Genomic DNA, 56,977 nt, shown 5'->3' with positions numbered 1-56,977 from the left:
CGGGGGTTGTGGCTCGGGCGGCGGCGGCGGCGGGTCCGGCTCGGGCGGGGGTTGTGGCTCGGGCGGCGGCGGCGGCGGGTCCGGCTCGGGCGGGGGTTGTGGCTGCGGCGGCACGGGATCGATCGGTATATCTATCACGCCGTCAGCATTGGATTCATCGAAGTCTGGCAGCCGAGACCCTGCAGGTCCGAGGCCTTCGTCGATCAATGGCGTCGTCTCAGGAGTCGGGGACGGTGGAGCGGCACTGAGATCAGTATCGGATTCCCGGGCGTCACTGGCGAGGTCGAACCGTACTGACTTCGTCTGCCCGTGAGCCAGGGGCGTCGCGGTCCGGATCGCTACGTAGTACGTCCCTGGCGGTAGAGCCTGCCAGTTGATCTGCTCGTTAAACGACTGCTGGCCCGCGGCAGGCTTCAGCGCCACACGTATGGGATCGCCTACCGGGTCTCCAAATTGTCCCTTGGTCCCGGGCTTGAATAGTTGAACGACGAGGTCGGTGACCGGTTGCGAATCGATCACCATCCGCAGCCGGTAGCTAACTGGGCCGGCACTCCTTAATGCTGCGGGCTTCGATAGCCAAGTGGAGCTTCCGAGTTTTATCGTTCCGGATTGAACAGACTTGAAGTCGCCCATGTCGCCTCCGAGGGATGCGGACTCAGAGCGCTTACAGAGTCAGGCGCGGTTATTTTCGCGCCCCGATATTCCATTGCACCTCCTGGTGCCGCGTTGTGCCATTCGTGAGTCGCCCTGGCCGGCATCCAGTTCGGCGGGACCGTAGCGGACTACGACGACGCCTACGCAAATGCTGAGCCGTCCGCTTCCTGACGCCTTGCTCCCCTCAACAGGCGGCCCTGCCTTCACGGCGAGGCGGCCTTCGGCCGCTTTCGCCCGCTGTAAGCAGGCGTCGCCGGAGTTCTACGGATCGGGCGGGCCAGCCGGCGGCCCGCCAAGTGCGCAATGATCGCTGGTGGCAGTTTCGGGGTGTCGGCTGACATGGAGGTCACCGTGGGGACGGCGTTACGGATCGACGTGGATGGGGCGGTCGTCGTACTGCCGTGGGCGGATGACGTTGCTGCGCGCATGGCTCAGGTGAGGGACGTGGTTGGCGGACCTGCGGACCGGGCGATCTACCACCGGCAGGCGCACTTTCATGTGCCCGGCAACGGGGCAGCTGAGGGGCTGCCCATGAACCTGGCTGCCTGGGTGCTGGCGTCGCAGTGGCGGGGTATGGAGATCTCGTACGGCTTCTACGGGCCGACGCTGGTGACGGGGCCTGACCGGTCCCCTCTCTCTGAGGGGATGGCCGCGGAGGTGCGCGCGGTGTGTGCGGCGGTCGCCGAGGTGCGACTGGAGTGGGTGACCCGGCCGCCGGCAGGGGAGGCTGCGGCCCGCGCGGAGGTTCTGGCTGCTGCCCGGCATGCGGTAGCGGCGTTGATCTGACCTCTTCCGAACCTGTTGTGGGGGCCTGCCGTCGGCAAGCCCCCACGCTTGGCTACATAGGCCACATCCGGAAACGGTTGTTGTCGGGTTTCGGGAACAACCGGGGATGACTGCTGCGGAAATGTTGGCGAGAACCAGGAACAGGGTTCTGTGCGTATCGCGCAGCGGCGGCCCGGTGCTGGCCCTAGCGGCCCACTTCCGCCCCCTCGATTAAGACCCGACGCTAAGAGATCGTTTTCGTCCGTTGTTTCATCCCGGGATGGTCCGTTTGGTGGGCTTCTTCGGGTCGCGCCAGGAGATGGCGTTCTCGCTGGTGATGCGGCGGGCCATGAGGTCGGCCATGGCAAGGTGGATCACGGCTTCGGAGCGGGTGTGAAGGGTCTCGTAGTCGCGGGCCAGGCGGCGGTGGAGCATGAGCCACCCGTAGGTTCGCTCAACCGCCCACCGCTTCGGGATCGGGGTGAAACCCCTGGTCCCGGGCTTGCGGGCGGTGATCTCCATGTCGATGCCGAGGGTGGCGGCGTGTTCGACGAGGTGCTGGCGGTAGCCGCCGTCGACCCACACCTTTCGGATGCCGGGGTGTTCGGCGGCGACCTGGTCCAGAAGCCGGGTGCCGGCTACGGAGTCCTGCACGCTGGCCGCGGTGACCAGCACCGCGAGGAGAAGGCCGAGTGTGTCGGTGACGATGCTCCGCTTCCTGCCGACGATCTTCTTGCCGGCGTCGATGCCCTGGCCGGAGGCGTGAACGCTGGTGGAGGTCTTGACGCTTTGGGCGTCGATCATGCAGGCCGAAGGCTCGGCATCGCGTCCCTCCTTCTCCCGCAGGAGCTGCCTGAGCATGCCGTTGAGCTGGGCGAACACGCCCTCGTCGGCCCATTTGGCGAAGTACCCGTAGACGGTGTTCCAGTGCGGAAAGTCGTGCGGAAGGTAGCGCCACTGGACCCCGGTCCGGTCGATATACAAGATCGCGTCCATGATGTCGCGCAGGTCGTGCTCGGGCGGCCGGCCGAAGTGCAGGGCCCGGCCCCGGCGCTCGAAGCGCCAGGCCGCGAGGACCGGCTCGATCAACTCCCACCGGGCATCGGACAGATCACTCGGATACGGACGTCGCTTCGCCATGCTTCCGGCGTACCGCGCCGGACCGAGTGCGCCCAGGCGCATAGGAATGACGACAGAAGCACCCACCTTCGATAGCCGGGCATCCTGGGATGAGACAGGCACGAGCAACTCCTCGCCTCATTCGTCACCCCTCAGGCCCCATTGGTCGCGGCCACACCTGCCGACTCTCCCGCACCACGATCCGACCATCCATGAATCAGTCGATAACGAGATGAGACAGACGAAAACGACCTCTAACAGCCCGGTTGATCCTGGAGTGACCCGAAGAGACTCATCCGTCGCACTCACGGGATGTGTGCCGGCACCGAGTTCTTACCTGCGGAGCCAGGGCCACCTCGGCCAGCAGGACCCGGTCCGTGTCCGGGGTCACCGAAGTCAGGGAGGAGAGCACAGACCGGCGGCCCGGACGAGTCTCGCGCACCGCCCGCCAGTCCAGCCGCGGCCGGACGACGTCCAACAGGGCATCGTTCCAGGCATTGCAGAGGGGGCGTTGATCAGGCAGCCGTGGCGCTTGCAGTCGATCTCCACTGCGTCCACTGGGGACCCCGGGGCGTATCACTACGTCGGAGTCCCGGCGCCGAGCCAGGAGACGGAACGCCGCCTGATCCGGGCCGAGCGGGACGTGCTGGTGCAGGAGGTGTGGGTGCGAATCAGACGGAGGAGGACGAGTCCGGCGGGTAGTCGTGCTGCGCGGCAGCATACGGTCAGTGGCTGGAAGCGTCGGAATGCCGTCGCAGCGAGCGGAGAGTAACGTCGGATATTAGGCAGTTGCAGTATGCGCTGCCCGCACGCGGGCAGTAGCGGCGATGCCTCCCTATCCCGCTTCCACGGCCTGTTTTTCGACGGCGGTTCTTGTGGTGCGGGAGACGAACACCTCCCCGACCATCAAGGAGACACCTTGTCCGGGAACCTGCTCTTCTACAGAGCCAGCAACGGGCACATCGCCACCAGCCAATTCGCCCCAGACGGCAAGTTCACAGCCCTCCTGGAAGGCCGGCTCGAAACCGGCTGGACCCACATCGTGCCACTCGAACAGGACCTGTTCTTCTACCGCAGCGGCGACGGCGTGAGTGCCACCGGCCGTGTGATTCACGATGGACACTTCGTCGCCCTCGAAAGCAACATCCTGCTCGACGCTCACTGGACCCATGTCACCCCCCTGGGACATGATCTGTTCTTCTACCGCGCGGGCAGCGGTGAGACTGCCACCGGCCGGGTCGATTCCGAGGGCACCTTCACCGCCCTTCAGAAAGGCAGCGTGAACAAGGACTGGAACATCATCGACGCCGTCGGACGCGAGCTTCTGTTCTATCGTTCTGACGGTCTCATCGCCACAGGCCGCATTGAGGGCGACGGAAGCTTCAGTGGCCTGGCAACGGGCAACCTCAGCCCGGGCTGGACGCACATCACCACCCACGGTCGGGAACTGTTCTTTTACAGAACCGACAACGGTGTCATAGCCACCGGGCGCCTCAGCGTCAACGGCATCTTCACCGGCCTTGCAACAGGTCAGGTGAAACCCGATTGGACGCACCTCAACCCCCTGGGCCGCGAACTCCAGTTCTACCGCAGGAGGGACGGACTCATCGCCACCACCCGGATCGACACTAACGGCATCTTCAGCAACCTCGGGCAGGCCAACGTCGACCCGCAGTTCGACCTCATCGCCGGCCTCGCCGGACTGTGAAACCAGCCACTCCCCCGCCATCCCCGCCCGTCACGGACGGCACCCGAGACGAGGAACCCCACCGGCAGCAGTCGCTGACCATGCGTCACACATGAACCGTACGGATAGCTGGCATGCCACAACCCCACCGCGGGCCCAGAGTCACGCCCCCGGGCGGGCCCCGAACTGGCCTAGTGCTGTGACCGGGAAGGTTCGCCGGGTTGAGGACGCTGGCGGCTCGGTGTTGTCAGAGGGAGGCCTGATGATGTTCCCAGCCGGCCACATCTCAGGGACGAGGGAAAACATGCCATCGGCATTGGAACGCCTCCAGGCGCTGCTCGGGGAGCCGGAGGAGGCGTGGGGCTGGCCGCGCCGAGAGGTCTGGGAGGCCTCCGAACAGCACCTCGGTGTCACGCTGCCCGCGGACTACAAGGCCTTCATGGACGTGTACGGGCCCGGAACCCTCGACGGGTACCTCCACCTCGACCGGCCGACTGGTCTCATGACCCCTGCCGAACTCGAGGACTTCTGGTCCCTGGAGGCCTGGCGCGACGCACGGAGAGGGTGCGAGGACCTCTACCCCTTCCCCTTCCACCCCGACCCTGGTGGGCTCATCCGCTGGGGCCACGACGAGCACAGCAGCGAGTACTACTTTCTGGCCAGCGACCCAGATCCGGGCAACTGGGAGATCGTGGTCGGCAGCGAATGCGCGGAGTGGTACCGCACCAGCGGCACCTTCACCGACTTCCTGATGCGCTGCTTCGACGGCCTCGACCGGGCACCGTTCATGGACCGCGCCTGGCCCGGAGGCGACGCCAGCTACGAACCCTTCGACATGTAGTGCTGTGCCCGGGATGGGTTGCCAGGTCGGGCGATCAGGCTGCGGCCGGCAGTGGCCTGCCGCCCCAGCGGAGACCTCGTTCGCTGCGGATGCGTGCGCGTTCGCGTCGTTGGGCGGCCAGGACGTCGGGGTGGCGGGCGTTCTGGTTGCGCCAGCGCAGGTAGGCGTGCAGGGCCCGGGTCTGGACGGTGTGGTTCGGATGGTGGGAGTTGGCGAGGGTGAACTGCCGCAGCGGCCCGAAGTGAGCCTCGATGGGGTTGGCCCAGGATGCGTAGGTGGGTGTGAAGCACAGCTCGACCTTGTTCCTGGCCGCCCACCTGCGGATCTTCCAATTCAGGTGGGCGGAGAGGTTGTCGAGGATCACGTAGATCGGGCCGCCGTCCGGGCGGGCTGCTCGGATCGACCGCAGAGCGGCCCAGGTGTGGTCGATGCCTTTGCGTCTGTGGTTGACGCCCCACAGCTTGTCGTCGCCGACGGAGTAGCAACCGTGGAAGTAGGTGATGCCGTGGGTGCGGCGGTAGGTGGCAGGCAGCCGGTCGGGGCGGCCCTGTTCGGCCCAGCATGAGCCGGCGATGGGGCGGATGCCGAGGGGCCCGAACTCGTCGAAGGCGAACGTGCGGTCCGGACGCTCGTTGACCGCGTACTCGATCCGGGCGAGCTTGGCGTCGAAGGCCGCGTCCGGGGATTCCTTCCAGGTCTTCGTCCGCTGGAAGGTGATCCCGCGGCGGGCCAGTAAGCACCGCAGGGCCTCGCGGCCGATCCGGACGGGCCGGGCTATGTTCCTGCGGAGGTGATCGACCAGTTTGCGGACCGACCAGCGGGTGAAGGGCTTGCCCAGCACGGTGGGCTGGGTGGTGGCCGTCTGGATGACGAAGTCCTCGTCGTCACTGCTCAGCAGGCGGGGACGGCCTCCCGCCCACTGAGGGTTGAGGCATGCGAGCCCGATCTCGTTGAAGCGGTGGATCACGTCCCGGACGGTGTCCTCGTCCGCCTGGACCAGCCGGGCGATCACCGGGACCGTGCTGCCGCCGGCCGAGGCCAGAAGCATCATCGCCCGCCGAAACCGCACCGGGCTCGTGCTGCCCCGCCGCACAAGTCTGCTGAAGCTTCCGCCCCTCCTGCTCCGTCAGCCTCCGGACCTTGACCGGTGGTGCCATCCCGCCTCCCCTGCTGGTTGGATGCGTCAAAACTTCCAACCAGCACAACGAGCAACCCGGTGAACCTATGCGGTCACAGCACTAGCGGGGGGCTCACGCACATCGCTGGCACCACCCGACCCACAGGCCCCGGGGATCCACGCGCAACACGTCCGCCTGCTGCTCCTGCTCCCAGCCCTCGGCGACAGGAACCTGTCCGACGAGCAGCCGCACTGATCGGCGATGCCCTCATCCAGGTGGGCATCGATGACAGCGCGCCCGTACTGGCAGATGCTCTCCTACTGCCCCCGGTGGGAGCCGGCTGGGTGGGCCCTGGCCTCCCTCTCCCCGATTTCCGGTACCCAGCAGGACCTCCCCGGCATCCTGAAATGCTACGAGGCAGGCAGCCCGCGGTGCGGAACCCGCCTCGCTCAAGGAATCATCCACGAGCAGAGCGACCGGCTTGCCCGAGCACTCGGCACCTGGCCCACGACATGACCACAGCCTTCAAGCCGACCAGCACACGAGACAGCCAGAAGCAAGCACCGGTGCGTTTCCAGAACTCGACAACACGCTTCCTACCGTCTACGGACCGTTCTCAGCGGTGGCCAACAAACGCTGCTGACTCTCGACGACAAAGCCACACGCTCATGTCGCGACGGGTCAGGGGGTTTTGGTGAGGGCGGCGCGGGGTGCGAGGACGCGGTCGATCGTGTCTTCGGTGGGGCCGTCGAGGGTGATGTCGTAGGTGCGGGCCATCTGCTGGAGGCGGGCGACCGTTTTGCGGATGGCGTGGTGGTTGTCGGCGGCCCATTCGATGTGCAGGAGGTCGCGGTAGAGGACCTCAGAGGTTTCCTCGATGTCGAGGGCGTGGAGGACGGTGCGACGGGCGGCGTCGAGGTCAGGGTTGTCGCCGTCGGTGTGCCAGCGGGCGAGGGTGTGGGCGGTGTCGGTGATCCGGGCCAGCATTTCCTGGGTGACGGCGTCGGCCCAGGGCAGGGTGCGGCCGTCGAAGGGCTTTCCGCGTACGAGGGCCATGGCCGCTTCGAGGTCGGCGATGCCGGCCTGCGGGCCGGCTGCGAGTCCGCGGGAGGCCAGGTCCTGGAATTCCTGCCAGTCGGAGGTAACCGAGGGGTGGAAGGTGTAGGCGCCGTTCTTGGGCCGGGGCAGCAGGGTGAGCCCGTCCGGGGTGGTGCCGATTTCGGCGCGGAGTTCGGAGAGGCGTGACTGCAGGGTGCGGACCGACCATGGGGTGACGGGGTCGATGGCCGTGCACAGATAGTCGGCGCTGCGGCCGGGTCGGAGGTGGATGAGGGCGGCGACGGCGGTGGTGCGTGGTGCGTGGGCGGATCCCGTACCGCCGGTGATGCGCAGCGTGCCGAGCATGTCGATACGGACCGAGTCGGCTGTGCCCTCGGCTCCGGCCGGGCCCGGCTGCGGGCGTGTACCGGGGGTGTGGCCGGCTGTCTGCTGGGGAAGCGGCGCGGGCACGGGCGTGGCGGCTGGGCTCTGGTCCCTTCCCTCACGGCCACCGGCGTCACCGGCGGCAGCGTCGTCCTCGGCCTTGGCTTCGGAGTCCGTGGTGTCGGTGGTGGCTGGTCCTGTGAGGCTGGCGAGGAGTGAGGGGAACGGGTTGCCCGGGTCCTGGGCTTCGTTGCTGGTGACGTGCACGGTCAGGGGCAGACCCGAGGCGGCCGGCTGCTGGTGGCTCTCGGCGAACTCCCATGCTCCGGTGGCCGGCGCGGCATCCTGGACGGCGACCTGCAGAGCGTGGACGTACTGCCGGTACTGCTCGTCGCTCACGCGCTGCAGGGTGACCGGTGTCTCCAGCGGGGCCAGGACGCTGTCCTGGTCGCGGGTGGCGTCGAGGATTTCCGCGTGCGGGAACACCAGGCGGGCATGCGGGGTGGCGGGCAGGACGACAGCGGTCTTCAGGTCGCGGGCGGAGGCGATGGCGTCGGCGAGGAGGGCGAGGTCCTGCTCGGTGTGGTCGCCAGCGCCGATCATCAGCCAGGGCAGGACCTGCTCCCCGGACTGGTGGGCTTCCACGAGGAGTTCACCGAGGTCGGTGGCGACGGCCGCCAGGTGGGGCATGGTGCGGATCCGGCCCTGCGGGAGTAGTCCGGACAGGCGGCTGCCGAGTCCGGCGGTCAGGATCTCGGCGTAGTCGGTCCACCCGCTCGTCCCGAGCTCCAGGGCCAGGGCGCGGGCAACTTCGAGGACCTCCTCGGGGCTGCCGTCCAGGAGCAGGATCCGGCAGGTGGTGAGGTCGGCCAGCAGCAGACCAGTGCTGTCGGCGCCGAGCGTGACCAGGCCGGGATACGGGGCGTGGACGTCGGCGAGGTCGTCGGCGCTGGGGAGGACGGCCTTGTTGTCGAGGACCCAGGTGCGGGTGTCCGGGCCGGCGGTGAACGGAGTGACGGGGTCGGCGGGTTCGTCCAGCAGCAGCGCCACGCCCTCGGCGGAGAGCCGTGCGCCGCGCAGCGCGGGCAGATCCCTGTGGTCGGTGGCGGCATGGTGGGCGAGGGCGCGCAGGACGCGGTCGAGGAGTTCTACGCCTTCCGGTTCGGCGACTGCGGCGAGGACCTGCTCGACGTTGGTGGGTTCGTCGTCCTGGGCGATGGTCTCGCCCGCGCGGCGGGCCCGCTGTTGCAGGATCCGCCGTACTCCGAGCGCTCCGGCGAGGGAGGCGGCGAGGAGCGTGCCGATCCCGGCGACCAGCGCCCAGTTCACGCGGTGCGAGGTCGCGGTGGCCTCGGCTGCGCCCGGCGCCGCCGTGGTGGCCGGGGAGGCGGACGGGCTGGTCGCGGCTGGCGGCGTGGCCTGCTTGGGGACCTGGCCGGGGTTCGGGCTGGCCGGGGTCGTCGGCGTGGTGGTGCTCGCGGCCGCCGAGGGCGCCGCAGCCCCCGGGGACTTCGGGGATGCCGGGGTGGTTGCCGGGCTCGGTGCCGAAGGCGTCGCCGTGGGGCCGGGGGTGGGTGTCACCGCCGGCGGGGTGGCGGGCTTGACGGTGGGCGCGGGTGACGCCGGTGCGGCGGGCGGGGTGGTGCCGTTGCCGGGCTGCGACTGCGGCGGGGCAGGAGTGGGGGCCGGGGGGAGGGTGAGCTGCTGGCCGGGGTAGATCAGGTTCGGGTCGGTGAACGTCCCGGCGCCGCCGGGCAGGGGCGTGCCCTTGTTCAGCTCGAACACCTCCGGGTACCGGTTGGCGTCCCCGAGCTGCTCGGCGGCGATGGAGGTGAGGTTGTCTCCCGCCCGGACGCTGTACTGGGTTGCGTGGGCCGGGGCGGTGGTGACGGCGTCGCCGTGCTCGCCCTGGGCGCGGTGTCCCGTGGGCGGGGGAGGGGTGGCGTCGTGGGGGAGGGTGAGGATCCATCCGGGCTGGATGGGCTGGTCGGCGTGGAAGACCGTGCCGTCGGTCATGGTGTGGCCCGCGTTGAGGGCGGCGATCTCCTCCCACCGGGTGGCGTCGCCCAGGCTGGTTGCCGCGATCGACCACAGGCTCTCGGCCGGGCGCACGTCCCGCACTGTGTGCGTCACCGCGCCCCCGGTGTCCTGGGCCGCTGCGGGATCCGCGCGGATGCCTGCGGCCGCACTGTCCGTGCCGGGTACGGCGGCCGCGCTCGCGCTCACCGGTGTGTTCTGGGCGGGTGAGGCGGTGGCCGGTGCGGCGAGGGCAGTCCCGGCGGGCAGGGCCAGCAGGACCGCCCCGACGAGTGCCGCGGCGGTGCGCTGCCCGACGAGTCCCCGGATCTGCGGGGCGCTGCGCCCGCGCAGCTGGGCCGGGACTTCCAGTAGGACCGCGACCGCGAAGAGAGCCCAGCCGATCCACCCGGCGGCGGCCAGGAGCAGCAGGAAGACCTGTCCGGAGTCGTCGGTGGACAGCAGGTTCGCCAGGGCGGCGATGCCCGGTGGTCCGACCTGGGCGGTGGCCCACCACAGCAAGACGGGCAGGCCGGCCAGGAGGGCGGCGAGGACGGTGAGGGAGAGCAGGCCGCGCGTGAGGGCGGCCGCCGTCTGGGCGCGCCCGCGCCCGGGGCGGGGCCGGGGGGTGTGGCCGGGGGTGGGCTGGCTCATGGGCGGGTCCTTCGTGCGCGGGTGCAGCGGGCTACTGGGGTTGGGTGATGCCGTGCAGGAGGCGGGCGGTGCCGTGGCCGGTCACGTTCATGGACCCGATCCCGGCGACTGCCAGGAATTTGGTGGCGTAGGTGTCGTGGACGGTGACGGTGAGTTCGGTTCCGTCCCCGGACAGGGCGGTGCTGCCTTGGGTGCCGGCGCGTGCGAGGTAGGCCTGGGCTGCGGCCTGGGCGGCCGCGGGGTCGGCGCGGATCTGCTGGCCGGTGATCGCGGTGGCGGGGTCGATGGCCTGCCCGGCGGCGCGGGCGGCCTCCATGGCGATGGAGTCGGCGCGTTCGGTGGCGCGGAGTTTCCCGCTGCCGTCGATGGCGAGTCCGATGATGCCCAGCAGGGCCACGGTGACGATCGCGGTATAGATCGCGATGCCGCCTTCGTCGTCGCGCAGGCTCCGCCGTACCCGCCGCGGTGCGGCGGGCGCCGGGGAAAGGCTGGGGGCGGGCGGGGCGGTGGCGGGGTCCGGTGTGGGCATGTGGTTATCCCTTGGAGCGGTAGGCGTCCACTACCGAGGTGAAGGTGCTGGTCAGTGTCTTGGATCCGGGGATCCCGGGGATCAGCAGGTCGGACAGGGGCACGGTGCAGGAGATGGTGACCGTCACGGTTCCGACGTCGCCGAGCGGTACGGCCAGGCCGGAGGCGTTGACGCTGGTGTGGGTCGAGGCGCAGTGGATGCCCTGGTCGGCGAGGGAGCGTGCGGCGGCGCTGGACGCTTCGCTCTGGGCGCCGGAGTAGGTGCGGGAGATGGAAGCGGCGCGGGCGGCGTCTTCGGCGGCGGCGTCGATTTTCGCGCCGGAGGTGACGATGCGGCCGCCCGCGATGGCCAGGCAGAGCAGCATGAGCAGCAGCGGGGTGACGATCGCGGCCGCGATGGACTCGCTGCCCCGGTCCTCGCGCAGCCGTGCGCCCAGGCGGCTCCGCCTGGTGGTGGCCGGCGGCGGGCTGTGGGTCATGGGGTGGTCCACCGTTCGCGTGGGGCACCGGCCGACTGGGACACGCTCAGTCCCGACAGGCCCGGAATCAGTGAGGGGGCTTGTCCGGTGACGGTGACGCGGACCTCTGTGGCGCTGCTGCCCGCGGTGCTGACCGTGGCCTGCCCGAGGCTGTCACCGGCGATCCGGTCCAGGGTTTCCCGGGCCCGGGCCGCGCCCGCGCCTTCCGGAGCCTGGTAGGTGCGGGCTGCGGCGACCCCTTCACGGGCGGCGGTGAGCGCGATGTTCCGGGCGAAGAACCACATGGATGCCTGGACCACGGCGACGGTGATCAGGATGACGAACGGGAACACGATCGCCATCTGGATCGATGCCTCCCCCCGATCCCAGGGGCGCCGGACTTGATCCTCGGCCTGTTCCGGATCCGCCTGCCCGGCCTCGGCCCTCTGCGAGTCGTTGCCCGCCGTGCTCTTCACCGCACCCCCTTCGCCGCCTGCTCCCGTCCGCCGTGCCTGTCAGATTCCGCTGAGCTTGCCCTGGTACTTGACGACGACGACCGCGATCGTCCCGGCGATGGCAAGGGCTCCGGCGACGGCGGCGGTCCAGATGATGATGGTCGTGATGGAGATGTCGCCTCGGTCCTGATCGCCGCGGCTGTGGGCCTTGATGTTCTCCCAGTGGGCCTTGGCGGCCAGGGACAGACGGATGGCCAGCTTGGTCATGCGGGGACTCCTTTGCTGTGGGTCAGGTGGTGAGCATGCGGATGACGGCCGGAAATGCGATCAGCAGCATGACCAGGACGGCGAGGAGCGCGCCGGGGGCGGTCATCTTCTCGCTGTTGGAGTTGGCTTCTGCTGCCTGATCGGCGAGGAGCTCGGTGCGCAGGTTCTTCGCGCGGGAGCGGAGGGTGGAGTAGACGGAGGCTCCGTCGTCGGCGGACTGCCGCATGATCGCGGCGAGGTCGTCCAGGACGGGCAGGTCGAGTTCTGCGGTCAGACGGGCCAGGGATTCCCAGTGCGCGACCTTGTCGACCCGGGACTGCGCCAGCGCTCCCCGGATCCGCTGGAACGCCCAGCCGTCGCCGACCTGGGCGGCCTGTTCCATGGCCTGCTCGGCGGAGACGTTCCCGGCCCGGCGCAGCGCGACGAGGTCGAGGTAGGCGGCCATGGCGTGCGCGAACTCGCTGCGGGCGCGTTTGGCTTTGTCCCGGGTGGCGAGGTCGGGGGCGAACCAGAGCACGACCGCGGCCAGGATCCCGACGATCGCGGGCAGGTAGAGCGGCACGCCGAGGAGCAGCAGCGGGATGGTGGACAGCGGTGGCAGCAGCAGCCCTCCGCCGGCCAGGGCCATCTTGGTCAGCATGAACCGGGCGGGGGTGGTGCCGGTCAGGGCGAGGTCCTTGTGGGGGATCCGTACGCCGGGTACGTCCGTCATCCGCTCGACGAGCCACTGTCCCCACCGCTCGTCCCGGTCGGGGCTCTCGCCGTCGGGGCGCGGGGGCGGTGCGGGCTGGTTGAGGCGGCGCAGCGCGGGCCCGAGCGCGGGCGCGGGGCGCAGGACTTCGCGGACCAGGAGTGCGCAGCCGGCTCCGATGGCCGCGCCGGACAGGATCGCGGCTACCGGCATCATGCGGTCACCTCCGCACTCGTTGCCCCGGCCCCGGCTGTGGGTTCGTCGTCGGGGAGGGGGGCGGGGGAGACGGCGCTGCGGGGGTCGGTGATCAGGAAGCGGGGAACGGGCTTGGTGTCGGCGATCTGCCGCATCATCGCCAGGACGCCCACGAACCCGGCCAGCAGGACCGCCAGAACCAGCTGGCCCAGCATGGTGCCGTAGGGAGCGGTGTAGGAGGGGATGAGGAAGCCGGCACCGATGACGCCGAGGGTGATGATCGTCATCCACCGCATCGTCGTGCGTGGCTTGGCCCGGTCGGCCTCGATCGCACGCCTGCGGGCGACTTCCTCGTGGACGGACTCGGCGAGGTCGTCCAGGGCCTGGGCGAGGCCGGGGCCGCGGTCGGCGGCCGACAGGATCAGGGCGGCCACCACCTTGTCCGCGGTCACGTCGTTCAGGGCGTCACCGAACTCGCGCAGGGCGTCCGTCGGCCGCCATCCCACCTGGAGCCGGTCGACCAGGTCGGCGACCTCCTCGGCGATGGCCTCCGGGCAGCCCTTGCGGGAGATGTGCAGGGCCTCGTCCAGGCCCCGCCCGAGGCGGAGCACGTTGGCCAGGCGCTGCGTCCAGTCTCCGAGCGACTCCAGTTTCGCGATCCGCGCGGTCGCGGACTTCGTGGGCGAGAGCAGCCACGGCACGCCAGTCACGGCCAGGAGCAGCATCGCTCCCGCCACGAACACGCCCGTGACCAGCCACAGAACGATCCCGGCAACCGCGCCGACGACCAGCCGGGTACGGCGGGCCATCTGCTCGTCGCGGCCCGCCAGCTGACGCCCGGCCCTTATCCGGGCGGCCAGCGTGGGCCCCTTGGGCGTGGTGGTACCGATGACCCCGGCGACCAGTCCCACCAGGCCGCCGGTGACGGCGAGGCCGGCCACCACCCACAGCAGCAGCGTTGTCACCGGACGTCCTCCGTGATCATCAGCGGCAGGGCTGCCGGCCAGGCACCGCCCGGCTCGGACAGCAGCGCGGGATCGAAGCCCACGCGCCGCAGGTCGTTGATGCAGCGGGGGAGCATGAGCGGCACACCGCGGTGCTCTCCCCACTCCGGGCGCGGCCCGAAGATCTGGTTGGTGTCCGGGCGCCCGCCCTCGCCGATCCCGGTGACCTCCAGGACGTGGGAAACGAACCGGTGCCGGTGCCCGCCGATCTTGGTCTCGTCGATGGAGGACACGAACACGATGAAGTTCAGTCCGTTCGCGGCCTGCCGGTAGGCGAGGGCCTCCGACATGTTGGCCTGCGCGAGGAGATACAGCTCGGCGATCCGGTCGAACACGACGCTGGGACGGATGGCGTGCAGGGTGCACAGGTTGCCGCCCGCACCGTTCGTCATCGCCTGCAGCATGGCCACGATCTCGGGGCCGCGGACCTCCCCGACCACGATCCGCGTCAGCGTCATGCGCAGCGCCCGGTACATGAGGTCCATGAGGGAGATCTCGCCGGCGGCCTGCCCGCCGACCATCTCCCCGTTGGACTCGCGGGCCTCCATCGGCACGACCTGGCGGTGGTACCCGTTCTCGTGGGCGAACAGCTCGTGTTCGGTCTCCAGGGTCGCGAACCGCTCGTCGGGATCGATCTCCCGAAGGAGCGCCCGCAGCAGCGTCGTCTTCCCGGCGGCCTGACCACCGACGATCATCACGTTCTTCTCCGCGCGCACGCAGGCCCGCAGGAACGACTCCAGGGTGCTGTCCAGCATCCCGCGCGCCACCAGCTCGGGCAGGTCCGCATGCCGCATCGTGTGCCGGCGGATCGTCACGAACGTGCCGGGGGTGACATCGGTGACCGCCTGCAGACGGGAGCCGTCCGCCAGACGCAGTGCGAGGAACGGATCCGCCGTCGACAGGGAGCGCTCGTTCTGACCGGTCGTGCGCCGCGCGAGGTCGCGCAGGAGTTCACGCAGCTCCTCGTCGGAGTCCGCCACCGGCGCGACCTCCACGCGGCGCCCGTCGGTGAAGTCCAGCCACGTCCGCGTGTGCCCGTTGATGAAGATGTTCTCGACCAGCGGGTTGTCGAGATGCTGCTGGAGACGACCGGCCCGGAACTGGAGGTCGAACACGGCCTGCGCGGTCGCCGCGTCCTCACTCGCCGACGTCGCGAAACCCCGCTTGACGGCCTCGGCATCCGACCACACCGCCACCTGCTCGTTGATCAGGTGGCGGCCCTGCTGCTCCTGCGCGGCCAGGCTCATGCCCGGCCGGCTGCGCAGCATCTCGGTGAGCCGCTCCCCGACCTCCTTCTTGATCAGCCGGACCGCCGTGTAGTCCACGGCGGCCGGTGCGCTGGCCACGGCCACGGCCTGGGACGGGAAGCCGGCGCGCGGATCCACGGGTACGGCCGCGCCGGGCACCGGCCCTCCCCCGGGAGGCTGAGTCATACGGTGCGGGGGGAGACCGCGCGGGGCCGCGAGGCGTGCTTCCAGCGAGACCTGGGGGTTGCTGTGAAGAGGGTTAGCGCGCACCGCTCACCACCCGTCCCAGACCGGACGTGGGTGGCCGCGGGGCCAGGCGGGAGCGGCGGATCGCCACCAGCTCCTGCACCCGCAGAGCGGCCGAACGGGCCGCCCTCATGAGCTCGCCCGACTCGAACCGGCGCGGCTGCTCCGCCCCGTCGGACAGCACCGCGGCTTCCTTCGGCCGCCACGGCAGCACCGCGGTCACCGTGACACCCAGGTTCGCGCGGACCTCCTCCTTGGAGAACGGACCGCTGTCGATGAGGAACATGCCGATTTCGGTGCTGGTGCCGAGCTGCTCACGCAATGCGTCCAGGCGGACCTGGGCGCTCTGCAGCCCGCGCAGAGTGTTCCGGGCGACCAGCACCACAGCGTCGGCGCGCTGCGCGAGGACGGAGGACGGGCCGAACGCGCCGCGTCGGCCGAGGTCGATCAGCACGTCGTGCCCGTGCTCCTCGATGCCCGAGAACAGCCCGGCGAGCGGCTTCCACACCGGCTCCATCGCGGAGGCGTGCGCGGGATCGTAGAGGCCCGGCAGCACCAGCCGGTCGCGGGTCCCCGCGTCGGTGATGTCCACCAGCTGCCGCCAGAACGCCTCACCGAGCTGCCCCTGACGCCCCGCAACCGCCAGATTCCGCAGGCCGTGGGCGTTGTCGAGGGTGCCCTGCAAGGCGCCGGGCAGGATCGCCCCACCGTCCGGGTCCGCCTCCGCCAGGATCACCCGATGCCCTTCCGGCAGCGGCCACGTCATCAGCAGCGCCATTGCGGCCGTGGTCACCCCGGGCGCACCAAGCCCGCCCGCAAGCGCGATCACCGTCATCAGCTGCCCCCCTGCGCCGCGACGATCAAAGCGACCGCGCCGGTCGCCGCGCGCGCGGCCAGCGTGGGGCCATCGGCGGCGGGTACCGCAACGTCCACCGTCGCCACCCCCGTTGCCGGAGCCGCCTCACCGACGGCAACCACCGTCGCGGCCAGCGTCTTCGGAGCCCCGGCCGGCTCACCCGCCTTGCCTCCGGCCGCGGCTGCGGCCGCCTGCGCCGGATCCGGCGTCGACACGATCAGGACCTTCTGCCCCGGGCTCAGCCGGCTCGCGGGAAGCTGCGAAGGCTTCAGCGCCACACCCACCAACTGCTCACCCGCCTTGACCAGCGAAGACGAAGTGACCTGCGCGGGGGAGAGAAGGGAGCCGGCGGCCAAGGCGACGGCGGCGCGCTTGCCGACCATCTCGCCCTTCCGCGCGACGGGGACGGCCTTGACCGCCGGATCCAGCGCCAGGGACGCGGGAGCGAGGTCTGCCTCGGTGACAGCGTTTCCCACCGGCACATCCCGCGCCACCACCAGCACGGCGGAGCGCTGCCCGGACGCGGTGAACAGCAGGGCGCCCGACAACCCCCCGGCCGCGATGAGGGCAACGGACAGGGCGATCAGGCCCGGCCGGCGGCGCCGCTGACGCACGACGCGCGGCGCAGCCGCCGGATTCCCCGGCCCGCCCGTCCCTCCGGTCCCCGGAACGGCCGCCCGGCCGGGCGTGGGCGTGGTGGTGGTGCTCACGTGCAGTGCCTCCAGAAAGAAGGGAAGGAAGTGTTGTCGCTGCCGGGCCTGCTACTGGCCGACGACCTGGAGCTCTCCGACGGCGACCGTGAACGCCGACTGGCGGACTTCGGTCAGCTGACCGGTCTGCCCGCCACCGGTCACTGCCCAGTCGATGCTCCAGGTGGACGTCGCGGTGCCCTGGTACTTGCCGCCGGGGCTGCGGGCCGACGTCGCCTTGTAGCGGTGGCCGCAGTCCGGTGACTCCGCCATACCGCGCGAAGCCGCATACGGGGTGCCGGGACCGGTACAGGTCACGCTCGATCCGTCACCCATGCTCCACACCACCCGCGACACCCTGGCCGTCGCGGTGACGGTGATCCCGCCTGCCGACGCAGAGGCCGAGTTGGGCCCCCACGTCGTCTGGCTCTGGCTCACCCACATCCACACGGGCACGCCCACCGTGTATGTGCCATCGCCCCTTGGGCTGACGATCGCGGGCCCTGACAGGAGCATGCTGTCGACCGCCCGTTGCGCGAGGACAGCCGGATCGACGGCCGGAGCCGGGGCGTTCTGCGACCAGAACGCTGCTCCCATGAGGTCCATGTTCCTGACGCCGTCCGGGCCTGCGCCTAGACAGGGGTTGAGGTAGATGGCGCCGTCACCCGGTCCGTGCCCTTGCCAGAGAGGGTGGCCTGCGGGGGGCTGAGGCTCCAGCCGGGTGATGGCACAGGCCGGTGTATCCGTCCAGTCACTGGCGCCACCACCACTCGCGGGAGGCTTCCCACCCCCGCCCCGGCCGGGCTTGCTGTCATTGGAGGTACCGCTGTCGCCGGGGCTATCAGCGCAGACGCTCATCCAGGCAGGGCCACGGCTGCAGATGCCTCCGCCAGCAGACGCGGGAGCGGCAGTGACCAGGGCCAGGCAGAACGAGGCGGCGGCGACCGGCAGGGCGGCCCGTCTCAGCACGTGCGGTCCCCGTGGCGGACGAACTTGGTGAACCACCACTGCCCGTTCAGGAACATGGCGTCGAACTCGGTGACGTACCGCATCGGCTGCTCGGTGGGGTACGGCAGTACCTGGCCGTTCGAGCGCTCCACGATCTGCCAGGTGGACAGATCGAGGCAGTCGGAGATCGTCGCGGTGGGCCGGTCACCCGACACGGTCAGCGCCGAGACCTCGGCGCGGTGCCCCGGGGCACCCTTCATCGCTGTATCGCTCTGCTTCATCTTCGTGACGTCGGAAATCGTCTCGTTCAACGCGGCATCCGATGCGTAGAACACGACCTTTGTGCCGTTTACCGATCCGGTCTCGTACGCTTTGGCGGCCTCTACCCAGAATGCGGCGTACCTGTCGAGGACCTTTGCCTTCTCGGCTGCCTGAGGGTCGGCACTGGCCGGCGGGGAGGCACTGATCGGGGCGCTGGTGCCGGGGCTGCTGGTCGGGGCCGCCTTGTTGTCACCGCCGTCGTTGCTGCTGCAGCCCGCCGTGAGGACCGCGACGGCCGCGGTGACGGCGGCGGCTGTGAGCAGCCGGCGGTGAGCGGTGCGGGTGTAGTGCTGTCGTGCCGTTGTCACGGAGATCTCCCCGGTGGTCACCTCGGCGGGCGGGCGTGCAGAGCAGCCCGGCCGCGCCGTCTCATCGCTTGTGCAACGTGTTTGTCTCATAGCGGTGCGTCGTACTGGGCACCTTACGATGACAACGCCTCAGCTCCTACGGGGTTCTTGAGGCTCACGTTCCCGAGTGTCACGCTTTGCCCGGCATTGTCGAAAAGTCATACGCAGAAGGCCTTCTGACGTGCAGCCTTATGCCTCGGCTGCCGGATGACGGCTGCCGCGGCAGGCTTGCCGCCGACGTGGCCGGATTCCATCCCTCTGGCTGGTTCTTTGCTTCCGTAATCGTCGGGTTCGCCGCTCACCGGTTTGCTCACCACTGCCTAACGTTCACAGCTGGGTCCAGCCACGGGGTTCGGCGTCACCGGCCAGTGGGGTCCAGACGGTGGCCTGCGGTCCGTGCTCCTCGATGTCTTCGAGGACGGCGGCGCCGAGGGGGACGTGGGCGGCGAGTCGGGTGACAAGGTCGTGGTCGGCGGTCATGCTGCGCAGGTCCTGGATCCGGGCGGCGAGCGTGGTGCGGGAGGCGCCGGTGAGGACGAACAGGATCCGGGGAAACCGCGGGTAGAGACGCTGCCAGGCGAGCAGGGAGCCCTGGTCGGCGACGGTGCCCCGGCGCCCAGGCGACTGGGGGGTGTAGTCGTGGAAGCGGGCGTAGCTGATGAGCTTGCGGGCCAGGCGCTCGCTGCTCATGGTGGTGCGGTCGATCTCCACGAAGGCCCGGTACTGCAGGCGCCGGGGGCTGGTGGCGGTGTAGTGGAAGACGGCGTCGGCGATGAGCCGGTCCTCGCCTCCCGTGTCGGGGAGGCGGTGGGTGACCTCGGGCATCCAGTCCAGGGGCTCGTACTCGTCGCCGCGGGCGCGGGCGTCGGCGAGGAAGGCGAGGTGGGCGCGGACGCCGGTGAGAGTGTGTGCGGCACGCAGTGAGGCGGCGGCCGCCGAGACGATGGGCGTGGCGGTGCGTCCGCGCAGCTCAGGCCAGTCCGTGACCATCGCAGTACCGTCCGGGGTGAGGAAATGCGCTTGGAGGCGGCTGCTGGATCCCAGGGTGGTGTGGTTGATCAGGCCCTGCTCGCGGAGCGGTACGAGGATGCGGTGGATCCTGCGTGCGGCAGAGCGGGGAGTGAGCATCTGGTGGAGCTGGGTGGTGGTCAGCAGCCGGTGCTGAGCGAGCAGGGCAAGGGCCCGGTGCGCGTGGGTGTCTTCGGTGGAGGGCTTGATCGTGGTCTCGGTGGTCATGCGTACGGCTCTCCTGTGGTCTTGCGGTCGGTCGGTGTGCTGCCGGTGAGGTAGGCGCGGACGGCGTCCTCCTGGGCGAGGGCGAGCGCGGTCCGTTCCCTGAGAGGCAGCGCTGAGGTGGCGGTGTGTGCGGCTTTGCGCAGCGCCCCGATGTGAGCCGGCCGCGCGCGGTCGCCGAATACTTCACGCAGCTCGGGGCCCCGGACCGGGACGGGTCCGACCCGCCTGCCGGCGACGGTGAAGCTGGCGTAGTGCCGCCACCTGGGCAGTGAAGCGATGTCGCGGGGGGTGACCGTGTCCGGCCACTGGGAGGTGATCTGCGTGATGGCCTCCACGGACCCGGCCGTCGTGGACAGGCAGGAGGCGTTCTGCATCAGGGCGGCGCGGGTGGAGGGGCTGAGGCGGTGCATGAGCTGCGTCATGCCGTGCATCCGGCAGCCGAACTTGCGCAGCTGCTCGGTGATCTGGGCGAGGACGTCCGATTCGCCGTGGTCGAGGGAGATCATCTCGTCCAGGTAGAAACGGAATGGCCGCCGCCGCTTCTCGGGCAGGTCGCGGCGGGAGAGCCCGGCGCGCAGGAAGTCGTGGACGATCAGGGAGATGAGCAGCGAGTTGGTGGGCCCGGTACCGGGCGGGCAGATCCACAGCACCTGGCCCTCGTCCATGGCCCGGCGGATGTCGTAAGCGCTGACCGGGCATCCGAGGAAGGCCCGGATCACCGGATTCGCGCCGAGCCGCTCAAGCGGGTTGAGGACCGTCGCCAGCGCATCACGGGGAAGGTCGGGGAAGCTCCCGGTCCACCACTTCCTCGCTTCTGCGTCCAGTGCGGCCACCACGAGTTGGCGGAAGGCCGGGTCGGTGAGCAGCGCCCGGACTTGGAAGACCGTGGCCTGCCGCTTGGGCTGTCGGGCGGCGACGGCCGCTGTGTTGACGGCGACGAGAGCCTCGATCGCCTTCGTCATGATGGTGAGCGCGCGGGGCGCGGTGATGTCTCCCCAGCCCAGCGCCCCGGCGAAGGCCCCGACGACCGCGGAGGTCACCTCGTGCGGCGGCTGCTGGGCACTCATGTCCAGCAGGTTCCAGCAGGACAGGAGGTCCGTGTCGGCGCGGATGGTCAGGTCGAACAGTGCCACCCGGTCGATGAGGTTGCCGTGGGCGAGGTAGCGGGCGACGTCGGCGAAGGAGTCGCCGTGCGGGTCCACGAACGCGAGCCCCCGCCCGTTGTGGGCGCTGGCGACGGCGTGGACCTGGGCGCGCATGGTCTTGCCCCATCCGGCTTTGCCGGACTGGATCTCGAAGAGGGTGTCGTCCTCGTGGGTGGCCAGTAGCCGCTCGCGGCCGTCGGGCCCCCGGTGCCAGCCCTGGGGCAGCAGGTCCGCACCGGGTTCATAGGTCGGCATGTCGCTTTCCAGCAGGCTCACCCGCGCGGTGACGGTGGGCGGCTTCAGGAGTCCCGCCAGCTCATCGATATGAGCCCACCCCCTTCGCGCCGGGCGCAGCAGACCGCTCGCCCACCGGGCATCGAAGCGTTCGCGCCACGGCCACCGGTCGGGGCCGATCCGCAGCGGGCCCAGCGCCCATCCCTGCCCGGCCAGCCGGGACGCTCCCGCGTACACGTCCATGGCCGCCCCGATCCGGGCCAGACGCTGCTCCGCCCGCCCGGCCGCATCGGACGCGCACCGCACCAGGACCTGCACACGCACCAGCCCGGGGGAGTGGGCGAGCTTGCCGAGGACTGCGTCGCGGTCGACGCGCTGAGGCTGAGGCGACATCACCATCTGGCCCCGGGGCGTGCCGCGCCATTCGGCCGGGTCCAGGAGCCGGCCCACGGAGGCGGGCAGACTCTCGGCGGGCTGACGGACGAGCCAGCGCGCTTCGCGCTGCGCCTCGCGGCGGGACTTCTCCCGGGCCCGCTGCACGGTGTGGAAGCGGTACGCGGCAAGTCGCCAGCGTGAGGCGGGGGCCAGGTCGACGCACACCTCGGCGAGGTCGCCCAGCTCGGCGTTCAGGTCGGCGACCGCATCGAGCAGCGGCTGGAGCGGATCGGGGTCCAGTGGGACCTCGCGCAGACGTGACCCGGGTTCTCCGTGCAGGGTCAGCACCGCCCGCACCGTGTGCTCGCGCCGTTTGTCGGCGACCGGATTAGCGGCCTTGACCTGGACGCGGGCCCCGTAGGGGGTCTGGGCGAGCAGCGCGCGGGCGGAGGAGGGGGCTTCGATGCGGTAGGCGAGGGACCTGTGGCCGTCGGCGCGCAGCCGCAGCCGCAGAGTCCGGGCCCGCCGCGGCGTCCACCACGGGCCGGAGCCGGCGGCGCGGACCAGCTGCATGCCCTGCCGCCAGATCTGCTCCGCATTCGGATCGAACTGGGCGGTGGGGACGAGTTCCATGTATGTGCGCCGGCTGAGGGCCTCGGCGGCCAGGCGCTGTTGCAGGGCCTCCCAGCCGGCCAGCGCTGCGGCCGCGATCAGTGCAAGCCACCAGAGGTTGACCAGCGTCCAGTCGGTGACGGCCGCGAGGGGGTCCAGAAGGTCAGCGCCTGGGCTGAGGGCCCCGGAGGCCGTCAGGTGGTGCGTTTCCATGATCCTTCTCCGTTCTGGGTGAAGTGGACGGCGGCGGGGCGGCCGTCGAGGAGGGTCCCGGCTCGGTCGGCGCCCTCCCAGACCAGCCGGACCACCGCGCGGGAGGGGGCGCCGTCCTGGCGGGCGGTGGCGGCCTGGATGCGGACCTGGCTGTAGCTGGAGGTCTCGGCCAGCCAGGCCGTACGGCCGAGTTCGAGCAGCAGCCGTTCGTCGGCGGCCGGGAGGTCCGGGCTGCTGGCCTGGTCGAGGGCCTGCTGGATGAGCGGGTCGGCCGCGGGTCCGGATCCGGGCGGCGGCAGCTGCTGAAAGCGAGGGGCTGGGCCGCCGTTCGGCGCGCTGCCGGACGACGTCGGCACGTGGGCTGACGGCGAGGCCGCGGTGTCTGTTCCGGCCTGCGCTACTGGCGGGGTGGGCGGTGAGGCAGGCGAACGTGCGGGCGACAGCAGTGGTGCCGGGTGCGGGCTCCGGACCGGCATCGCCGCGGGCGGGGTCTGGGCGGACGGGGGAGTTCCAGCGCTGTGCAGTCCCGTGTAGAGCAGGAAGGCTCCGGTGGCGGTGAGGACGGCGGCGGTGGTGATCAGGCGCCCGCCTGTCCAGGGGGCGGTGGTCACAGGAGCCGTGCCCCTCCCGCGTAGTCGGGCATCGCGGTCACCGGGTCGATCCGCACCTGTGTGCCCGGCTTGGGTGCGTTGATCATCTTTCCGTCGCCAAGGTAGATCCCGACGTGGTGGATGGTGGAGTCGGATGTGGGGCTGTAGCCGTAGAAGATGAGGTCGCCGGGGACCAGGGCGCCGAAGCCAGCTGAGGCAGGGATCCGGCGTCCGGCACTCGCCTGCTCGGCCGCGGTGCGGGGGAGGTTGATGCCGGCCTTGGCGTAGGCGTACTGGGTCAGACCGGAGCAGTCGAAGCCGCTGACGGTGCTGCCGTCCTGCCCGCGGGGGGAGCAGCAGATCCCGGTGGTCGGGCCGGAGGGGCCGCCGCCACCCCAGGAGTAGGGCTGCCCCTGCTGGGCGAGGGCGGCCTGGATGACCGCGCCGATATTTCCGGACGGCAGGGCGGGGACGCGGCCGAGGGCGTCGTAGCGGTCGATCCCTGACATGACGTCGTCCACGTACGCCCAGGACAGGTTGTAGGTGTGGATCGCGGCGCGGAGCTGGTCGCGGTCGCCCAGGTCGCGGCCGTTGCCGCACAGGTAGACGGCCGCCGCCAGAGCGGCGTCGTCCACGTTGTGCGGGCTGACGGCCCCGTCCCCGTTCCCGTCTTTGCCGTAGGCGCGGAAGGTCTCGGGCAGGAACTGGAACGGGCCGACGGCCCGCTCGTATTCGCTGTCGTTGTCCCAGGCGCCGCCGTCGGTGTCACGGATGGCGGTGGTGTTGCCGCCGGCCCCGGAGCCGTCCAGGCGCGGGCCCACGATGACCGGCTGGATGTCCCCGCCCGCGCCGACCAGGTGACCGGAGGCGTGGTCGGATTCGACGCGGGCGATCCCGGCGAGGATCTGCCAGCGCATGCCCTTGCACCCGCTGACGTACCGGGTGACCTGGGCGGCGCCGGTGAGATAGCCCGCGAGCATCCGCTCAGGGATCCCGGCCGCCGCCGCGCTGACCGTGCCGCCGCCACCGTTGCGGTTCTTGGCCGTGGCGGCGGCGAGCAGGACGGGGCCGGTGCAGCACACGGCCGCCGCTGCCAGCAGCACGCCCAGACATCCCAGCTTCTTCCACCTCTTCACTGGCCGCCGTCCTCACGTGGGTGGCGTCCGGCAGCACGCGGGGCCTGCAGGAGGGCCAGCAGCCGGTCCCGGTCCGTCGAGGCCGGGCCGTGGCTTTCGCCCCGTGCACCGGCCAGGCGGGGCCGGCCCGGTGACTCCTGACGGCGGCCTGAAGGCAGGTCAGACGCGCGGGCAAGTGCCGCGCCGGCCGATGCGGCTGTGTCCAGACGGCTGATCGTGGTGCGCGGCCCGCCTGCGCGGCCGCCGCTGTCGAGCGGAGCGGCGTGGATGGCCGCCGCGATGGCGGCGTCACGGACGGAACCCATGGGGTCGTGGACCTGCCACGCGGTGGCGAGGACCTGCCCGGTGTGGTCAACGCGGTCACGGACCGCGCGTCCGCCGTCCGCCCACCGCCCGCCATCCTCACGGACCTGGAGAGAAGCCACCCGCAGCTGTGTCCGGGCGTCCTCGGTGAACCGCGATGCCGCACCGTGGGCACGGCCGATGTTGCGGGGCAGACCCAGGGTCGCGCCGTAGGCGAGGCGGGCGCTGCGGGAGGCAATGCGGTAGCCGCGCAGCCGGGAGGCACGGGCGTGGACGCGTGATCCGAGCAGAGGAGGGTCGGTGTCGGGAGCGTGGAGAACCTCACCGGTCCACTGGTCCACCACCATGGCGCCCCCGGCCCCCGGCCGGTTGCCTCCGTGCCAGCCGTTTGCCGCGTGGTGCAGCCGTGCGGCCGCGGGGTGCCTGCCGGGCCTGGGGCCGATCAGAGCGGTGTGCGCGCCGCGCAGCGCCATGTGCGTGCCGCGCAGTGCCATCGCCAGCGGGGCGATCCCGCGCCGGCCCTCGGCCAGAGCGTCACCGAGCAGCCGGCCCGACGCCATCGGCATCCCGCTGCCGTCCGCGAGCGACGCGAGGCTGCCCAGGGACCGCAGCCGCGCCCCGAACGCGCTGTGCGCGGCCGACGGCCCCCCGTAGCGTCCCAGACCGCCACCGCCGCCACCGGCAGGGCCGTTCATGGCGAGGGCGGCGCCGAGTTCGGAGCTGTCGCCGCGCAGGTGGGTGCCTCCGATTTTTGAGTACCGCATCCGGGTCGCCATGCGCTGCCCGAAACTGGCGGTCGCGGCCAGGATCCGGCGGTGCATGATCAGAAACGCCACGGCGAGGGCGTCGACGAGCAGCAGCCGTTCCACGATCAGGTCGGGCCCGCTGTCGGACAGCAGGGCATCCACGCCGATCCCGAAGAGCGGCAGAGCCATCGCGGCCATGAAGGAGACCAGGGCGGAGACGACGAAAACTCCAAGCCACCGCCACAGCACCATCCGGGAGGGCCCGGGAAGCATCGCCCACACCCAGGCGACGGGGCCTGCCGCAGCGGTCGCGGCATCCGATGCCTGCGCACCGAGCATCACCACCGCCATCGAGACGATCATCAGGGTGACGACGATGACAGCGACGAGCAGGGCAATGACCGACCACACCCGGTCCCAGGAAGGCTTCACCGCATACGCGGCGCAGGCCGATCCGACCGGCCCTGCCTTGTCCAGCTCCTTCACCAGCGTCGAGAACGCCGAGTCCTTGTCGGCTCTGCCGGTTCCGGTGCCGTTCTCGCAGTAGTCACGGGCGGGCCCGTCCAGCTTCCCGCAAGGGTTGGCCTGGCTCTCGGCCCCCTGGCGCTCACACGTCTCCTTGGCCGCCCCGAACAGCAGCTTGCAGTCCGCATTGGCCGCCTGGCCGCCGGATTCGGCGACGCTGCGCTCGCACTCCTGCTTGAGCGGCCCGACCACCCCCTCGCACTTCGAGAGATCGGCGCTGCTCCGCTTCTGCGCGTCCTGACCGCTCTTGACCCACTTCACGTGAGCCTTGTAGGCGGCGGCGTCGCCAGGGTTCTCCTTCGGGTCGAGGATCCGGCCGTACTGGAGCAGCATGTAGGGCTTGACGACCAGGGCGTCGGTGAGCGCGTTCTGGATCGGCCCGGTCACGGTCTTTGCCTCGGCCCGCTCCTTCACACACGCCTCGTGGGCCGGGCCGACCGCACTGTCGCACGGGCGCGCCCCCCGGGCGGGGGTGTCGAAGTAGGAGCTGGTGGTGATGGCCGCGACCTCGATGGCGGCCTGGTGCGTCTGGGCGAGGGGCCCGTCCCTTCCCAGCAGGTAGTCGGGCCTGATGAGCGCGCTGGTGGCCAAGGCCGCGATGACCAGGGTCATCACGATCTCTCCGAGCCCCGTGCCGACTTTGCCGCGCACAAACAGGATCAGCCCGAACACGAAGGCCCACGCCAGCAGCAGCTCGGTGAGCCCGAGCGCGCCCACGACATGCCGCTCGTACGCGTCGGCGAGACGCTGCGCCGGATTCGTCAGCAGGGTCAGCAAGGGGAACTTGAACACGAAGTCGAGCAGCCAGCAGCACAGCCCGACCAGCAGCCGCACCAGAGTGAAGAGGCCGGACAGCACCAGGCGCTGGGTCTGTCCCGCCACATCAAGGTCCGGCACCCCGCCGTTCTCGATCAGCTTGACCGCCGGAACCCCCTCCGGCGCGCCGGCCACGGCCTCCAGCTGGTAGCCGCTGAGCAGCGCACCCTCACGGGTGTGGATGTCCAGCGGGCTCAGCAGCCCGCCGCCCGAGGCATCGCCCCCGTCGGCTGCGGCCGCGACCGCGGTGTTCGTCACCAGGAACACGACGGTGAGCAGCGCGACGAACCCGGCGGCCCGCACCGTCCCCCGGTCGACGGGGAAGCAGCCCCTCACAGCCGCCGCCCCGCGCTGCTCACAAGCCCGATCGCAGCTGAGACCGCGAGGGCGGAGAACAGCAGCAGTGCGGTGCGGGGGTTGAGACCGGCAGGCCAGACGGAGGCCTGCGAGGCCGGTCCCGGCATACGGCTCATGCCGCAGTAGGCGGCGGTAGGCCCTGCCGTCAGGTGGCAGTCCTGGCCCGCGCCCTCTTCGAACGGTGCAGCAGCTGCGGGCGTCGGGCGGGTGTGGGGCATGGCCCAGGCGCCGACGGTGCACGTGATCAGGAGCAGCGCGACGGCGGCGACGAGCAGTCGCCGCACACCGGCGGTGGTGGTGGTTCGGATCACGAGGTCCCCCTGTCGGCCGGGGCGTGTGCCGTCCGGCCGGGTGTAGTGAAGATCGATTCCTTGAGGCGGGGCACGGGCGGGACGACGACCTTGATCCGGCCGACCTGCATCCGCGGATCACGCAGGAACATCTCGCCCTCGCGGCCGCTCTGGCCCACGGGGGACAGGCCGGTGGTGACCATCCGTACGAGGTCCTCGTCATCGCCGTCCAGGCCGATGAAGTGCAGCCCCTTTGCGGCGCGGGCACGGTCGCTGGTGCGGGCGAGGAACCGGTAGGCGATCAGTGCCGCGTCGGCTCCGAGTTCGGCCTCGTCATGGGCGCCGAGAAAGCAGCCGGCGCCGTGCTTGCGGCCGTCGTGAAGGATCTCGTGGACCAGCGCGGAGCCCTCCGCGGAGGAGGTCAGCCAGTACACCTCGTCCATCGAGACCAGGCAGAACCTGTCAGGCTCGGTGAAAGCGGCCTGGCGGGCGATCGCGGCGATCAGATACAGCACAGCCCGCCCGATCAAAGCCTCCAGAGGCTGCTGGCGCAGCACCTCGGCGTCGGCGAACGCCTCCTTCGGCGGCAGGGTCAGGCCGGTGGTGGTGACCACCACCAGGTCCGCGCCCAGGTCCCCGTCCAGCGTGACCGGTGGCAGGTCCGCATCGAAGACCATCGCCGCCAGAGGGTTGCCGCGCACGATCCGCAGCAGGTCAGCCATCGTCGCTGCCGCGTCCGACCGGGTCGCGGTACCGGTCTCGGCGAGGCCGGCGAGGACGTCCAAGACCTTGCCCATGGACGGATCCGGGCCCGCGCACACCTCCTGGACCGCGTGATGCAGTACCGCCCCGGACGCGGTCATCGCCCCCACACCCAGCTGCAACGTCAGGTACGACAGGGCGTAGTGCGCGCCCACGGCCCCGCCGAACACGCGCAGCGGGTCGATGGACACCTCGGCGCGGGCGGCATCGATCACCTCGCACCGCTCGCCCATCGCGGCCCGCCCGAAGCTTGCCCACTCCCGGATCGGCGTCCGGTCGATGACGATCGACCGTCCGCCCTGGTCCACGACCGCCGCGGTGACGAGTTTCTCCAGCACGCTTTTCCCTGCGCCGAGATCCCCGACCACAGCCAGCGACGCGGACGCGTTCACCTGCGGCGCGTCGGCCGGGTTCAGCAGGACGGGGCGGATGGTGCCGCTGTCCAGGTCGTGACCGACCATCATCCCGCCCGGGTCCCCCACCCCCGACAAGGTGAACGCCCCCGCGGCGGCCCAGTCCTCCGACAGCTGGTGCTGGGTGAACTGGCCCAGTTTCGCCGGACGGACAGTACCGGGCAGGGACAGGGCGAACAGGTCTTCCTGCATGCCGTAGGGGCGCTCCACCCGGTAGTCGCCCCCCGACAGAGCCGCAGACAGCTCCCGCGCCCGCGCATCACACGTGGCCGTGTCGGGCCCCCATACGGACAGCACCGTCACCGACTGGACCTCGACCTCCACCGACGTCCGCGCCATCCGCGCGTCCTGCTCGGCAAGATCCCCCGCCGCCTCAGGAAGGGAATGCGGCATTCCGGTCGGCTGTGCCCCGTACTGTCCGGCCTGGTCCAGGAGTTCGCGCTTCTTGCGCTGGACCTGGGCCCGGGCCTTCTTCGCCGGGACGATCCGCAGATCCACACACACGTCGACCGGAAAGTGCAGCTGCTCCAGCTGCGCGAGGACATCCGCGCTGTCGACCGCCACGGCGGGCGGAAGCTCGGCGAGCACGAGGTGGGACTGGTAGCCGGTCCCGGCCTCGGATTCGACCTGCAGCCACCGGCGGCCCAGAGGGGAGGCGGTGCCGGCCTTGCGCCACCACGGCCGATCGGAGGCCGTCGCCTTGCCCGGGATACGGGTGTCCTGCCCGCCTTCGGCGAGACGGATCTGCCCCAGATCCGCGTACGAGGGGGAGGAGAGCCGGCCCGCGTGGACGCGGCTGCCATAGAGCGGGCTGTGCTCGGCGTCCGACAGCAGCGGCTCCTGCGCGAGGCCGCGATGGACGGCGTGCTGCACCATCCACACGATTTCCGCCGGGGACGCGGGCCGCAGCCCGAGCCCGCCACCCAATGAGGTCTGGATCCGCTCGGCCTCCGCGAACGCAGCCTTCAGCTCCGCCTCGGGCACCGGTACCGGCGGAAGGTCGAGTGCGGCGGACAGCTCTCCGTACAGGGCGTTCAGGGAAGCGGTCGCAGCACCCGTCCGGCCCGGGAGGGGCACGGCCAGCCACAGGGTCCGCTCATGCATTTCCTGGTCGGCCAGCAGGTCCACCGCCGCCGCGCAGGTTTCCGCCCAGGCGGGCAGGCGCTGCCAGTCCAGGCCGGACACCATCCGCTCGGCGATCTCGCCCGGGTCGGTACGCGCCCCCAGGACGAACAGCCTCGGCTCCATCGCAGGCATCGACCGCACCAGGGAAGTGACCCGGTCCAGCAGGTCCTGGCGCACCCGGGCGGGAAGATAGCCGCCCGCCAGCGGCGTCACCCGCCACACCGCCCAGACACGGGAGGAAGCCGACCACAGCAGATGACCGGCAACATGCCGGAACGGAGGAGTCCGCATCACGCCGCCCTCCTGCCGGAGCCCGCCAGGAGCGAGTCCAAGCCCGACCCCGCCGCCGCACGCCCCGACACGGCGGGCAGCCGTACGACGGCTCCGCCCGCTCCGGCCGACCCGCTCACCCGGCGCGCAGCGTCCGAAGGGGCCGCGGGCAGCACCGAGCCGGAGGCAGTCTGGATGACGAACCTGCCGCGCAGGCTGCAGGACCGGCGCTCACGGGCGATGCGCCCACCGATCCGCCCCGCCGGATGCCGCAGCAGCAGCACCACCACACCGGCCACCGCCGTGAACGGGTTCTGACCGGCGATCTGCGCACCACGCACCGCCCACACCGCCACCAGCCACAGCACAACCGGCACCGGCCCGGCCCACGACCACCAGTCGTAGCCCTTGACCAGTGCGAACGCCCCACCACCGAGCACAACCAGCTGCGCGGGCGTGTACGGGCCGAACGGCACCATCCAGTCACCGAGCTTGCCCAGCACCCACGGGTGGCGGCGCGCACCGGTGTAGACACGCGCGACCCGAGGACGCGCCGCCGCGCTCACAGGACCTGCCCGTCCGTCGGAGCCTGCGGGTTGAGGGGAGCGGACCCGGTCGAGGGACTCTTGATCTTCTCGGAGAAGAGTCCGGCCAGGCTGTCGCGGGCGTTGTAGATGCCCAGCGCGAGAGCCATGGCGAGCAGCGCCCCGATGCCGGCCTTGAGGGAGAACTGGCGGCAGATGACGACCAAGACGATCACTACGAGAGCGACCTTGAGGCCGCGGTCGGCCCACTTGCCCAGCATGTCGAAGATGCCGTTGCCGAGGTCGTCAAGCTGACTCGCGAGAAACATGCTCATCGGGTACCTCCTGAGGTGGCGGTGGACGGGTCGGTGGGGGATGCGGCGCCGGCCGACGCCGGGGCGGGCGATCCGGTGTCCAGGGCGCTGATCTCCCAGCGGCCGGCGCGGGCCGTCACGGCCAGGCGGTACTCCAGCGGCCACCGCGTACCGGCCGCGTCCGATCCCTCGACGCGGACGCGGACGCGCGCCCGGCTCCCGTCGCCCGGTACGGCCGTCCCGGCCGCGGCGTCCGTGTCAGCCGCGACGTCCTTGACCTCAACCCGCGTGTAGACGGCTGCCGTCGGCGCAGACAGGCGCACCCCGGGCGACAAGTACCGCTCCACGCCCGCACCCTGCCCGCCGGGACCGGCGAGGTAGGTCCGCAGGAACTCGGTCAGGGAGACAGCCAGGGGACCCGTGGAAGGGACGGCGCGGCCGAAGACGGACGGGCCGGTCTGGGCTGCCTCAGGGGCGGCAACCTCAGCGGGCGAACCGGTGACGACCAGCGGCCCGCCGTCCTGGCCTCCAGTGCCGTTGACGGCGAAGTACCGCGCCGCGGGCTGCACGACCGCCTGGTCCGAGCCGCCACCCGGCGACGGCGCGCGCCGCTCGTCGGTGACGGCGGCGACGGTCACCGTCCAGCCACCGCTTCCCGGCATGACGACCGTGCGCAGCGGAGTTACCCGCACCGCCGCCGGGCTGCCGGCCTCACGGGAACGGGATGGGAGTTCGGCCTGCGGGGCCATCCTCCGCACCTCCGCTGCCACCGGTCCGTCGGGGGCGGAGGCGTCGGCGCGCAGCCACAGCTCCACGAAGTGGGCGGCCGTCCCCGAGGGGTCAGCCTGTACACGGCTGCTGCTAGGTGCCGGGGCCGGAGCTGCCTGGGCAGCACTGCCAGCCGGGGCTGCCAGAGCGACGGCCAGCGCGAGGGGGCCGGCCGCGAGCGCGGTCCAGACGCCCATCCTGGCCAGCCGCGGCCCGTAAGAGACGGGTCGGCTGACGGGGACGGTCTCCGGCCGCGAAGCCCGCAGCGGCTGCGAGACCGCGCGCTTGCGGGCGGGCCGCTCCCGTCCAGGGGGGAGAGTACGACGAGGGGTCATGGGGGCGCCTTCCGAGGTGGGGATGCTTGCTCCCACACAACTGCGGCCGCTTCACCGCTTCGCTCACCACGGCAACCCCCGCTCCGTCACGGCTGGACCACAGCCGTTGTGGTGAGTCCCCGGTGACTCACCACCACCTCCCCACCGCAGGTCACAGCCTCAAAGACGCTGAACTCACCGGCTTAGTGAAAACTCACCACCCACGAACTCACCGCATCTCGAACATCCACCGTCGACTGTTCTTCGTGTCCCTCGTGCGGAGTGCCTTCCGGCCGGGCCCGTGCCGTCTGGCCTCTGTCCGGCCTTGACTGGGCATGAACACCACGCACACCCTGCTGGCCGTCGCAGCCGCTCTCGCTGTTGCCACACCCCCGACTGCATCCCCGGCCGCCGCGCTCAGCTACCGCTGCTCGACGAGCACACAGACGATCGACGACGCCGGATACAGCGGCCCTGCCCCCGACAACTGGGACATCCGGATCCAGGTGTGCGCGGCGCGCTCCGGAGCCACCGTCTACGCCTACGCCGACATCAGCTGGGACGGGCCCGCCTTCTACGCCAGCAAGGACGCAACGATCTTCGACGGAGCCAAGATCCGGCTCCAGATCATGCAGTCACGGCAGGGCACCGATCCCGTAGTTGCCGAGCGCGACTTCGAGATCAAAGACCGGCTGGAGAAGGCGACATCCGGCGGGGACCGTGATGGGACCTACCGCACGCCGACGATCAGCCACCGGGCCGGGAGCGGCGCGTACGGGAACGGGGTCTTGTATCTCGACTGGCACAAGGACGGCCGCGGCTACCAGGGCCACGACTACAAGGGCTCGCCGACCGTCTGACGTTCCCTGTGGGTGGCTCCACAACGATGAAGGCGGTCGCCCAGGACTTCGGGTGACCGCCGTCATCGTCAGCGTGCCGTTGGCGGCTGCCAGAGATATCGGACATCCGGCTCGCGCTCGGCTGCGGGGAGGGTGCGGAGCATGACCCGGTAGACCGGGGCCTCGGGCCATGGACGGGACATGCCAACGAGGTTGTAGCCGAGGTGTTCGTACCACGCGGCGGCCGGCGCCTCCGGCCGCACGGCCAGGGTGACGCGGCTGGCGTCGACCCGGTCCAGGAGCAGGTTGTGCAGGGTGCCGCCGATGCGGTGGCCGCGCCGGTCGGCGCGGACGGCGAGCTCCATCACCACGAAGGTGCGGTGGCCGTCCTCGCGGGTGAAGTCGGGGGGCAGGTTCGTGTCGATGAGACCGTTCCACCACGTGGTGGTGGAGGACAGCGGCAGTCCGTAGGCGAATCCGGTGAGGGCGCCGTCGTCGTCGTGGGCCAGGGCGAGGCGGAAGCCGGGGGTGCGGTGTTCGCGCTGGTAGCGGTCCAGGAAGTCGGCAACGTCGCGAGGGCCCTCAAGGTAGGGAGGTTCGGCGAATACCGTCTCGTAGAGCGCAGCGAGGTCATCGAGGGCGCCGGCGGCTGCGGTGGTGTCGGTGGTCAGTGTGTACTGCATCATCAGCTCCCTGTGGTCCGTGCCAGTTCGCGGCGGGCCTGGGCGAGCCCTTCGCGTGCGCGGCCCGATGACACCTCAGTGAGCAGGGCTTCGCCCTGCTCGATGTGGAAGGCGGCCTCGTCGGCTTCCCCGGATCGTGCCAGGGCTCCTGCCAGTCCGGCACGTGCGAGTGCCTCGTTGCGGGCGTAGGTGGCTTCCTGCCGTTCCAGGGCCAGGCGCAGCCAGCGGACGGCGGCGCGGTGGTGGCCGACCGCGGTGAACAGCTCGGCCTGGGCCATACCCAGCTCAGCGGGACCGTGGAAGAGGGTCCAGGCCGGGGCGGGGCGTGCCCCCTGGTCTTGATCGTAGAGGCGCGCGGCGTGAGCCAGGGTCGTGCGGGCGGCGGAGGGGTCGCCCAGGAGGGCCAGGGCGCGGGCCTGGCGGGTCGCGAGGATAGACATCAGGGACGGCGGCGCCCATGGCTGGGCGAGGGCGGAGGCCCGTTGGGCATGGTCAAGGGCGGCCTTGGGGTCCTGTTCGCGGATTTCCAGGAGAGAGAGGGACGCGAGGACCAGGACGGTCAGGGAGTCGTCGCGCAGGTCGACGGCGGTGTTCCTGGCCTGGGTCCAGTACCGGCGGGCGCGCTGGTGGTCGCCTGCATCGAAGGCGAGCCAGCCCACGTGTTCGGCGGTCTCGCCGGAGATCAGGCGCAGCTGGCGGCCGATGATGTCGGGATAGGTGCCGGTAGAGATGAGGCGCTCGACGCGCGAGAGGTGGGCGGCGGCCAGGGGGCCGACGGTGGCGCCGCCGAAGCGGTCGTCGAGGCCGTAGAGCGAGGCCAGGCCGTGGCGCAGGTCGGCGACCGTGTCGGTGCCCACCTGCGGGGCGTAGGCGTCAGCCGGGGCCGGCAGCGCGGCGGAGCCGAGCACGGCGGCCGACAGGGTGAAGAGCGTGCGGCGTTCCACGGGCGGAGTTCCTCCCTGCGGTTCGGCGAGGTCGGCGAGCGGGGCCGTCACCGCGTTGCGGCGGTGCTCGGGGACGCGGAAGCCCAGCTGTTCCAGGGGGACACCGAGCATTGCTTCGAGGACCCTTTGACGCCCGGGCTGCGGGCAGGGCGGCTCAGGCGCACGCCAGCGGCGGACCTGGCGGTCGGTGACTTCCTCGCGCTGTCCGAGGCGCCGGGCGACGGTGGCATAGACCTGAGTGAATGTGGCGCAGCTGCGCCAGCCGAATCCGTCGACTAAGTCCGCGAACGGTGTGGGGTCGTCGGCCATCTGCGCTCCCTTGTGGCTTCGCTCCTGTCCGTCACGGTACGGGCGTCAGACCCGGACTTTCAGCCGTTCGGGGATGAGAAAGTCCGCCAAAAAGTCCGCTCTCCCCGAGGACTTGATGGGTGATCAGCGCTTAACTCTCCGTACCCGACCCGGCCGGTGGAGAGGACCGACGTATGGCCGACCACCCCGCACCCCGCCCGCTTCCGGACCCGCCCGGCGTTCCCAGCCGGGACCTGCGGCTGCGCGCCGACCATGGACTGGCGACCTTCCTGGCCCGCTGGGAAGACCCGCCGCCCGCCAGCGTCGACCACCAGGACGATGCCGACGGCCACGGGGAACGGTGAGCACCATGGCACGCCGCCGCACGTCGCCCTACAAGGTCGGCGACCAGGTCACAGGCACCTCCTACGTCGAACCGGACGACCGGCTCCGAGAGGCTCCGATCCGGTTCACGGGAGCCGTGGTCCAGGTCGGGTCCGGCTGGGCCGGCGTCGATGCCTCCCAGGCCTACCTGTGGGTGCGTCTGCCGTCCGGCCGGGAGATCAAGGCGCTGATACAGGACGTCGAACGCCTGAATCGACCCCCCTCCACGTCGGTGGCCACCGGCCGCGGACGGGGGCGATGACTCCCGGGCGCCAGGGGTAGACGAAGAGCCCCCTGGCGCCCGGGGCACGGACCGCACCGGCCCACCAGGGGCTGGTGCGGGGCACTGCAGGACCATCTCGAAGGAGTCCGCTGTGAGCACCATGCCCACCCCCGCACAGACCGCCACCCGGGCGAAGGCCGTTCTGGCCGCAGTCCTCGCCGACGAGGAGTTCGGCGCGTTCGAGGCCGCCACGCTGGAGTACAGCAGCGACTGGCAGTGTTTCACCGGGTTCCCCGTCATCGAACGGTGGTCCCTCGACACCGACAAGGGCCCGCTGTTCACCGAGGGTCTGCGGGCTCTCGCCCTCAAGGCGGCCGTCTTCGGCCTCACCGGCGACGAGCACCTCGCCGAGGTGGCCGTGGCGGTTCCGGTGGACGAGATGACGCACGCCATGATCGCGCAGCCGCAGCTCTTCGCGCGCATCGCAGACCGCACCGGCTTCAAGCTCATCCACCAGACCGACCAGGAACATACCGACTACGAGGTGGGCGACTTCACCCACCGCGCCTACAGGCTCGCGTGGGGGGAACCCCCGGCCCGCTACTGGCTCCCGAAGGGCGAAGTCGACCGGCGCGTCACCATCCTCACCGAGCGGTACGCGGCCATCGGCATGGACCGGGCCGGCCGCGAGCACGACATCGCGTTTACCTCCGCCTGAACCAGCCCCGCCGCCGGGGCTCTTCGACGAGCTGCGCCGGCGGCTCCGGCGGCGGGGCCACCCGGTCAGGCTCGACTCCGACTTTGTCCGGGTGCACGCAGGCAGGGATGCCGTCGGCGGTGTACCGCAGCCCGTCGTCCGGATTGAACGGGCACTCTCGGCTTGGCCGGTCGTAGACGACGAAGCCCTCCCGCGGGAGGCGGTGAGCCGGACAGATCCCGCACGCCGGGTGGTCCTCGCCCTGGGCGAAAGGCTGCGTCATGGCGCAGCACCGTACACGCAACGCGCACAGTCGCTCAAAGCCCCTGCCGAACGGGTCCGGCAGGGGCTCGCCCATGGGGGGGGAAGCCCTCCGGTCGCCTGGGGCGGGGAGACGCCGGACGGGCGGGAGGGTACTCCCCGCGGCAGATCGTCGTCAGCCTCAGCCGCGCGGGGTACGTGCTGCTGCGACACGTTCCGTTCGGTCCACCCTGTCGCCCTTTCCAGTGGGCGCCCCTCGCCGTGCACAGAGCTGACCTCTGCAAATGGCACGTGAGCAGCAAGTCCGGGGCCCCCGTGGGTGTTTGCTGCCAGCACATGCGGCGGGCACGCTTGCTACTTACCCCTAGGGGTAAGTATGGTGTGGGTGTCGGAGGGGTCCAGCCCTCCGACACCCGGCCGGATGGCCTTGCAGGGCTGTCCGACGATCGAAGGGTACCGCCGTGTCCTACGTGAAGATCATCGAGTGCACCACCCCCACGGAGCTGTTCCGTCACTACGACGGCCAGTCCGGGGTGCAGCCCGCCTACATCGAGCTTGATCTGCCGAACGGCACCCTGAGCGCCGACTACAACGCCGAGATCGGCAACGGCATCCCCTTCTCCGTCTACCACGGCCAGGACCGCCGCTACGGCATCCCCGTGCTGACCGCGGACGCCGCGAACCGGGTCATGAAGGAGATCGCCCCGCTCGCCGACCGGATCCTCGCCGACTGGGAGGAGATCTGGGACGGGAGCAACACGGTCGTCCGGCTCGGTGAGGACGCCCGGGCCGCCGAGGACGAGATCGAGGCGAGGCTCGGCGTGGCCCACCCCTACGAGCAGGTCTTCGGAGAGGAGGACCTGGTCGGGCAGTGGGACATCTCTGGCGCGGTGAATGGGGAAGAGGCCGAGGAGTTCGGCATTACCGCCGCCACCAGCGACGAGCGGCTGGAGGAGATCGAGGCGGAGATCCTGGAGAACCTGGCCGACTGCGGGGAGAGCCCTGTGGCCGTCTGCGTCGGTCTGGACGCCTACCTGCGCACGCTGCGGGACAACGCCGCCGCCGATCAGGAAAACGAGGACTGACGTCCCTGCGCCTGTTCCGTCCCCACCGGCCCGGTCGCCTGCCCCCGGCGGCCGGGTCTTTTCTTGCAAAGGAATCCCTCCGTGTCCGACTTCCTTGATCTCCTCGCCCGGGCCGAGGCCCGGATCGAGCACGGCAACGCCGAGCGTTCCGCCGGCGCCGACGACAAGGCCCGCGCCATCAACGCCGAGGTCACCCGCCGCGGCCGCGGCGGCGCCAAAGCCCTGGCCGCCGAGCTGAACGTCAGCGAGAAGACGATCAGCCAGGCCGTGGCCCGCGCCCGCACCGCCGACGACCCCCTGCGCCAGCTTCCCTACGACACCTTCGACCGGCTCCTGGCCGCCGAACTGCGCGACCTGCCCCCGCTGCCAGCCGTCCACTGGCAGACCCTCGCCTGGATCCTGCGCGGCACCGTCGTCGACGTGACCTGGCTGGAAGCACCCGGCACGCTGCTCTCCTACGAAGTAGAAGACCTCGAAGAGGACGTCGTCCCCGACGCCGCCGCGCTCGCGGCCGCGTGCCGGTCCTGGTCCCGTACGCAGGCCCTCGCCGTCATCGATGCGGTGCTGCGCCGCGACGACGCCGCCCTGCCCACGACGGGGGAGTGACAGTGGAGCTGCGTCCGTACCAGCACGAAGCCGTGACCGCGATCGCCGAAGGCCTCGCCGACGGCGGAGTGGGCCAGCTGCACGCGGCCTGCGGCTCGGGGAAGAGCCTGATGGGGCAGCAGTCCGCGATGCGGCTGCTGCCCTCCGGCGGGCTGGCCGCGGTCCTTGTGCCCTCGCTGGCCCTGGTCGCCCAGACCATCACCACCTGGCGTGCACTCCATCCCGCTGGGACCGGGCTGGACGTGCTCGCCGTGTGCTCGGACGACACCGTCGCCGACGCTCCCGCACACCTGCCGGACATCCCCGCCCAGGTCACCACCGACCCGCAGACCATCACCGAGTGGCTCGCCCGCCCCGCCGAGGCAGGGGTGCGGCTCATCGTGTGCACGTACATCTCCGCACCCCGGCTCCACGAAAGCCTGCAACAGGCCGGGGCCACGCTTGATCTCCTCATCCTGGACGAGGCTCATCATCTGACGGGGCGGCCCGAATTCGTGATCCGCCGCGTCACCGAACCCGGCTACCTTCCCGCCGTCCGGCGCCTGTACATGACGGCCACCCCGCGCGTCGACGCGGCCGCCAGCGCCCAGGGGCACCTGTCCATGGACGACACCTCGGTGTTCGGCCCCGTCTTCTACACCTATCCCTTCAGCCGCGGCATCGCCGAGGGCTACCTGGAGGACTACCGCCTCTACGTCGTTGGGATCCGTGAGAGCGAGGCCCGCGCTCTGCTCGCCGACAAGACCCACGAGTACGTCGAAGGCCCGGGCGCGCCGTCCATGCAGACCCTCGTCGCCCAGGCCGCACTCGTTCGCGCCGCCCAGAAGTACGGGGTGCGGCGCGCGGTGTCATTTCACTCCCGCGTCGCGCAGGCGGCCGAGTTCGCCCGTTCCCTGCCCGGCCTCTCCCGCCGTCTGGCCCCCGACCTGCCCGCCCCCGTCTCCCACGTAATCCACGGCGAGATGAGTCCCCAGCTGCGCGACAGGATCCTCGACGGCCTGCGCTTACCTCCCGCCGGCGGGTGGTCCGTGGTCGCCAACGCCCGGATCCTGGGCGAGGGCGTGGACGTCCCGGCCCTCGACGCTGCCCTGTTCGCGCACCCCAAGTCCAGCGCGGTGGACATCGTGCAGGCGGTGGGCCGGACCCTGCGACCCCACCCCGACACCCCGGGCCTGTCCACCATCATCGTGCCGCTCATCGTGCCCGAGCAGGACGGCGAGATCGGCGAACTGGACCCCGGCGACTACGACACCCTCTGGCGGGTCGTCCGCGCCTTGCGTGCGCACGACGAGCCCCTGGGCATCGCCCTGGACAACCAGCGCAGCAAGGACACGTCCCGCAACCCGGGCCTTCCGTCGAAGATCACAGTCGAGCTGCCCTGGGGCGCCGGCCAGGACCTCATCGAACAGGTCGAGCTGCTGCTGGTACGCCAGAGCGCTTCCCCCTGGTGGGAAGGACTTGGTGCCGCCGCCGTGTACTACCAGCAGCACGGTCACCTTGACGTCCCCGCTGGCTACGTCAGCGACGACGGGCGACGGCTCGGGCGGTGGATCCAAAACGCCCGGCAACACCGCCGCAAGGGCTGGATGCCAGCCGACCGCATCGCTGCCCTGGACCGGCTCGGCATGATCTGGGACCCCGACTGGTACCGCTTCCAGACAGCCCTTGGTCACGCCCGCGTCTACCGGGAGACCCACGGCCACCTCGACGTCCCCCAGACCTACAGGACCCAGGACGGCTACCGGCTCGGTATGCGGATCAACATGCTGCGCCGCGACTACGCCGCGGGACGCCTGACCCCCGAGCGGATCGCTGCCCTGGACCGGCTCGGCATGACCTGGAATACCCGGGCGCAGGCCAACGAGGAACTGATCGCCCGTGCCCGTGCCTTCCACGCTGCCCATGGTCACCTGCGCGTGCCCCAGGCCCACGTGACCGACGACGGCTACCCGCTCGGCAGCGCCCTCAAGACGCGCCGCAACCGCTACGCGCACGGTGACGTCGACTCCGGCGTCGTGAGCGCGCTGGACGAACTGGGCATGATCTGGGACGTACGCGAGGCCCGCTTCGCGGACGGGCTCGCCGCGTGCCGCCGCTACCGCGACCGCCACGGCGACCTCGCCGTCCCCGTCAACCACACCGATGCCGAGGGATACAACCTCGGTGACTTCATCGCCTACCAGCGGGCCCTGGCCGCCGGCAGCGTCTCCGACCCCTCCGGCCGACCCCGCACCCTGGATCCCGCACGCCGTACCGCCCTGGACGACCTGGGCATGATCTGGACCGCCGCCACCCCGAAGCGCCCTCCCACGGACGAGGAGATCGCCGCCCTGCGCGCCTTCCCCCACCAGCGCGGCAAGGCACTCGCGGAAGCCCTCCTCGCCCTGGTCGAAGCGGGCGTCGAACAAAAGGCACTCGCGGAAGCCCTGGCCCTCAGCACGAGCACCCTGAGCCTGCGGCTCAAGCGCGCCCGCACCAACGCCTACACCGCCGACTCCTTCGCCCAGCACCTTGATGCCGCCCGCGCCTTCCACGACCGCCACGGACACCTGAGGCCACTGGAGTCCTCCGACAACCCCGAAGTCCGCAGCCTTACCGTCTGGCTGAGCAGACAACGCGCAGCTCGCCGCAACGGGCAGCTGAGTGACACGCAGATCGCAGCCCTGGACGAACTCGGACTGGACTGGGAGCCCCAGGGGGCCCGCTGGCAGCAAGCCCTCCAGGCTGCCCGCAGCTACCAGCAGGAGCACGGACACCTCCGCCCCCCGACCGGCACGACCGTCACCGGAGTCGACCTGTCTGTATGGCTCCGCAACCAGCGCGCCGCCTACCAACGCGGCACCCTCACGCCCGAGCGTGTTGCCGCGCTCAATGAACTCGGCATCGAGTGGACTCCCGGCCTCGGGCTCGCCGACGTTCGGATCGATCAGGCCTGGCAGGCCCGCCTCGACGACGCCCGCCAGTACAAGGCCGCACACGGCCACCTTCGCCCGCCCAACGGCACGAGCGTCAACGGCAAGCGTCTCGACGCCTGGCTCAGCGTCCAACGCGCCCGCAACCGCGAAGGCCGCCTCACCCCCCAGCAGATCGCCGCCCTCGACGAGCTGGGCATCCACTGGTGAGAGAGCAGCGCGACAAGGCGGCCACACCTCAGTCCAGCACTCCGAGGGCAGTGTCGGGGCGGCAGTGCGGGCACGCGGAGACCCCCTCGGCCAGCGCCCGGCGGGCTTGGTCGGCGGTGGCGGGCTTGCACCGGGTGCGGGTGTCCCAGCAGCTGCCGACGTGCACACGCGCAGGCGGCCGGCCGGTGCCGATCCCGTGCTCGATGAGCCACGCGGGCGGGGGAGGGGCGGGCCGGCGTTCGCCCTGGGCGGCGATGAGCTGTTCTTCGGTGGCTATCCAGTCGCGGGTGCGCTGGAGGTCTTGCAGCTGGACGCGTTCGAGGAAGCGCAGGAGGTCCAGGCGCGAGGTGCTGGCCGGTGGTGGTGCGGACATGGTGCTACTTCCGGTACTGCGCCGCCCGCGCTTCCGCGCACCGCGGGCAGGTGGGGGAGGCACCGACTCCGTATTTGCAGGTGGGGGCGTGGCAGAGGGCGCAGGGTCCGGTCTGGCTGGGTGCCCAGGTGACGAGCTGGGGTCTGGCAGGTGCGGAGGCGGGGGTGGTCACAGAGTGCTCCTTCTGGGGTGCGGAGGCTGTCACTCCCATTAGATCTCATGTTCGATTTTCTGGCCTAGTGGACAGCCTTGCCACGCCGTCCCGGTCACCCGGTCGCCGCTCGGCCGTCCGGCGTCCTGCAGGGGCTACGGGAGAAGGCAAGGTGCAGGCTGGGCGCGGGGCCAGTGTGACCGGATGGGAGGTGGGTGGCGGTGGTGCTACGGCCGCCGGTCGCGCCGATGCTGGCGCAGGCCGCCGAGACGATCCCGGTTCCGCCCCGTTCCGGGCCGGGTCTGGGGTATGAGTACAAGTTCGACGGACACCGGTTGCTCGTGTTCACCCCGGACCGTCCGGGTGGGCGGGTGCTGCTCCAGACCCGCCGCGGCGCCCTGGTCCAGGACGCGTTCCCCGACCTGGTGACCGCCGCCGCCCAGCTGCCTGACGGCCTGGTCCTCGACGGCGAAGTCCTCGCCTGGGACCTGGAGGCCGGCGCCCTGTCCTTCGAGGGCCTGCAACGCCGCGCCGCCGCCCGCGCCCGCAACGCCCCCGCCCTCGCGGCCCGCCTGCCCGCCCTCTACGTCGCCTTCGACATCCTGATGGCCGACGGCACCGAACTGCTCACGCTTCCCTACGTAGAGCGCAGGCGCCGCCTGGAGGTCCTGTTCGCCGCCCGCGCACTCACCTCGCCATGGACGCTCTGCCCCATGACCACCGACACGGCGACGGCGCGGGAGTGGCTGGAGTCCTGGACCGACGTCCCCGGCCTCGAAGGCATCGTCGCCAAGCCGATGGGCGCGCCTTACCTGACGGGCCGCCGGGGCTGGACCAAGATCAAAAGAAGAGACACCAGCGAAGCCATCGTCGGCGCGATCACCGGCACCCTCACCCACCCCCAGCTCCTCGTCCTCGGCCGCCACGACACCGACGGACGGCTGCGCACCGTCGGCCGCACCACCACGCTGCGCCCGGAGCAGGCCCGCCAGGTCGCTGGGCATCTGGCCCCGGCCGGCCCCGGACACCCCTGGGAAGGAGTGCAGTTCGCCGCGTCGTGGGGTTCGCGCGACGTCTTGGATGTCACCCTCGTCCGCCCGGACGCGGTGGCCGAGATCAGCGCCGACCGGGCCGTCGACCACGGCGGCGTCTGGCGCCACCCGGTGCGCTTCAAGCGGCTGCGCGTGGACATGGGCCCCGGGGATGTGCCGGGTTTCGGGGAGGCGAGCCGCCCGCGGCGCCCCTGAGGGCGTGGGCGGTGTGAGCAACGGGGGCGGGGCGGTCCGGGCAGCCTCAGGGGGGTGCCGTGGATCACATCCGGGTGGGTTGCAGGGCTAAGGGTCCGGTGGTGTAGCACGCACACGAATCCCACCCTCTACTGCTTTGACCTGTGGTTTTAGTGGACTTGCGGGGCTTACCCCTCGGCGTTCGAAAGTGCGGCCATCCCCCTCCGTCCGGAGGAGGTGGCCGCACTTTCGTATGAGGAGTGAGCTGTCATGAGCATGGCTGAAATGGCTGGGGAGCCGGTGGACGGGGAGTCCGGCCGGGAGGAGGGCGGGCGCCCCCAGGAGCCGGCCTCTCCTCGCAGGGCGACCGTCCGGCGCTGGGCGGTCCGGGCGGCCGTGGAACTGGCCGTCGAAGCGGGGCAGATGGCGGTGGACGCGTGGGCGCCGCAGTGGTCGGGCGCGGCATGGGCACTGGGCAAGGCCGTGCGCCTTGCCGTACACCGCCGCAAGCGCCGGGACCGCCGCCCGCGCGGCTAGCCCGCGGCCGGTTCCCGGGCCGCCCGCGAGGCGGCCCGGGACCGGGGGTGCGTCACCGGCCAGCATCCCGTCGACATGGCGGCCGGAGGGCCCGCGGTGCACCCGTCCGGGTGACGCGGGTCCTCGCGTACGCGTAGGCGACTTGTGCGGTGCGCTCCCAACCCGCCCCAGAATTAGGGCCATTGACAACAAACAGGATTTTTTGGCATGTTTCCGGCGCGGCCTGACGGTCAGGCCGCCGATGGATGATCGGAGTGTGTTCCGTGGTGCGTTCGGTTCGTGAGAGTTACGACGTGTACGGGGCGGCGTCCCGGCTGCGGGTGCCGGTAGCGGCATGGCGGTGGGCTACCGGCTCGGGCTTGGTCCCGCCGCCGGATGCCGGCCCCGGGATGTGGTCGCGGGCGGTGGTGGAGGCCACCGACCCCGAGGCCGTGCGTGCAGCGCTGCGGGGCCCGATGGGTGCCGGGGTGGCGGCGGACCGGCTGACCGAGGCCCTGGGCGTGCCGCTCCCGATCCGCCGGCCGAGGGTGACCGCCTCGGCGGTCGGCCACCTCGTCAACGCCGGTCTCTTGGTCTACCTCGGCGGAGAGGCCGAGTTCCCCGACGTCCACCCGGACCAGGTGGCCGTCCTCGCCCGCCGCCGGGATCTGCCCGCTCTCCTCGACCGGCACGTGCCTCTGGGCCCGGACCAGGCCGCACAGCGGCTTGGTGTGCGACGCACGGAGTTCGACTTGATCGTCGGTCGGCTGGGGTGGTTGTCCCCCGTCACCTCCGTGGACGTGGACTACAAGCACCACGGTGGGGTGACCACGGTCTCTCTCTACGACGCCCGAGAAATCGCGCTGTTGGAAGTGATCCGGCCCTACGTGGATTGGCGGGCCGTGCGCACCATCACGGCGGGCCGTCGCTCCCCGCTCGCCGCCCTCGACCCCGTGGACAGGGAAGCGGACCGGGTGCTGCTAACGGAGGTGGGGCGGATGGCCCGGGTGGGCCGGGCCGCGGTGGCGTGCTGGCGGCGCCGGCACAGCGACTTCCCGGCCCCCGCAGGCGGCACGCACGTCCATCCGGAGTTCGACCGGCGCGCGGTGGTCGCCTGGCTCCTGGCCCACGCAAAGATCGCCGTTCCTGCGGAGGCCCCGACGGCCTCGCTCGTTGTGGCCCTCTCCGGTGGCCGCACGCACCGGTTTCATATCGAGGACCCGCACCTGCTCTTGGCCGACGATGCCGAGAGGGAAGACCGGTTGTCCGGCTGGTCCACTGAGGAGGACGCCGAGGCGCTGCACGGCCTGACGGGCCGGGAGTGGGGGGCGTCGGTGCGCCGGCTGACCGTACCGGGCACGCGGCCGCTGGCGGTGCTGGGCGACGTGAGGCTGGTGGAACGGTTCCAGCCGGGGTCGGGCGGCCTGCACGTGACGCTCTCCTGGCCGGCCGGTCTGCGGGGCGCCGCTACTGAGGGCTCGGCGGGGGTGGCGCGCCACGGTGTGCCGTACGTCCGGCCGGGCCAGGAGTGCGCGTGCCGCCGGCAGGACTGCGGCGGGCTGGTTGTGGCGGTCTGGTGTGAGGAGCACGGTGGCATCGCGCCGGCGATGGAGTGGCACGTCGGCGGCGGGATCCGCTGCACGGCGTTGCACCGCCGCCGTGCAGGGGCCGAACGCGCCGGTACGGCGGCGGACTGGTCGGAGCTGACCGAAGCCGCAGGCCCGCCTGAGGTACTGACGTACATCTAGCTGAGGCGGCTCAGGCCGCGTAGTTGAGGAAGTCGGCTACCGCGGGGACGTGGCGGTGGCCGGTGAGTTGTCCCCGGAGTTCGTCAAGGGTGCTGGTGGTACGGGCCGAGTCGATGCCGCCCATGGTGTGGATGACCTGGTGGCCGAGGTCGAGGGCGGCGTCGACGTCGCCGAGAGCGAGGTGGGCTTCGGCTTCGCGAACTTGGTAGATCACGGCGCCGCGCGCCTCGCGGTCGGTGTCGTAGGGGTCGGCGTGGGTGAGGGCGGCGTGGAAGTTCTCCAGGGCCCGCCTGGGCTCGCCGAGGCTAAGGGCCGAGCTGGCCGCGACCTGGTGGAGTTCGCCGTGGTTGATCCAGTACATCGACGCCAGGTCTGCGTCGGGAGCATCGGCCTTCGCGTACGCGTCGAACGCGGCGTCGACCTGGCGCCAGGCCGAGAGGGGTTCGCCGGCCTTGGAGTGGGCGCGGGCGGCGCGGGCGTGGAGCATCGCCTTCACCCGGGGCGAGGAGATCTTGCGCCGGTCTGCGAGCGCGCCGTCGAGGAGGTGAAGGGCCCCGTGGGAATCGTCGGCGTTGTAGCGGAGGTTCGCCCAGAAGGCGAGGGTCACCGCGCCCAGGGTGGGGTCCTGTGCGGAGCTGGAGGCACGCAGAGAGGCAACGAAGTGCCGTTCGGCGGCGGCGTGGCGGCCCTCGTCATAGGCGCACCACCCGGCCAGGCGTGAGGCCTCGGCGGCGCTGGCGAAGAGCCGGCGGCCGGTGGCTTCGCTGTAGGAGGCGTTCTTGAGGAGGTCGGCAACCAGCCGCAGTTCGAGCACGGCGGCGTCGTAGACCTGTCCGGCGCCGACGGTGTCGTCGAGGTGCCGCAGGGCATCGAGTCGTACGTCGAACAGGGCGGCGGCCTCGGCGCCGACTCTGCGGCCGCGGTCGCCGATGGCGAGGGCGGGTTCGGCTGTGAGCCACTGCGCGAGGGCGGAGGCCAGCGTTGCGGTGGAGGCGATCAGAAAGCCGCGGCGGTCCTTCACAGGCCCTCCTACTTCCGTTAGTGCTGTGACCGTACCCGCCGCAGTCCACGGCGACTCCAGCACGGTCCGGTCGTCGTCAAGGGCCAGCAGCAGGAAGCCGGGCCAGCCGTAGCGGTCCACGTCGGCGAAGTCGATGTCGTGCAGGCTGGCGATCGCCAAAAGGGCGCTCTTCTCCGGCGTGACGCCCTCGCGTGTCCAGCGGGTGACCTTCTCCTTGCGATGCGCCATCGCGCCGAAACCGAGCGCCAGATGGCGGTCGGCCACCCGCTTGAGGTAGGCGGCGGCGGTCAGGCCGTGGCGGGACAGAAGCGTGCTGAGCGGGTGGGGCTGGACAGCGGTGGCTGTGATCACGGGCGCTCTACCTCTCCAGGACCAGAACCCTCAGTGTCCCGCCCGAAGGAAGCGGACCGGAAGACTGAAGCACTCGCGAGGCAACGGGGAGCAACCGCCGGGCAACCCACGGCAACCCCCAACATCTTTTCCTGGCACGTTCCGAGGCCGAACCTGGTGGTGCGCGGCCCAGATCGACAGGGCGTGACCCGGATACCGCCGGGCTGCGCGATCCGTGGCGACTCTGCCCCCCCGGGGCGTCGTGCCCATCTCACCGCCCTCGGGTCATTCGACGGCCTGTCGCCCGCACCGCCATCAGCGATCAGCAGAAAGGAAGGCCTGTCATGCCCAAGATCGCCTTGTATGGGCTGCCCGGCGCCGGGAAGAGCACCGCGGCGCAGGTACTGACCCAGGAGCTCGCCTCCGAGAGAGTCGAGGTCGTCCGCCTGCGCCTGGCGGAGCCCCTCTATGAGGCCCAGCGCACCATCTACGCGCTGGCCGGGCGGCCGTTGACCAACGACACCCAGCAGGACGGTCACCTCCTGAACCTGCTTGGCACCCAGATGCGCCGCATCAACCCGGACGCGCTGACCGGTCCGTTCACCTTCCGGGTCCGGCGGGCCGAGGCGGAGAGCCCGAAGGCGCTGCTGCTGTGTGACGACCTGCGCGCCCCCGACGCGGACACCGTGACCAGGCTCGGGTTCCGGCTCGTGGAGATCTACGCGCCGGCCGCCCTGCGCCAGTCCCGCCGGCAGGCGCGCGGCGACCTGAGCGCGGGGGACGAGAACCACCCCACGGAGGTGCCGCCGAACGTAGAGCCGTGGCGTCGGATCGACAACGCCGGAGACCTCGCCGAGTACCGCGAGCGCCTCGCGGCCTTGGCCCGGGAGCTGATCGCGTGATCCTGACCGGCCCCGAGATCCAGCGCCAGCGCGACCTGGGCGCGCTGACCATCGAGCCGTTCACCCCTGCCCAGGTCAACCCCGTCTCCTACAACTACCGACTCGGGCCCGTGCTGCGCACCCACCGCGCTGGGACGGCCGACACCCACGGGCAGCTCGACCTGGACGAGGTCGAGATCCCCGAGGAGGGGATCGTGCTGATGCCCGGCCGGGTGTACCTGGGAACCACGGTGGAGACGATCGGCAGCACCGAGTTCGTGCCCTCGCTGATCGGTCGGTCCTCTGTCGGACGGCTGGGGCTGTTCGTCCAGTACGCCGCCGACCTGGGGCAGATCGGTGCCTGCCACCACTGGACGCTGGAGTTCAAGGCCGTTCAGCCGGTCCGCGTCTATGCGGACCGGGTCATCGGCCAGGTCAGCTTCTGGGCCGCCACCAGCGGCCGGCTGCCGTACACCGGCCGGTTCGGCCGGATCGACGAAGCCACCGTTCCCCCGCCGGGGCTGCTGGCCCCGGCCGTCCTGTCTCACGCTTGAGGAGACCTCCCGTGATCCTGACCGGACCGGACATCATTGCCGAGCGCGAACGCGGCCGCCTCGTTCTGGAACCCTTCCACTCCGCCCAGGTTCAGCCGAACAGCTACGACCTGACGCTGGGCCCGACCCTGGCCTACTACACCGGCGAAGTCCTCGACACCCGCGCCGAAAACCCCTACGTCGAGGTCGAGATCCCCAAGAACGGGTTCGTGCTGGAGCCGCACCGTGTCTACCTCGGCTCCAGCGTAGAGGTCCTCGGCAGCAACCACTACGTACCGAGGATCAGCAGCCGGTCGGGCGCAGCCCGGCTGGGCCTGTTCAGCCACTGCACGGCCGAGCTCATCGACATCGGCTCTATCGGCCAGACAACCTTCCAGTTCCACTCGGTGAAGCCGCTGCGGGTGCATGTCGGCGACCGGCTCGGGCAGGTGGCGTTCTTCCGGGTCCAGGGCGACATCGTCCTCTACGACGGGAAGTACCAGGGGTCGCGCGGCCCGCAGCCCTCCAAGATCCACCTGGATGCGGCAAGGGCGGCGGCCTGATGAGGGCCAACGACGTCCCGAACCCGGCTGCCGCCTACAGCGACCCTGTCGCCCGCGACCTGGTGGCAGCGGCGTTCGAGGCGATCCGGGACCGCTACGTGCTGGCCCGCCACCAGATCGCGGCCGCGGTCGTGGACGCCGACGGGCGGCTGCACCTGGGCCTGCACGTGGACGCGATGGTCGGGCGTGCGGCGGTCTGCGCGGAGGCCGGGGCCCTGTCGGCGGCCCGCCTGGTCACCAGCGCCGGCCTCCTCGCGGTGGCCGCCGTCCGCTTCCCCAAGCCCACTGAACCGCCGATCGCCCGGATCGTGCCCCCGTGCGGGCTGTGCCGCGAGCTCCTCCTGGACCACGCCCCACACATCTCGGTGGTCCTGCCCCACCCCGAAGACACCCTGACCCCGCTGGGCCGCCTGCTGCCCCACAAGTACGTGGGCACCAAGTGGCCCGCACCGCTCACCCACCCCTGAAACAGAACGAGTCAAGGAGACCTGTCATGAGCCAGACCGACTTCCGCACCGCCGCCCTCGACGCCCTCGCGAAGGAGGTCATCCCCGAGCAGCACTTCGAGTTCTCCATGGAGACCGCCCGCGAGCGCTTCTTCAACGACACCCGGATGCTGGACGTCAAGCAGGACGTCCACAACCGCTTCCGCACCAACCCGACGTCCATGGTCGGCCACATGATCAACAACTTGGCCCTCACCGGAGAGGAGGACCTCCTGGACCTGGGATGCGGCAACGCCTTCGTCCTGGAGCACCTGCGCCCGCACCTCGCGGACGGGACGATCACCGGCCTCGACGTCGCGCCGGCCGTCCTGGAGGCCGCCCGGGCCCGGATGCACGGCACCGCCACCCCGTGCACGTGGACCGAGGGCAGCGCCGACGACCTGTCGATGCTCGCCGACGACTCCTTCGACCGGGTCATGGCCAACTACATGATCCACTACGTGCCCGACCTCGACCGCTGCTTCTCCGAGGTTCGCCGCGTCATGCGCCCCGGCGGCATCTTCCAGCTCACCACGGACCGACCCGACAGCATGCTGGAGATGTACCAGGTCCACTTCACCGCCCTGAAGGCGATGAACGCCCCCGCCTACCTCTTCAAGGCCACCCCCAAGGGCCGGCTGTCCCTGGACAACGGCGCCGCGCAGCTCTCCGCCCACTTCGAGACCGTGAAAAGGGTCACGTGGCAGGACCAGCTCCGCTTCACCGACCCCGCCCCGTTCCTGCGCTTCTACCAGGTCGGCCACAACCACTGCTGCGCCTCCTCCGAGCCCGACGAGCGCCTCGACGAGGCGTTCTTCGCCGAGTTGCGCGAACGCGTCGCCGAGCAGGTCGCCCAGGCGATCAAGGAGAACGGCTACTTCGCGGTGACGAAGTACACCGGCTCCTTCCTCTGCTCCTGACCACACCGGTGCGCCGCCCGGGCGGCCAGCGATGGGGCGCGAGGGGCGTTGGTAGCGTCGGAGGGTGCCCCGCCGGCCGGTGCGGCACCGGTCCACCGACGGAAAGAGCTCCCGATGCCCGCGAACCCGACGATCCGCAGGGCCGTGATCCCTGCCGCCGGACTCGGCTCCCGCCTCCTGCCGCTGACCAAGGCCACGCCCAAGGAGATGCTCCCCGTCGGTGACCGGCCCGTCATCGAGCACACCGTCCGCGAGCTCGTCGCCTCCGGCATCACCGACATCACCATCGTCGTCTCCGGCGGCAAGAGCCTCATCCAGGACCACTTCCGCCCCAACCCGACCCTGGTCGAGCAACTGCGCGCGGACGGCAAGAAGGAGTACGCGGACGCGGTGGAAGAGGTAGGTGAACTGGCCCGCCAAGGCCACATCACCTACCTCGACCAGCACGGCCCCTACGGCAACGGCACCCCCGTCCTGAACGCCGCCCGCTCCTTCGGCGACGAACCCGTCCTCGTGCTCTGGCCCGACGACGTGTTCGTCGCCGAGGTCCCCCGCGCCCAGCAGCTCATCCGCGCCTACGAGAGCACCAACTGCCCCGTCCTGGCCCTGATGCCGATGGCACCGGCCGAGTCCCAGCGCTACGGCGTCCCCGTCGTCAAGGAAGACCTCGGCGAGGGCCTGCTGCGCATCACGGGCCTGGTCGAAAAGCCCAAGCCGGCCGACGCCCCCTCCGCCTACGCGGCGATCGGCGGCTACGTCATCACCCCCGCGATCATCGACGAACTCCGCGAACAGACCCGCCGCTGGTACGAGCACCGCCAGGGCGAGATCTACCTGACCGACGCCATCAACGCCTACGCCACCACCCGGGCCGTCTACGGCCAGGTCATCTCCGGCCGCTGGTACGACACCGGCAACCCGGCCGACTACCTCGTCGCGCAGATGGCCACCGCCCTCGCCCACCCCGAGTACGGGCCCATCCTGCGCAAGCTCGCCCTCGAATCCAGCGCCCCCCACACCACCCCGAGCACCAGCTGATCCGCCGCTCCCTTCGGGCCGCCGCCCACCGCGAGCGGCCCCAAGGGAGCACCCATGCCGCTCATCCCGCCCCGCTACGAGCCCACCCACGACCAGCACGACACCTGGATGGTCGTCAACCCCATCCAGGGCTGCAACAAGGTGTGCCGCTACTGCTACCTGCAAGACCTCGGACTCACCGGCGTCAAACCCGCAGTCCTCGCCACGCCCGAGGAGACCGTCGAGCAGCTCCTCGCGCACCGCTACTACCACCCCGCGCTGGTCCTGGCCCTCTACACCTGCACCGACGCCCTGGCCACCCCGGTCACCCGCGCCCACCTCACCGCCCTCCTGGACCTGCTGGGCGCCTCCACCGTCCGCAACCCGGTCTGCATCATCACCAAGTGCGCCATCCCCGACGACGTCGTGGAATGCATCGCCCGCAATCGCGCCGCCGACCTGCCGATCCTGGTCTACCTCAGCTACTCCGGCCTCGGCCCCGACATCGAGCGCGGCATCAACCACACCGCGCTGCGCGACAACTTCCCCCACCTGCACGCCGCCGACATCCCCGTCATCCACTACTGGCGGCCCGCCCTCCCGCAGAACAGCACCCCCGAGGCCATCGAGCACGTCATGGACCTCGCCGTCCGCTACGCCGCCTGCACCGTCGCCGTCGGCACGAAGGTCAAGCCCACGGCGATGGACCAGATCACCGAGCTGTGGCCGGCCCTCGCCGACCCGGGCATCGACCCGCGCGCCGCCGACTCCGTCTGGCCCCGGCCCACCTGGGACTGGCTCCACGCCCTCCCCGACCGCTACGCCAGCCACCCTTTCTTCCAGACCAACAGCTGCGCCCTCGCCTACGTCCTGGGCCGCAGCGACCGCGCCGGGGTGTGGAACACCCCCACCTGCCTCGCCGCCAACCGCTGCCCCACCGCCCAGCGCGACCTCTGCCTGCGCACCGTTCCCCACCGCGAACCGGTCACCGCCACCCAGGTCGAGGAACGCCTCGCGAAGATCGGACTGCCCGGGCTGGCGTTCACCCTCGATGCGGGCACCCGCATCCTCCACCTCGGCCGACCGGTCCCGCTGCGCGACCGGCACAACCTCGCCCAGGTCCTCGCGCTCACCGTCCGCGCCCCCCGCGACCCCCAGGAAACCTACTGGCAGGGACGCCTCGCCGGCGCCGAGCCGCTGATCATCGACCCCCGCCCCTGACCACCCCGACGGGAGCACCCATGCCGATCACCAACCACCCCATGGTCGTAGACACCGCCATCCAGTTCTGGCCCCGGGGGGGCAGCGCCCAGGTCGTCCGCTACCACCTGCGCGAACTCAACTCCCGCGGCATCACCACCCGCCTGCACGCCGGATCCCTCGGCGCCCCGGGCGACCCCTCCCACGCCCCCGCCTTCTACCAGGGCCTCGACCTCCACCCCTACGACCACAACGACGCCCGGGCCGCGTTCGAGCGCGGCGACAACCCCCAGGCCGCCCGCTGGCCGTTCCACCCCTCCTACGAAGACCGCGGCCACTGCCCCGACCCGCTCTACAGCGCCGTCCCGCCCGCCGACGCCGACCACCTCACCCGCGCCTGGACCCGACACCTCACCACACACCGCAGCCCCCACCCCACCCTCCTGCACCTGCACCACCTCAGCCACCTCCAGACCAGCGCCCACACCGCCTACCGAGGCATCCCCCGCGTCACTACCCTCCACGGCACCGAACTCAAGCTCCTGGCCGGCATGCAGGAACGCACCCGACTCGCCCAGCGCGCCCAGACCTCCCTCACCGACCTGGCCCACCTCCTGCACAGCAGCAACCCCCACCGCCACACCGAAGCCGCACGCATCGCCAAAACCGCCGACCTCACCGACCCTGACGCCAGCCTCCTGGCCAACACCGCCTGGGAGAAGTGGGTCCACTCCGAGCACTGGATCCGCCGGCTGCACCAGGCCGCCGCCCACGCAGGCCGCCTCATCACGGTCTCCGACCACGACCAGAAGCTCGCCACCGAACTGCTGCACCTGAGCAGCGCACCGTCCGTCGTCCCCAACGGCGTCGACACCCACACCTTCCAGCCCCACCGCCTCGACCCGGCCGTCCTGCTTGAGCACCTGCGCCGCTGGCTCGTCACCGATCCCCAGGGCTGGGCCCCAGGCGAAAAGCCCGGCAGCATCCGCTACACCGAACGCGACCTCGACCGCCTCCACGACGAGCACGGACAACTGCGCCCGCTGCTGCTGTGGGTCGGGCGGTTCCTGGACTTCAAGCGCGTGCCCGTCCTCCTGAGGGCCTTCGCCGCCGCCCGCACCCGCCTTAACCCCGCGCCCGCCCTGCTGATGTGGGGCGGCTACCCCGGCGAGTACGAAGGCCGCCACCCCGCCGACATCGCGGCCGACCTCGGCATCGCCGACGACGTCTACTTCCTCGGCTGGCGCGGCCACGATGAACTCCCCACCGGCCTCAACACCGCCGACCTCATGGTCGCCCCGGCCGTCAACGAACCGTTCGGCATGGTCTACCTCGAAGCGATGGCCTGCGGCACCCCGCCCATCGCCACAGCGACCGGCGGCCCCGCCCGCACCATCATCGGCACCGGCCCCCACGCCACCGGCTGGCTCATCCCCCCCGACAGCCCCGACGACCTCGCCCACACCCTCACCGCCGCGCTCGGCGACCGCCAGGAACTCGCCCGGCGCGCCACCAACGCCCGCACGCACGTCGAGAACACCTACAGCTGGGCGCGCACCACCGACCACTACCTCAACCTCTACGCGACCGCCCACCAGACGCCGTAACCCCGGCCCCTTCAGCAAGGAGTCCACCGTGACCGACCGCATTGAAGGCCTGCTCGTCGACATGAACGGCCTCTTCCGCCACTGGCACAACACCGGCGCCCGGCAGAGCGAACGACTCGCCGGCCTGCCCCCCGGCACCATCAGCCACTACGCCTACGACCACCCCACCTACCGCGCCGCCCGCGTCGGCCTCCTCACCGACCAGGAATGGGCCGACAACGTCGCCGACCGCCTCGCCGACGACTTCGGCCCCGCCGTGTACCAGAACCTCGGCCCCTGGCGTGCCGACCGCGGTGAACGTGACAACACCATGGTCGAACTCCTCGACCAGATCCGCTGCCACATGCCCGTCGGTGTCCTGTCCAACTGCACCGACGCACTCCCCGCCGACCTCGAACACCACAACATCACCTTCGACCATGTCTTCTCCTCCGCCAGCCTCGGCGTCGACAAGCCCTCCCCCCACGCCTTCCAGGCCGCCGCGGACCGTATGGGCATCCCCGCCCAGCGCCTGGCCTACTTCGACGACGAGCCCACCTTCGTCCACGCCGCTGCCACGACCGGACTTCACGCCCGCCTCTTCACCGGCCCCTCGGACTTCACCAACCGCCTCCACCATCTCGGCCTGCCCCTCACAGCCCTCAGGTGACCCGTTCTGAGACACACGGATAGGCATGCCGGCCTCTGGGCCGGCCGTCTTCCAGTGGTCGGACTGGCCAAGGGCGGCAGCCCATTGCCCATGCTGCTCCACCCGCGAGCGCTGCCAGGCCCTACACCGCAGGGCGAGGGCCGTCGGGTGTTCACGAGTGCCGCTGATCAGGCATGCGCGTGAAGCTTCATGTCCGGCCAAACCCCCACCTACAGGCCCCTGGACAACCCCACGAGACCCGTTAACTTCACGGCCTTGGGGCTAGCCCGTGCCACCACGGCCCGGGCCCGCCCGATGCAGCTGCGCGTGGCAGAAAGCCGCGCCGCCGGTGGCGCGGCCGCCACGCGTGACCTCGCGGCCCCGACTTCCCCAACCCAGTTCGACCCCCGTCAGGTCGTCGCCTGGCTCTTGGCCCACGACAAGATCGGGGTACCCACGGGGCCCACGGTCGCCTCGCTGGTGCTGGCCGACCTCAAGGGGGGGTACGCACCGGTTCCGGCGTCCACCGACACGGACGCCGACGCCCTGGCCGAGCTGGCGGCGGGGGAGTTCGGGGCATCAGTGCGCCGGCTGACGGCCCCGGGCACGGGGCCGTTGGCGGTGCCGGGCCGCGTGCAGGTGATCGACCGGTTCCGGTCTGGGTCGGGCGGCCTGCGGGTCACGCTGGCGTGGCCGGCTGGCCTGCGGGGCGCCGCCTCAGAGGGGGCGACGGGCGGACTGGTGCATCACGGGGTGGCGTACGTGGCCCCGGGCGACAACTGCGTATGCCGTCGCTTCGCCTGCGGCGGGGTGACCACGGTGAGCTGGTGCCAGCAACACGGGCAGGACGCTGACCCAGTGATGGAGTGGCACCCCGAGGGGGGCCTGCGCTGCACGGCCCTGGCCGCGCAGCGGACGAAGACGGCCGCGCGCGGTTGACCGGTCCGCCCGCGTCGGGTGCTGAGGGCCTCTCCGCGCCCGCTGGAGGGGCCCTCAGCCCTCTGACAGCCCGTGGCCCCGGTGCCGTCCACAAGGAGGATCTGGGTCAGGTGACGCTGCGGAGGTGGCCGCGGGCGGTGCTGGTCTTCCGCTTCTCTGCTTTCTCGGCCTTCTCCTGCTGGTGCAGCGCGAAGCGTCGTTCGTACTCCTCTTCGAAGTGGCCAACGTCGAGGCGTTCTTCGATGGGGAGGGCTGTGATGGCGTCGTAGCGATGTTGGGCTGATTCGTGCTTGGCGAGCATGGCGTGGATCTGGAGCTTGCCGCGGCCCTTCACTCGGACAAGGCGGGCTGCTACGAGGTAGGCCATGGCACGGCTGATAACGCCGCGGTCCATGGCCACGCCTTCGGCGAGTTCTTCGTGGGTGGCTCGGACGAGGCCGCCGATTTGCTGTCGGTTGAGCATGTGAAGGAGCAGCGTGTAGCTGGTCGGCGGAAGCCTGGGAACGTAGTCAAGACCGTCGTAGGAAATGTACCCAGCTGCCTGCTGGTGGCGCGGGAGCGGGGTTGCTGATCCGTGCTCGGCTGCGGCCGTGGTCATTCGGCGGCCCTTCCCTTCTCCCCGTCGTGGGGGTCTTCCGGCAGTTCGCCGTTGGCCATCGCCTTGAACGCGGCGGGTGCGTCTGGGTCCTGGAGGATCTCTCGGAGGAGGTCCAGTTGCTGCACGCGTTCGGTTCTGGCTCCTGGCACTTTACGCGTTCCCCCGCGGAGGACTGCTGAGGGGACGAGTTGGTAGACGCCCCGCCGGACCCGTCGAAGCACGCCATCTGCCATCAGCCGGCGCTGAGCTCCCCCGACGTGTCGACGGCTGTATCCGAGGTGCTCGGCGATCTCTTCCTGCTTCTTGGTGATGTGTCCGCCGATGTCCTGGGAACCGATCAAGGCGACCAGGACCACGAGGATGAACCGGTCCTCGGAGGCGGCGTAGTGCTTGGAGGCCCAGAGCATGAAGGTGAGCGAGTCCATGCTGTAGGAGCCGCCGATGAAGGCGGTTGAGGTCGCCAGCGGGTAGACGTAGGCGCCGTGGCCGGCAGGGACATCGATCTGCTGACTCGCCCGCGGGGCAATGTCCGGTACGGGTAGGTCTGTTGTGGGTAGCGGCCTACGCCGTCGAGTCGGCTTCCCCGGGAGAGGGAATGCGGGGTTGGTACCTGAGCTCATCGTTCGGGGCCCCTCGTTGTCCTGAGTCGCAGTCAGTAGCCTAGCCCACCGTTGCGCTACTGCCACGGATAACGTGCCGGTAGCGCAACGAAAGGTCGAGAAATGGCAGTGCAGGGCTGCCACATCCTCATTTCGATCATCGGCTCGGGAGCTCACCGACTTGCTCACCGAATTGACTCGGTGGACGTCACAGGAGGACAACTTCCGTCTGATGCACTCACCGTCCCAAGCTCACCTGGAATGCCGACGCCGTGGCCCCTCTCCGGCATCGCGCTGAGTGACCATCAGCTCTGGAGGGGCGCATGGAGCCTTTGGTTGCAGTAGTGCAACCAAAGGCCTTTGGTGAGAGCTGCCGTGACTCTCGTTGGTTGCGCTACTGCAACGGAAGTTGGGTACTTTGGTAGCAGTAGTGCAACGGATCGAAGGAGATGTGGCAGTAACTACTGCCACATCCTCCATAGATATGGCACTCCTGCACTGCCATATCTTCGGCCTCACATCGCTCTGACCAGCAGAAACAGATCTCGCTACTTCTTATAGGCATCCCGAGCCCGCTACGCGGGCTTGTTCAACCTGGAGATGCCCGAAGGGCTCTCCCGCCCGCGTAGCGGGCTCAACTCATCCGAGAGCGAAGCGAACCGGCCGGAAGGACCCTGGGACGGGGGAGCGAAGCGGACCCGCCCCAACGGGCCGAAGGCCCGTACCCCGTGAAACGGGGTCACCAATGCCCGCGAAGCGGGCCGTTCAGGGCGAAGCCCTGAACCCCTGTTCCGGAGCGAAGCGCAGGAACCCGGCCCGAAGGGCCGGCCGTGGCCCGGCGAAGCCGGGCCCGCCGAGCGCAGCGAGGCGGCTCCCTTCCCCAGCGCGCAGCGCTGGGGGTCCCGCTCCGCGGG

Annotated in this window: 52 protein-coding genes and 2 pseudogenes; 23 read left to right on the top strand and 31 right to left on the bottom strand. The window is 70.9% G+C overall.

Annotation, left to right across the window (positions count from 1 at the left end; all coding sequences use genetic code 11):
* Positions 1-633 (bottom strand): annotated as a pseudogene (locus IE244_RS42610) (hypothetical protein); the annotation flags it as partial.
* Positions 634-993: 360 nt separating this feature from the next.
* Here IE244_RS42610 and IE244_RS40350 point away from each other — a divergent pair.
* Positions 994-1,440 carry a hypothetical protein gene (locus IE244_RS40350; RefSeq protein ID WP_191878545.1) on the top strand — a complete coding sequence of 149 codons (447 nt, stop codon included), beginning with the start codon at positions 994-996 and terminating at the stop codon, positions 1,438-1,440.
* A 249-nt stretch (positions 1,441-1,689) separates the two neighbouring features.
* Here IE244_RS40350 and IE244_RS40345 read toward each other — a convergent pair whose 3' ends face one another.
* On the bottom strand, positions 1,690-2,559 hold the full coding sequence (locus IE244_RS40345) for an IS5 family transposase (protein ID WP_191878544.1): 870 nt from the start codon (positions 2,557-2,559) through the stop codon (positions 1,690-1,692).
* Positions 2,560-3,457: 898 nt separating this feature from the next.
* On the opposite strand from IE244_RS40345, the gene IE244_RS40340 reads away from it, so the two are divergent.
* Positions 3,458-4,246: a hypothetical protein gene (locus IE244_RS40340; RefSeq protein WP_191878543.1), complete on the top strand. Its 789-nt coding sequence runs from the start codon at positions 3,458-3,460 to the stop codon at positions 4,244-4,246.
* Between the two features lie 283 nt (positions 4,247-4,529).
* The gene (locus IE244_RS40335) at positions 4,530-5,066 is read left to right on the top strand and encodes an SMI1/KNR4 family protein (protein WP_191878542.1); all 537 of its coding nucleotides are present in this window, start codon (positions 4,530-4,532) and stop codon (positions 5,064-5,066) included.
* Between the two features lie 34 nt (positions 5,067-5,100).
* Here the strand turns inward: IE244_RS40335 and IE244_RS40330 are convergent.
* The 23 genes and pseudogenes from IE244_RS40330 to IE244_RS40220 all read right to left on the bottom strand — a co-directional run bounded on the left by IE244_RS40330 (position 5,101) and on the right by IE244_RS40220 (position 31,479).
* Positions 5,101-6,223: pseudogene (locus IE244_RS40330) on the bottom strand (IS630 family transposase).
* A gap of 642 nt (positions 6,224-6,865) precedes the next feature.
* Complete coding sequence (locus IE244_RS40325; protein WP_191878541.1) at positions 6,866-10,276, bottom strand: LysM peptidoglycan-binding domain-containing protein; 3,411 nt, start codon at positions 10,274-10,276, stop codon at positions 6,866-6,868.
* A 31-nt stretch (positions 10,277-10,307) separates the two neighbouring features.
* Positions 10,308-10,805, bottom strand: coding sequence for a TadE/TadG family type IV pilus assembly protein (locus IE244_RS40320; protein ID WP_229854844.1), 498 nt, complete (start codon positions 10,803-10,805; stop codon positions 10,308-10,310).
* Positions 10,806-10,809: 4 nt separating this feature from the next.
* Complete coding sequence (locus tag IE244_RS40315; protein ID WP_191878540.1) at positions 10,810-11,283, bottom strand: TadE/TadG family type IV pilus assembly protein; 474 nt, start codon at positions 11,281-11,283, stop codon at positions 10,810-10,812.
* Positions 11,280-11,738: a TadE family protein gene (locus tag IE244_RS40310; protein WP_191878539.1), complete on the bottom strand. Its 459-nt coding sequence runs from the start codon at positions 11,736-11,738 to the stop codon at positions 11,280-11,282. Before IE244_RS40310 ends, IE244_RS40315 begins: the two co-directional genes overlap by 4 nt.
* A 39-nt stretch (positions 11,739-11,777) precedes the next feature.
* Entirely contained in the window at positions 11,778-11,984 is a 207-nt protein-coding gene (locus IE244_RS40305) for a hypothetical protein (RefSeq protein ID WP_191878554.1), read from the bottom strand.
* Positions 11,985-12,006: 22 nt separating this feature from the next.
* Entirely contained in the window at positions 12,007-12,891 is an 885-nt protein-coding gene (locus tag IE244_RS40300; protein ID WP_191878538.1) for a type II secretion system F family protein, read from the bottom strand.
* Positions 12,888-13,835 carry a type II secretion system F family protein gene (locus tag IE244_RS40295; protein ID WP_229854843.1) on the bottom strand — a complete coding sequence of 316 codons (948 nt, stop codon included), beginning with the start codon at positions 13,833-13,835 and terminating at the stop codon, positions 12,888-12,890. Before IE244_RS40295 ends, IE244_RS40300 begins: the two co-directional genes overlap by 4 nt.
* A complete protein-coding gene (locus tag IE244_RS40290; protein WP_373305837.1) occupies positions 13,832-15,391 on the bottom strand; it encodes a TadA family conjugal transfer-associated ATPase in 1,560 nt (519 codons plus the stop codon). The genes IE244_RS40295 and IE244_RS40290 overlap by 4 nt, the downstream gene beginning before the upstream one ends.
* Positions 15,381-16,160 (bottom strand): CpaE/TadZ family protein, encoded by a 780-nt coding sequence (locus tag IE244_RS40285; protein WP_373305836.1) that lies wholly within the window; start codon positions 16,158-16,160, stop codon positions 15,381-15,383. Before IE244_RS40285 ends, IE244_RS40290 begins: the two co-directional genes overlap by 11 nt.
* A gap of 41 nt (positions 16,161-16,201) precedes the next feature.
* Positions 16,202-16,933, bottom strand: a complete 732-nt coding sequence (locus IE244_RS40280; RefSeq protein ID WP_229854841.1) for an SAF domain-containing protein — start codon at positions 16,931-16,933, stop codon at positions 16,202-16,204.
* A 51-nt stretch (positions 16,934-16,984) separates the two neighbouring features.
* Positions 16,985-17,230 carry a hypothetical protein gene (locus IE244_RS42605; RefSeq protein WP_229854840.1) on the bottom strand — a complete coding sequence of 82 codons (246 nt, stop codon included), beginning with the start codon at positions 17,228-17,230 and terminating at the stop codon, positions 16,985-16,987.
* Between the two features lie 644 nt (positions 17,231-17,874).
* On the bottom strand, positions 17,875-18,489 hold the full coding sequence (locus IE244_RS40270) for a hypothetical protein (protein ID WP_191878534.1): 615 nt from the start codon (positions 18,487-18,489) through the stop codon (positions 17,875-17,877).
* Between the two features lie 366 nt (positions 18,490-18,855).
* A complete protein-coding gene (locus IE244_RS40265; protein WP_191878533.1) occupies positions 18,856-19,764 on the bottom strand; it encodes a replication-relaxation family protein in 909 nt (302 codons plus the stop codon).
* Entirely contained in the window at positions 19,761-22,343 is a 2,583-nt protein-coding gene (locus tag IE244_RS40260) for a type IV secretory system conjugative DNA transfer family protein (protein ID WP_191878532.1), read from the bottom strand. Before IE244_RS40260 ends, IE244_RS40265 begins: the two co-directional genes overlap by 4 nt.
* Entirely contained in the window at positions 22,325-22,954 is a 630-nt protein-coding gene (locus IE244_RS42600; protein WP_229854839.1) for a hypothetical protein, read from the bottom strand. The genes IE244_RS40260 and IE244_RS42600 overlap by 19 nt, the downstream gene beginning before the upstream one ends.
* The gene (locus IE244_RS40250; RefSeq protein WP_229854837.1) at positions 22,951-24,069 is read right to left on the bottom strand and encodes a C40 family peptidase; all 1,119 of its coding nucleotides are present in this window, start codon (positions 24,067-24,069) and stop codon (positions 22,951-22,953) included. Before IE244_RS40250 ends, IE244_RS42600 begins: the two co-directional genes overlap by 4 nt.
* Complete coding sequence (locus IE244_RS40245; RefSeq protein ID WP_191878531.1) at positions 24,066-26,795, bottom strand: hypothetical protein; 2,730 nt, start codon at positions 26,793-26,795, stop codon at positions 24,066-24,068. Before IE244_RS40245 ends, IE244_RS40250 begins: the two co-directional genes overlap by 4 nt.
* Complete coding sequence (locus tag IE244_RS40240) at positions 26,792-27,127, bottom strand: hypothetical protein (RefSeq protein WP_191878530.1); 336 nt, start codon at positions 27,125-27,127, stop codon at positions 26,792-26,794. Before IE244_RS40240 ends, IE244_RS40245 begins: the two co-directional genes overlap by 4 nt.
* Positions 27,124-29,697, bottom strand: a complete 2,574-nt coding sequence (locus tag IE244_RS40235) for an ATP-binding protein (RefSeq protein WP_191878529.1) — start codon at positions 29,695-29,697, stop codon at positions 27,124-27,126. Before IE244_RS40235 ends, IE244_RS40240 begins: the two co-directional genes overlap by 4 nt.
* Positions 29,697-30,242: a hypothetical protein gene (locus tag IE244_RS40230; RefSeq protein WP_191878528.1), complete on the bottom strand. Its 546-nt coding sequence runs from the start codon at positions 30,240-30,242 to the stop codon at positions 29,697-29,699. Before IE244_RS40230 ends, IE244_RS40235 begins: the two co-directional genes overlap by 1 nt.
* Complete coding sequence (locus tag IE244_RS40225) at positions 30,239-30,535, bottom strand: hypothetical protein (RefSeq protein WP_191878527.1); 297 nt, start codon at positions 30,533-30,535, stop codon at positions 30,239-30,241. The genes IE244_RS40230 and IE244_RS40225 overlap by 4 nt, the downstream gene beginning before the upstream one ends.
* Positions 30,532-31,479 carry a conjugal transfer protein gene (locus IE244_RS40220; RefSeq protein WP_191878526.1) on the bottom strand — a complete coding sequence of 316 codons (948 nt, stop codon included), beginning with the start codon at positions 31,477-31,479 and terminating at the stop codon, positions 30,532-30,534. Before IE244_RS40220 ends, IE244_RS40225 begins: the two co-directional genes overlap by 4 nt.
* A 452-nt stretch (positions 31,480-31,931) precedes the next feature.
* On the opposite strand from IE244_RS40220, the gene IE244_RS40215 reads away from it, so the two are divergent.
* Positions 31,932-32,456 carry a hypothetical protein gene (locus IE244_RS40215; protein ID WP_191878525.1) on the top strand — a complete coding sequence of 175 codons (525 nt, stop codon included), beginning with the start codon at positions 31,932-31,934 and terminating at the stop codon, positions 32,454-32,456.
* A 68-nt stretch (positions 32,457-32,524) separates the two neighbouring features.
* On the opposite strand, the gene IE244_RS40210 is transcribed toward IE244_RS40215, so the two are convergent.
* Complete coding sequence (locus tag IE244_RS40210) at positions 32,525-33,118, bottom strand: GNAT family N-acetyltransferase (protein WP_191878524.1); 594 nt, start codon at positions 33,116-33,118, stop codon at positions 32,525-32,527.
* 2 nt (positions 33,119-33,120) lie between these two features.
* Positions 33,121-34,371, bottom strand: coding sequence for an NsdA family TPR-like regulatory protein (locus IE244_RS40205; protein WP_191878523.1), 1,251 nt, complete (start codon positions 34,369-34,371; stop codon positions 33,121-33,123).
* A 173-nt stretch (positions 34,372-34,544) separates the two neighbouring features.
* Between IE244_RS40205 and IE244_RS40200 the strand changes: the two genes are divergently transcribed.
* The 6 genes from IE244_RS40200 (at position 34,545) to IE244_RS40175 (ending at position 40,728) form a co-directional block, all read left to right on the top strand.
* Entirely contained in the window at positions 34,545-34,715 is a 171-nt protein-coding gene (locus tag IE244_RS40200; RefSeq protein ID WP_191878522.1) for a hypothetical protein, read from the top strand.
* Positions 34,716-34,720: 5 nt separating this feature from the next.
* Positions 34,721-34,996, top strand: a complete 276-nt coding sequence (locus tag IE244_RS40195; RefSeq protein ID WP_191878521.1) for a hypothetical protein — start codon at positions 34,721-34,723, stop codon at positions 34,994-34,996.
* Between the two features lie 121 nt (positions 34,997-35,117).
* Positions 35,118-35,675 carry a hypothetical protein gene (locus IE244_RS40190; RefSeq protein ID WP_191878548.1) on the top strand — a complete coding sequence of 186 codons (558 nt, stop codon included), beginning with the start codon at positions 35,118-35,120 and terminating at the stop codon, positions 35,673-35,675.
* A 701-nt stretch (positions 35,676-36,376) separates the two neighbouring features.
* Entirely contained in the window at positions 36,377-37,000 is a 624-nt protein-coding gene (locus IE244_RS40185) for a hypothetical protein (RefSeq protein WP_191878520.1), read from the top strand.
* 81 nt (positions 37,001-37,081) lie between these two features.
* Positions 37,082-37,606, top strand: a complete 525-nt coding sequence (locus IE244_RS40180; RefSeq protein ID WP_191878519.1) for a hypothetical protein — start codon at positions 37,082-37,084, stop codon at positions 37,604-37,606.
* A gap of 2 nt (positions 37,607-37,608) precedes the next feature.
* Positions 37,609-40,728, top strand: a complete 3,120-nt coding sequence (locus IE244_RS40175) for a DEAD/DEAH box helicase (RefSeq protein ID WP_191878518.1) — start codon at positions 37,609-37,611, stop codon at positions 40,726-40,728.
* Between the two features lie 28 nt (positions 40,729-40,756).
* On the opposite strand, the gene IE244_RS40170 is transcribed toward IE244_RS40175, so the two are convergent.
* The gene (locus IE244_RS40170) at positions 40,757-41,101 is read right to left on the bottom strand and encodes a DUF6233 domain-containing protein (protein ID WP_191878517.1); all 345 of its coding nucleotides are present in this window, start codon (positions 41,099-41,101) and stop codon (positions 40,757-40,759) included.
* A gap of 372 nt (positions 41,102-41,473) precedes the next feature.
* Here IE244_RS40170 and IE244_RS40165 point away from each other — a divergent pair, with 372 nt between their 5' ends.
* The 3 genes from IE244_RS40165 to IE244_RS40155 all read left to right on the top strand — a co-directional run bounded on the left by IE244_RS40165 (position 41,474) and on the right by IE244_RS40155 (position 44,742).
* Complete coding sequence (locus tag IE244_RS40165; RefSeq protein WP_229854836.1) at positions 41,474-42,499, top strand: ATP-dependent DNA ligase; 1,026 nt, start codon at positions 41,474-41,476, stop codon at positions 42,497-42,499.
* A 249-nt stretch (positions 42,500-42,748) separates the two neighbouring features.
* Entirely contained in the window at positions 42,749-43,015 is a 267-nt protein-coding gene (locus IE244_RS40160) for a hypothetical protein (protein WP_191878516.1), read from the top strand.
* Between the two features lie 404 nt (positions 43,016-43,419).
* Complete coding sequence (locus IE244_RS40155) at positions 43,420-44,742, top strand: hypothetical protein (RefSeq protein WP_191878515.1); 1,323 nt, start codon at positions 43,420-43,422, stop codon at positions 44,740-44,742.
* Between the two features lie 10 nt (positions 44,743-44,752).
* Here the strand turns inward: IE244_RS40155 and IE244_RS40150 are convergent, their stop codons facing one another.
* Positions 44,753-46,114: an NsdA family TPR-like regulatory protein gene (locus tag IE244_RS40150; protein ID WP_229854834.1), complete on the bottom strand. Its 1,362-nt coding sequence runs from the start codon at positions 46,112-46,114 to the stop codon at positions 44,753-44,755.
* 323 nt (positions 46,115-46,437) lie between these two features.
* On the opposite strand from IE244_RS40150, the gene IE244_RS40145 reads away from it, so the two are divergent.
* The 10 genes from IE244_RS40145 (at position 46,438) to IE244_RS40100 (ending at position 54,866) form a co-directional block, all read left to right on the top strand.
* On the top strand, positions 46,438-46,995 hold the full coding sequence (locus IE244_RS40145; RefSeq protein ID WP_191878514.1) for a P-loop nucleotide/nucleoside kinase family protein: 558 nt from the start codon (positions 46,438-46,440) through the stop codon (positions 46,993-46,995).
* Positions 46,992-47,528, top strand: a complete 537-nt coding sequence (locus tag IE244_RS40140) for a dCTP deaminase (protein ID WP_191878513.1) — start codon at positions 46,992-46,994, stop codon at positions 47,526-47,528. Before IE244_RS40145 ends, IE244_RS40140 begins: the two co-directional genes overlap by 4 nt.
* A gap of 11 nt (positions 47,529-47,539) precedes the next feature.
* Complete coding sequence (locus tag IE244_RS40135; RefSeq protein WP_191878512.1) at positions 47,540-48,070, top strand: dCTP deaminase; 531 nt, start codon at positions 47,540-47,542, stop codon at positions 48,068-48,070.
* On the top strand, positions 48,070-48,537 hold the full coding sequence (locus IE244_RS40130; protein ID WP_191878511.1) for a cytidine/deoxycytidylate deaminase family protein: 468 nt from the start codon (positions 48,070-48,072) through the stop codon (positions 48,535-48,537). The genes IE244_RS40135 and IE244_RS40130 overlap by 1 nt, the downstream gene beginning before the upstream one ends.
* 26 nt (positions 48,538-48,563) lie before the next feature.
* Entirely contained in the window at positions 48,564-49,475 is a 912-nt protein-coding gene (locus tag IE244_RS40125) for a class I SAM-dependent methyltransferase (RefSeq protein ID WP_191878510.1), read from the top strand.
* A 114-nt stretch (positions 49,476-49,589) separates the two neighbouring features.
* Positions 49,590-50,513, top strand: a complete 924-nt coding sequence (locus tag IE244_RS40120) for a UTP--glucose-1-phosphate uridylyltransferase (RefSeq protein WP_191878509.1) — start codon at positions 49,590-49,592, stop codon at positions 50,511-50,513.
* 54 nt (positions 50,514-50,567) lie between these two features.
* On the top strand, positions 50,568-51,713 hold the full coding sequence (locus IE244_RS40115) for a hypothetical protein (RefSeq protein WP_191878508.1): 1,146 nt from the start codon (positions 50,568-50,570) through the stop codon (positions 51,711-51,713).
* A 20-nt stretch (positions 51,714-51,733) separates the two neighbouring features.
* A complete protein-coding gene (locus IE244_RS40110; RefSeq protein ID WP_191878507.1) occupies positions 51,734-53,299 on the top strand; it encodes a glycosyltransferase family 4 protein in 1,566 nt (521 codons plus the stop codon).
* Positions 53,300-53,327: 28 nt separating this feature from the next.
* Positions 53,328-53,948: an HAD family hydrolase gene (locus IE244_RS40105; RefSeq protein WP_191878506.1), complete on the top strand. Its 621-nt coding sequence runs from the start codon at positions 53,328-53,330 to the stop codon at positions 53,946-53,948.
* Between the two features lie 255 nt (positions 53,949-54,203).
* Positions 54,204-54,866, top strand: a complete 663-nt coding sequence (locus IE244_RS40100; RefSeq protein ID WP_191878505.1) for a hypothetical protein — start codon at positions 54,204-54,206, stop codon at positions 54,864-54,866.
* Positions 54,867-54,972: 106 nt separating this feature from the next.
* Here IE244_RS40100 and IE244_RS40095 read toward each other — a convergent pair whose 3' ends face one another.
* Positions 54,973-55,464 carry a cyclic nucleotide-binding domain-containing protein gene (locus tag IE244_RS40095; protein WP_191878504.1) on the bottom strand — a complete coding sequence of 164 codons (492 nt, stop codon included), beginning with the start codon at positions 55,462-55,464 and terminating at the stop codon, positions 54,973-54,975.
* Complete coding sequence (locus IE244_RS40090) at positions 55,461-56,084, bottom strand: helix-turn-helix domain-containing protein (RefSeq protein WP_191878503.1); 624 nt, start codon at positions 56,082-56,084, stop codon at positions 55,461-55,463. Before IE244_RS40090 ends, IE244_RS40095 begins: the two co-directional genes overlap by 4 nt.
* Positions 56,085-56,977: the final 893 nt, after the last annotated feature.

The organism is Streptomyces filipinensis, from assembly GCF_014649495.1.
GTDB classification, from domain to species: domain Bacteria; phylum Actinomycetota; class Actinomycetes; order Streptomycetales; family Streptomycetaceae; genus Streptomyces; species Streptomyces filipinensis.
The sequence above is the reverse complement of the archived record's forward strand: the minus strand, read 5'-3'. Positions and strand labels throughout refer to the sequence as shown.

Bases quoted from the DNA above. Each gene is read 5' to 3' on its own strand.
- IE244_RS40350 (WP_191878545.1), top strand. From the start codon at position 994: ATGGAGGTCACCGTGGGGACGGCGTTACGGATCGACGTGGATGGGGCG.
- IE244_RS40345 (WP_191878544.1), bottom strand. From the start codon at position 2,559: ATGGCGAAGCGACGTCCGTATCCGAGTGATCTGTCCGATGCCCGGTGG.
- IE244_RS40335 (WP_191878542.1), top strand. From the start codon at position 4,530: ATGCCATCGGCATTGGAACGCCTCCAGGCGCTGCTCGGGGAGCCGGAG.
- IE244_RS40325 (WP_191878541.1), bottom strand. From the start codon at position 10,276: ATGAGCCAGCCCACCCCCGGCCACACCCCCCGGCCCCGCCCCGGGCGC.
- IE244_RS40320 (WP_229854844.1), bottom strand. From the start codon at position 10,805: ATGCCCACACCGGACCCCGCCACCGCCCCGCCCGCCCCCAGCCTTTCC.
- IE244_RS40315 (WP_191878540.1), bottom strand. From the start codon at position 11,283: ATGACCCACAGCCCGCCGCCGGCCACCACCAGGCGGAGCCGCCTGGGC.
- IE244_RS40305 (WP_191878554.1), bottom strand. From the start codon at position 11,984: ATGACCAAGCTGGCCATCCGTCTGTCCCTGGCCGCCAAGGCCCACTGG.
- IE244_RS40300 (WP_191878538.1), bottom strand. From the start codon at position 12,891: ATGATGCCGGTAGCCGCGATCCTGTCCGGCGCGGCCATCGGAGCCGGC.
- IE244_RS40265 (WP_191878533.1), bottom strand. From the start codon at position 19,764: ATGACCACCGAGACCACGATCAAGCCCTCCACCGAAGACACCCACGCG.
- IE244_RS40260 (WP_191878532.1), bottom strand. From the start codon at position 22,343: ATGGAAACGCACCACCTGACGGCCTCCGGGGCCCTCAGCCCAGGCGCT.
- IE244_RS40235 (WP_191878529.1), bottom strand. From the start codon at position 29,697: ATGCGGACTCCTCCGTTCCGGCATGTTGCCGGTCATCTGCTGTGGTCG.
- IE244_RS40225 (WP_191878527.1), bottom strand. From the start codon at position 30,535: ATGAGCATGTTTCTCGCGAGTCAGCTTGACGACCTCGGCAACGGCATC.
- IE244_RS40220 (WP_191878526.1), bottom strand. From the start codon at position 31,479: ATGGGCGTCTGGACCGCGCTCGCGGCCGGCCCCCTCGCGCTGGCCGTC.
- IE244_RS40215 (WP_191878525.1), top strand. From the start codon at position 31,932: ATGAACACCACGCACACCCTGCTGGCCGTCGCAGCCGCTCTCGCTGTT.
- IE244_RS40210 (WP_191878524.1), bottom strand. From the start codon at position 33,118: ATGCAGTACACACTGACCACCGACACCACCGCAGCCGCCGGCGCCCTC.
- IE244_RS40205 (WP_191878523.1), bottom strand. From the start codon at position 34,371: ATGGCCGACGACCCCACACCGTTCGCGGACTTAGTCGACGGATTCGGC.
- IE244_RS40200 (WP_191878522.1), top strand. From the start codon at position 34,545: ATGGCCGACCACCCCGCACCCCGCCCGCTTCCGGACCCGCCCGGCGTT.
- IE244_RS40195 (WP_191878521.1), top strand. From the start codon at position 34,721: ATGGCACGCCGCCGCACGTCGCCCTACAAGGTCGGCGACCAGGTCACA.
- IE244_RS40190 (WP_191878548.1), top strand. From the start codon at position 35,118: ATGCCCACCCCCGCACAGACCGCCACCCGGGCGAAGGCCGTTCTGGCC.
- IE244_RS40170 (WP_191878517.1), bottom strand. From the start codon at position 41,101: ATGTCCGCACCACCACCGGCCAGCACCTCGCGCCTGGACCTCCTGCGC.
- IE244_RS40160 (WP_191878516.1), top strand. From the start codon at position 42,749: ATGAGCATGGCTGAAATGGCTGGGGAGCCGGTGGACGGGGAGTCCGGC.
- IE244_RS40145 (WP_191878514.1), top strand. From the start codon at position 46,438: ATGCCCAAGATCGCCTTGTATGGGCTGCCCGGCGCCGGGAAGAGCACC.
- IE244_RS40130 (WP_191878511.1), top strand. From the start codon at position 48,070: ATGAGGGCCAACGACGTCCCGAACCCGGCTGCCGCCTACAGCGACCCT.
- IE244_RS40125 (WP_191878510.1), top strand. From the start codon at position 48,564: ATGAGCCAGACCGACTTCCGCACCGCCGCCCTCGACGCCCTCGCGAAG.
- IE244_RS40120 (WP_191878509.1), top strand. From the start codon at position 49,590: ATGCCCGCGAACCCGACGATCCGCAGGGCCGTGATCCCTGCCGCCGGA.
- IE244_RS40115 (WP_191878508.1), top strand. From the start codon at position 50,568: ATGCCGCTCATCCCGCCCCGCTACGAGCCCACCCACGACCAGCACGAC.
- IE244_RS40110 (WP_191878507.1), top strand. From the start codon at position 51,734: ATGCCGATCACCAACCACCCCATGGTCGTAGACACCGCCATCCAGTTC.
- IE244_RS40095 (WP_191878504.1), bottom strand. From the start codon at position 55,464: ATGACCACGGCCGCAGCCGAGCACGGATCAGCAACCCCGCTCCCGCGC.
- IE244_RS40090 (WP_191878503.1), bottom strand. From the start codon at position 56,084: ATGAGCTCAGGTACCAACCCCGCATTCCCTCTCCCGGGGAAGCCGACT.